The 55,510-nt window shown below is 66.1% G+C and carries 53 protein-coding genes, 1 tRNA gene, 1 other RNA gene and 2 pseudogenes (1 of these 57 cut by a window edge); 26 read left to right on the top strand and 31 right to left on the bottom strand.

All coding sequences use genetic code 11. The features are described from left to right. From AC1DCF_RS13050 to ffs, 3 genes are all read right to left on the bottom strand, one after another. On the bottom strand, positions 1–261 hold the 5' end (the start) of the coding sequence (locus tag AC1DCF_RS13050; RefSeq protein ID WP_441790231.1) for an acetate/propionate family kinase. The gene continues 861 nt to the left of window position 1, outside the view; only the first 261 of its 1,122 coding nucleotides appear in the window; it begins with the start codon at positions 259–261; its stop codon lies beyond the left edge, outside the window. Beyond that, positions 258–2,366, bottom strand: a complete 2,109-nt coding sequence (gene pta, locus AC1DCF_RS13045) for a phosphate acetyltransferase (protein ID WP_477211377.1) — start codon at positions 2,364–2,366, stop codon at positions 258–260. Before pta ends, AC1DCF_RS13050 begins: the two co-directional genes overlap by 4 nt. A gap of 264 nt (positions 2,367–2,630) precedes the next feature. Continuing rightward, positions 2,631–2,727, bottom strand: an RNA gene (ffs, locus tag AC1DCF_RS13040) — signal recognition particle sRNA small type. 201 nt (positions 2,728–2,928) lie between these two features. On the opposite strand from ffs, the gene AC1DCF_RS13035 reads away from it, so the two are divergent. Next, positions 2,929–3,016, top strand: a tRNA-Ser gene (locus AC1DCF_RS13035). A 217-nt stretch (positions 3,017–3,233) separates the two neighbouring features. Here the strand turns inward: AC1DCF_RS13035 and AC1DCF_RS13030 are convergent. Continuing rightward, positions 3,234–4,148, bottom strand: a complete 915-nt coding sequence (locus tag AC1DCF_RS13030) for an FUSC family protein (protein WP_477211376.1) — start codon at positions 4,146–4,148, stop codon at positions 3,234–3,236. Positions 4,149–4,349: 201 nt separating this feature from the next. Beyond that, positions 4,350–4,598 carry a putative acetyltransferase gene (locus AC1DCF_RS13025; protein WP_477211375.1) on the bottom strand — a complete coding sequence of 83 codons (249 nt, stop codon included), beginning with the start codon at positions 4,596–4,598 and terminating at the stop codon, positions 4,350–4,352. Positions 4,599–4,742: 144 nt separating this feature from the next. Between AC1DCF_RS13025 and AC1DCF_RS13020 the strand changes: the two genes are divergently transcribed. Continuing rightward, positions 4,743–5,273, top strand: coding sequence for a hypothetical protein (locus tag AC1DCF_RS13020; RefSeq protein WP_477211374.1), 531 nt, complete (start codon positions 4,743–4,745; stop codon positions 5,271–5,273). 45 nt (positions 5,274–5,318) lie between these two features. On the opposite strand, the gene AC1DCF_RS13015 is transcribed toward AC1DCF_RS13020, so the two are convergent. The 4 genes from AC1DCF_RS13015 to AC1DCF_RS13000 form a co-directional block, all read right to left on the bottom strand. After that, positions 5,319–7,229 (bottom strand): helicase HerA-like domain-containing protein, encoded by a 1,911-nt coding sequence (locus tag AC1DCF_RS13015; protein ID WP_477211373.1) that lies wholly within the window; start codon positions 7,227–7,229, stop codon positions 5,319–5,321. A 54-nt stretch (positions 7,230–7,283) separates the two neighbouring features. After that, complete coding sequence (locus tag AC1DCF_RS13010; RefSeq protein WP_477211372.1) at positions 7,284–8,558, bottom strand: saccharopine dehydrogenase family protein; 1,275 nt, start codon at positions 8,556–8,558, stop codon at positions 7,284–7,286. Between the two features lie 183 nt (positions 8,559–8,741). Continuing rightward, positions 8,742–9,485, bottom strand: coding sequence for a phosphatase PAP2 family protein (locus AC1DCF_RS13005; protein WP_477211371.1), 744 nt, complete (start codon positions 9,483–9,485; stop codon positions 8,742–8,744). A gap of 28 nt (positions 9,486–9,513) precedes the next feature. Then, a complete protein-coding gene (locus AC1DCF_RS13000; RefSeq protein WP_441790244.1) occupies positions 9,514–10,749 on the bottom strand; it encodes a multidrug effflux MFS transporter in 1,236 nt (411 codons plus the stop codon). Between the two features lie 358 nt (positions 10,750–11,107). Here AC1DCF_RS13000 and AC1DCF_RS12995 point away from each other — a divergent pair, with 358 nt between their 5' ends. After that, the gene (locus tag AC1DCF_RS12995) at positions 11,108–12,091 is read left to right on the top strand and encodes an acetylxylan esterase (RefSeq protein WP_477211370.1); all 984 of its coding nucleotides are present in this window, start codon (positions 11,108–11,110) and stop codon (positions 12,089–12,091) included. Here the strand turns inward: AC1DCF_RS12995 and AC1DCF_RS12990 are convergent, their stop codons facing one another. Further along, a complete protein-coding gene (locus AC1DCF_RS12990) occupies positions 12,092–13,273 on the bottom strand; it encodes an ROK family transcriptional regulator (protein WP_477211369.1) in 1,182 nt (393 codons plus the stop codon). 128 nt (positions 13,274–13,401) lie between these two features. On the opposite strand from AC1DCF_RS12990, the gene xylA reads away from it, so the two are divergent. Further along, positions 13,402–14,595, top strand: coding sequence for a xylose isomerase (xylA, locus tag AC1DCF_RS12985; RefSeq protein WP_477211368.1), 1,194 nt, complete (start codon positions 13,402–13,404; stop codon positions 14,593–14,595). A gap of 142 nt (positions 14,596–14,737) precedes the next feature. Further along, a complete protein-coding gene (locus AC1DCF_RS12980; RefSeq protein WP_477211367.1) occupies positions 14,738–16,321 on the top strand; it encodes a xylulokinase in 1,584 nt (527 codons plus the stop codon). A gap of 153 nt (positions 16,322–16,474) precedes the next feature. Here AC1DCF_RS12980 and AC1DCF_RS12975 read toward each other — a convergent pair whose 3' ends face one another. After that, positions 16,475–17,569: a glycerate kinase gene (locus AC1DCF_RS12975; protein ID WP_477211366.1), complete on the bottom strand. Its 1,095-nt coding sequence runs from the start codon at positions 17,567–17,569 to the stop codon at positions 16,475–16,477. Between the two features lie 307 nt (positions 17,570–17,876). Here AC1DCF_RS12975 and AC1DCF_RS12970 point away from each other — a divergent pair, with 307 nt between their 5' ends. The 4 genes from AC1DCF_RS12970 (at position 17,877) to AC1DCF_RS12955 (ending at position 22,221) form a co-directional block, all read left to right on the top strand. Beyond that, positions 17,877–18,791 (top strand): DsbA family protein, encoded by a 915-nt coding sequence (locus AC1DCF_RS12970; RefSeq protein WP_477211365.1) that lies wholly within the window; start codon positions 17,877–17,879, stop codon positions 18,789–18,791. Between the two features lie 244 nt (positions 18,792–19,035). Continuing rightward, positions 19,036–19,956 (top strand): hypothetical protein, encoded by a 921-nt coding sequence (locus AC1DCF_RS12965; RefSeq protein ID WP_477211364.1) that lies wholly within the window; start codon positions 19,036–19,038, stop codon positions 19,954–19,956. 110 nt (positions 19,957–20,066) lie between these two features. Then, positions 20,067–20,957 carry an ABC transporter ATP-binding protein gene (locus AC1DCF_RS12960; RefSeq protein ID WP_477211566.1) on the top strand — a complete coding sequence of 297 codons (891 nt, stop codon included), beginning with the start codon at positions 20,067–20,069 and terminating at the stop codon, positions 20,955–20,957. Position 20,958: 1 nt separating this feature from the next. Next, positions 20,959–22,221: an ABC transporter permease gene (locus AC1DCF_RS12955; RefSeq protein ID WP_477211363.1), complete on the top strand. Its 1,263-nt coding sequence runs from the start codon at positions 20,959–20,961 to the stop codon at positions 22,219–22,221. A 6-nt stretch (positions 22,222–22,227) separates the two neighbouring features. On the opposite strand, the gene AC1DCF_RS12950 is transcribed toward AC1DCF_RS12955, so the two are convergent. The 4 genes from AC1DCF_RS12950 to AC1DCF_RS12935 form a co-directional block, all read right to left on the bottom strand. After that, entirely contained in the window at positions 22,228–23,517 is a 1,290-nt protein-coding gene (locus AC1DCF_RS12950; protein ID WP_477211362.1) for an ABC transporter permease, read from the bottom strand. After that, complete coding sequence (locus AC1DCF_RS12945; protein ID WP_477211361.1) at positions 23,514–24,251, bottom strand: ABC transporter ATP-binding protein; 738 nt, start codon at positions 24,249–24,251, stop codon at positions 23,514–23,516. The genes AC1DCF_RS12950 and AC1DCF_RS12945 overlap by 4 nt, the downstream gene beginning before the upstream one ends. Before the next feature lie 171 nt (positions 24,252–24,422). Continuing rightward, positions 24,423–25,736 carry an ion channel protein gene (locus AC1DCF_RS12940; protein ID WP_477211360.1) on the bottom strand — a complete coding sequence of 438 codons (1,314 nt, stop codon included), beginning with the start codon at positions 25,734–25,736 and terminating at the stop codon, positions 24,423–24,425. After that, complete coding sequence (locus AC1DCF_RS12935) at positions 25,733–26,416, bottom strand: potassium channel family protein (RefSeq protein WP_477211359.1); 684 nt, start codon at positions 26,414–26,416, stop codon at positions 25,733–25,735. The genes AC1DCF_RS12940 and AC1DCF_RS12935 overlap by 4 nt, the downstream gene beginning before the upstream one ends. Before the next feature lie 162 nt (positions 26,417–26,578). Here AC1DCF_RS12935 and AC1DCF_RS12930 point away from each other — a divergent pair, with 162 nt between their 5' ends. The 4 genes from AC1DCF_RS12930 to AC1DCF_RS12915 all read left to right on the top strand — a co-directional run bounded on the left by AC1DCF_RS12930 (position 26,579) and on the right by AC1DCF_RS12915 (position 30,843). Next, entirely contained in the window at positions 26,579–27,046 is a 468-nt protein-coding gene (locus AC1DCF_RS12930; RefSeq protein WP_441790257.1) for an Lrp/AsnC family transcriptional regulator, read from the top strand. A gap of 109 nt (positions 27,047–27,155) precedes the next feature. Then, positions 27,156–28,277 (top strand): pyruvate dehydrogenase (acetyl-transferring) E1 component subunit alpha, encoded by a 1,122-nt coding sequence (gene pdhA, locus AC1DCF_RS12925; RefSeq protein WP_477211358.1) that lies wholly within the window; start codon positions 27,156–27,158, stop codon positions 28,275–28,277. Further along, positions 28,274–29,365: an alpha-ketoacid dehydrogenase subunit beta gene (locus AC1DCF_RS12920; RefSeq protein WP_477211357.1), complete on the top strand. Its 1,092-nt coding sequence runs from the start codon at positions 28,274–28,276 to the stop codon at positions 29,363–29,365. Before pdhA ends, AC1DCF_RS12920 begins: the two co-directional genes overlap by 4 nt. 5 nt (positions 29,366–29,370) lie before the next feature. Next, a complete protein-coding gene (locus tag AC1DCF_RS12915; protein ID WP_477211356.1) occupies positions 29,371–30,843 on the top strand; it encodes a dihydrolipoamide acetyltransferase family protein in 1,473 nt (490 codons plus the stop codon). 370 nt (positions 30,844–31,213) lie between these two features. Here AC1DCF_RS12915 and AC1DCF_RS12910 read toward each other — a convergent pair whose 3' ends face one another. The 6 genes from AC1DCF_RS12910 to paaA are packed head-to-tail and all read right to left on the bottom strand — an operon-like array spanning position 31,214 to position 36,064. Next, positions 31,214–31,993 (bottom strand): enoyl-CoA hydratase/isomerase family protein, encoded by a 780-nt coding sequence (locus AC1DCF_RS12910; RefSeq protein WP_477211355.1) that lies wholly within the window; start codon positions 31,991–31,993, stop codon positions 31,214–31,216. A 46-nt stretch (positions 31,994–32,039) separates the two neighbouring features. Continuing rightward, entirely contained in the window at positions 32,040–33,248 is a 1,209-nt protein-coding gene (gene paaE / locus AC1DCF_RS12905; protein ID WP_477211354.1) for a 1,2-phenylacetyl-CoA epoxidase subunit PaaE, read from the bottom strand. Positions 33,249–33,259: 11 nt separating this feature from the next. Further along, positions 33,260–33,856 (bottom strand): 1,2-phenylacetyl-CoA epoxidase subunit PaaD, encoded by a 597-nt coding sequence (gene paaD / locus AC1DCF_RS12900; RefSeq protein WP_477211353.1) that lies wholly within the window; start codon positions 33,854–33,856, stop codon positions 33,260–33,262. After that, entirely contained in the window at positions 33,850–34,704 is an 855-nt protein-coding gene (paaC, locus tag AC1DCF_RS12895; protein WP_477211352.1) for a 1,2-phenylacetyl-CoA epoxidase subunit PaaC, read from the bottom strand. The genes paaD and paaC overlap by 7 nt, the downstream gene beginning before the upstream one ends. Further along, the gene (gene paaB / locus AC1DCF_RS12890; RefSeq protein WP_441790264.1) at positions 34,701–35,009 is read right to left on the bottom strand and encodes a 1,2-phenylacetyl-CoA epoxidase subunit PaaB; all 309 of its coding nucleotides are present in this window, start codon (positions 35,007–35,009) and stop codon (positions 34,701–34,703) included. The genes paaC and paaB overlap by 4 nt, the downstream gene beginning before the upstream one ends. Next, positions 35,006–36,064, bottom strand: coding sequence for a 1,2-phenylacetyl-CoA epoxidase subunit PaaA (gene paaA, locus AC1DCF_RS12885; protein WP_477211565.1), 1,059 nt, complete (start codon positions 36,062–36,064; stop codon positions 35,006–35,008). The genes paaB and paaA overlap by 4 nt, the downstream gene beginning before the upstream one ends. Before the next feature lie 84 nt (positions 36,065–36,148). Between paaA and AC1DCF_RS12880 the strand changes: the two genes are divergently transcribed. Beyond that, on the top strand, positions 36,149–36,826 hold the full coding sequence (locus tag AC1DCF_RS12880) for a TetR/AcrR family transcriptional regulator (protein WP_477211351.1): 678 nt from the start codon (positions 36,149–36,151) through the stop codon (positions 36,824–36,826). A gap of 340 nt (positions 36,827–37,166) precedes the next feature. After that, positions 37,167–37,721, top strand: coding sequence for an isochorismatase family protein (locus AC1DCF_RS12875; protein ID WP_477211350.1), 555 nt, complete (start codon positions 37,167–37,169; stop codon positions 37,719–37,721). Positions 37,722–37,886: 165 nt separating this feature from the next. Here the strand turns inward: AC1DCF_RS12875 and AC1DCF_RS12870 are convergent. Further along, a pseudogene (locus AC1DCF_RS12870) lies at positions 37,887–37,971 on the bottom strand (DUF1232 domain-containing protein); the annotation flags it as partial. 482 nt (positions 37,972–38,453) lie between these two features. Between AC1DCF_RS12870 and AC1DCF_RS12865 the strand changes: the two are divergent. Further along, positions 38,454–39,314 (top strand): hypothetical protein, encoded by an 861-nt coding sequence (locus AC1DCF_RS12865; protein WP_477211349.1) that lies wholly within the window; start codon positions 38,454–38,456, stop codon positions 39,312–39,314. A gap of 3 nt (positions 39,315–39,317) precedes the next feature. Next, the gene (locus tag AC1DCF_RS12860; RefSeq protein WP_477211348.1) at positions 39,318–39,680 is read left to right on the top strand and encodes a GntR family transcriptional regulator; all 363 of its coding nucleotides are present in this window, start codon (positions 39,318–39,320) and stop codon (positions 39,678–39,680) included. Positions 39,681–39,697: 17 nt separating this feature from the next. Here the strand turns inward: AC1DCF_RS12860 and AC1DCF_RS12855 are convergent, their stop codons facing one another. Both AC1DCF_RS12855 and AC1DCF_RS12850 read right to left on the bottom strand, forming a co-directional pair. Beyond that, complete coding sequence (locus tag AC1DCF_RS12855; RefSeq protein WP_477211564.1) at positions 39,698–40,195, bottom strand: GNAT family N-acetyltransferase; 498 nt, start codon at positions 40,193–40,195, stop codon at positions 39,698–39,700. A 75-nt stretch (positions 40,196–40,270) separates the two neighbouring features. Then, a pseudogene (locus tag AC1DCF_RS12850) lies at positions 40,271–40,516 on the bottom strand (chorismate mutase); the annotation flags it as partial. Positions 40,517–40,607: 91 nt separating this feature from the next. On the opposite strand from AC1DCF_RS12850, the gene AC1DCF_RS12845 reads away from it, so the two are divergent. Next, complete coding sequence (locus tag AC1DCF_RS12845) at positions 40,608–40,952, top strand: PadR family transcriptional regulator (protein ID WP_441790272.1); 345 nt, start codon at positions 40,608–40,610, stop codon at positions 40,950–40,952. Continuing rightward, positions 40,949–41,362: a hypothetical protein gene (locus tag AC1DCF_RS12840; protein WP_477211347.1), complete on the top strand. Its 414-nt coding sequence runs from the start codon at positions 40,949–40,951 to the stop codon at positions 41,360–41,362. The genes AC1DCF_RS12845 and AC1DCF_RS12840 overlap by 4 nt, the downstream gene beginning before the upstream one ends. Before the next feature lie 155 nt (positions 41,363–41,517). On the opposite strand, the gene paaZ is transcribed toward AC1DCF_RS12840, so the two are convergent. From paaZ to AC1DCF_RS12820, 4 genes are all read right to left on the bottom strand, one after another. Further along, positions 41,518–43,641 (bottom strand): phenylacetic acid degradation bifunctional protein PaaZ, encoded by a 2,124-nt coding sequence (gene paaZ / locus AC1DCF_RS12835; RefSeq protein ID WP_477211346.1) that lies wholly within the window; start codon positions 43,639–43,641, stop codon positions 41,518–41,520. A gap of 78 nt (positions 43,642–43,719) precedes the next feature. Further along, positions 43,720–44,529: a 3-hydroxyacyl-CoA dehydrogenase family protein gene (locus AC1DCF_RS12830; RefSeq protein WP_477211563.1), complete on the bottom strand. Its 810-nt coding sequence runs from the start codon at positions 44,527–44,529 to the stop codon at positions 43,720–43,722. 125 nt (positions 44,530–44,654) lie between these two features. Continuing rightward, positions 44,655–45,401 carry an enoyl-CoA hydratase/isomerase family protein gene (locus AC1DCF_RS12825; protein WP_477211345.1) on the bottom strand — a complete coding sequence of 249 codons (747 nt, stop codon included), beginning with the start codon at positions 45,399–45,401 and terminating at the stop codon, positions 44,655–44,657. Beyond that, positions 45,401–46,585 (bottom strand): acetyl-CoA C-acyltransferase, encoded by a 1,185-nt coding sequence (locus tag AC1DCF_RS12820; protein ID WP_477211344.1) that lies wholly within the window; start codon positions 46,583–46,585, stop codon positions 45,401–45,403. The genes AC1DCF_RS12825 and AC1DCF_RS12820 overlap by 1 nt, the downstream gene beginning before the upstream one ends. Before the next feature lie 314 nt (positions 46,586–46,899). Here AC1DCF_RS12820 and AC1DCF_RS12815 point away from each other — a divergent pair, with 314 nt between their 5' ends. Together AC1DCF_RS12815 and AC1DCF_RS12810 are read left to right on the top strand one after the other, a co-directional pair. Beyond that, positions 46,900–47,841: an ABC transporter ATP-binding protein gene (locus AC1DCF_RS12815; RefSeq protein ID WP_477211343.1), complete on the top strand. Its 942-nt coding sequence runs from the start codon at positions 46,900–46,902 to the stop codon at positions 47,839–47,841. Continuing rightward, a complete protein-coding gene (locus AC1DCF_RS12810; RefSeq protein ID WP_477211342.1) occupies positions 47,838–49,475 on the top strand; it encodes an ABC transporter permease in 1,638 nt (545 codons plus the stop codon). Before AC1DCF_RS12815 ends, AC1DCF_RS12810 begins: the two co-directional genes overlap by 4 nt. 161 nt (positions 49,476–49,636) lie before the next feature. On the opposite strand, the gene AC1DCF_RS12805 is transcribed toward AC1DCF_RS12810, so the two are convergent. Beyond that, positions 49,637–50,341, bottom strand: coding sequence for an NUDIX hydrolase (locus AC1DCF_RS12805; RefSeq protein WP_477211341.1), 705 nt, complete (start codon positions 50,339–50,341; stop codon positions 49,637–49,639). Positions 50,342–50,469: 128 nt separating this feature from the next. Between AC1DCF_RS12805 and AC1DCF_RS12800 the strand changes: the two genes are divergently transcribed. Together AC1DCF_RS12800 and AC1DCF_RS12795 are read left to right on the top strand one after the other, a co-directional pair. Continuing rightward, positions 50,470–51,288: an MBL fold metallo-hydrolase gene (locus AC1DCF_RS12800; RefSeq protein WP_477211340.1), complete on the top strand. Its 819-nt coding sequence runs from the start codon at positions 50,470–50,472 to the stop codon at positions 51,286–51,288. Positions 51,289–51,489: 201 nt separating this feature from the next. Next, positions 51,490–51,867 carry a DUF805 domain-containing protein gene (locus AC1DCF_RS12795; protein WP_477211339.1) on the top strand — a complete coding sequence of 126 codons (378 nt, stop codon included), beginning with the start codon at positions 51,490–51,492 and terminating at the stop codon, positions 51,865–51,867. 27 nt (positions 51,868–51,894) lie between these two features. Here AC1DCF_RS12795 and AC1DCF_RS12790 read toward each other — a convergent pair whose 3' ends face one another. Continuing rightward, entirely contained in the window at positions 51,895–52,266 is a 372-nt protein-coding gene (locus tag AC1DCF_RS12790) for a DoxX family protein (RefSeq protein WP_477211338.1), read from the bottom strand. Positions 52,267–52,410: 144 nt separating this feature from the next. Between AC1DCF_RS12790 and AC1DCF_RS12785 the strand changes: the two genes are divergently transcribed. From AC1DCF_RS12785 to paaK, 3 genes are all read left to right on the top strand, one after another. Beyond that, positions 52,411–53,118 carry a TetR/AcrR family transcriptional regulator gene (locus AC1DCF_RS12785; RefSeq protein ID WP_477211337.1) on the top strand — a complete coding sequence of 236 codons (708 nt, stop codon included), beginning with the start codon at positions 52,411–52,413 and terminating at the stop codon, positions 53,116–53,118. A gap of 196 nt (positions 53,119–53,314) precedes the next feature. Then, a complete protein-coding gene (gene paaI, locus AC1DCF_RS12780; protein WP_477211336.1) occupies positions 53,315–53,749 on the top strand; it encodes a hydroxyphenylacetyl-CoA thioesterase PaaI in 435 nt (144 codons plus the stop codon). Between the two features lie 44 nt (positions 53,750–53,793). Then, complete coding sequence (paaK, locus tag AC1DCF_RS12775) at positions 53,794–55,113, top strand: phenylacetate--CoA ligase PaaK (protein ID WP_477211335.1); 1,320 nt, start codon at positions 53,794–53,796, stop codon at positions 55,111–55,113. A gap of 46 nt (positions 55,114–55,159) precedes the next feature. Here paaK and AC1DCF_RS12770 read toward each other — a convergent pair. Continuing rightward, positions 55,160–55,510 (bottom strand): transposase (locus AC1DCF_RS12770; protein WP_477211334.1); only part of this gene is annotated, 351 nt, incomplete at its 5' end.

Genomic DNA, 55,510 nt, shown 5'->3' with positions numbered 1-55,510 from the left:
CTCGACCTCATCATCGATGAGGGTCGGGCCGTCGAACTCGCTGCCGCCGTGCACGACCCGGTGGCCGACGGCGATCAGGTCGTCGACGTCACCGAGCTTGGCGAGCACGACCCGCATGCCGTCTGCATGGTTGGTGATGAAGGATCCGGGCTCGCCGATGCGCTCGATCAGGCCGGTGACCACCGCCTTCTCTGTCGCCAGGTCGACGAGCTGGTATTTGATCGACGACGAACCCGAGTTGACGACGAAGACGCTGCTCATGCGCTGATCCCTGCCTGAATCGCCGTGATCGCCACGGTGTTCACGATGTCTTGCACGAGTGCGCCACGCGACAGATCGTTGATCGGCTTGAGGAGACCCTGCAAGACCGGTCCGATCGCCACCGCTCCGGCCGAACGCTGCACTGCCTTGTAGGTGTTGTTACCGGTGTTGAGGTCGGGGAAGATGAACACCGTCGCCCGGCCTGCCACGGAGGATGTCGGCATCTTCGTGGCGGCCACGACGGCATCCGTCGCCGCGTCGTACTGAATCGGGCCCTCGACCATCAGCTCGGGGCGGCGCTCGCGCACGAGCGCCGTCGCCTCGCGCACTTTCTCAACGTCGACCCCGGTGCCGGACTCACCGGTCGAATAGGAGAGCATCGCCACGCGCGGCTCGATCCCGAATTGCACAGCGGTCTCGGTCGAGGAGATGGCGATGTCCGCCAGCTGCGCAGCGTCGGGATCGGGGATGACCGCGCAGTCCCCGTAGACGAGCACGCGGTCTTCGAGCGCCATCAAGAACACGCTCGACACCACCATCACGCCCGGCTTGGTCTTGATGATCTCGAACGACGGACGGATGGTGTGGGCTGTGGTGTGCACCGCGCCGGAGACCATGCCGTCGGCCAGGCCGAGGTGCACCATCATCGTTCCGAAATAGGAGACATCCGTCACCTGCTCCCGCGCCTGCTCGAGCGTGACGCCCTTGTGGGCGCGCAGCTTCGCGTATTCCTCGGCGAATCGCATCACGAGCACCGGGTCGTGGGGCGAGAGCACTTCGGCTTTCGAGATGTCAAGACCGAGCTCGATCGCGCGCGAACGCACCTCGAAGGTCTCGCCGAGAATGGTCAGATCGGCGACCTCACGGGCCAGCAGGGTGTGAGCGGCCCGCAAAATGCGATCATCGCCGCCCTCCGGCAACACAATGCGCTTGCGGTTCGACCGGGCGCGCTCCAGCAGCCCGAACTCGAACATGAGCGGCGTGACCACATCGGTGCGGGCCAGGTGCAGCTGGTCGAGCAGAGCGGATGCGTCGACGTGCTTTTCGAACAAGGCCAGCGCCGCGTCGTACTTGCGTTGGGAGTCGGCGGCGAGCTTGCCGCGCGTGCGGGTGATCGCCACGATCGTGTCGTAGGTGCCGAGTTCGGTGCGGATGATCGGCAGCGTTTGCGGCAGACCGTCGAGCAGTCGCTCGATCGGTTCGGGCAGCTCGAAGCCGCCGTTGAGCACGATTCCGGCGATCGACGGGAAGGTACCGGAGGTCTGCGCCATCATCGCGGCCAGCAGCACCTCGGTGCGGTCACCGGCCACGACGAGCACGGCGCCCTGGATCAAACGCGGAAGCACGTTGACCATGCTCATGCCGGCGACGACCACGCCGAGCGCCTCCCGTGCCAGAAGTTCGGGGTCGCCCTTGATCAGCACTCCGCCGGTTGCGGTCATGATCGATTCCATGCTCGGTGCGATCAGGTAGGGGTCTTCGGGAATCACCCAGACCGGCACATTCGGCTTGGCAGAGAGGATCGCGGCGCGCACGGTGTCGAGCTCGTCGGCATCCGCCCGGTTGGCGATGATGGCCAGCAGCGTGGCGTGCGCGAGACGCAACTCGACCAAGGCGAGTTCGGCGATGTCATGCATCTCGCCGGGGTTGCGCGGGTCGGCCTGGCCGAGGCGTTCACCGGAGATCTGGCTGGAGCGCCCACCGAGCACGAGAAGCACGGGGGCGCCGAGGTTGGCGGCGATGCGCGCGTTGAAACTCAGCTCGGTGGGGCTGCCGACATCCGTGTAGTCGGAGCCGACGATGACCACGGCGTCGCATTTCGCTTCGACGGCTTTGTAACGTTCGACGATGCGTGAGAGGGCGGCATCCGCGTCCTCGTGCACCTCGTCGTAGGTGACACCGATGCACTCGTCGTACTCGAGGTCGACGCCGTCATGCCCGATGAGCAGGTCGACCACGTAGTCGCGTTCGGCTGTGGAACGGGCGATCGGACGAAAAACACCGACCCGCTTCACCTGGTGGGAGAGCGTGTCGAGAGTGCCGAGCGCAATCGTTGATTTGCCGGTGTGTCCCTCAACGGACGTGATGTAGATGCTTCGTGCCACAGGTCTACGTTAGCCCGCCCTGTCGGCGGGAACCCTGGGGAATCACATGGAGCTCACAGGTTGCGGTGGGCCCCGATGTAGTACCGCCCTGAGCCCGCGCATCAGGAGTGTGCGACGTTAACCGTGTCACGTAAAGGAGGAGATTCCGCGCCACGCCGAGTCAACCCGCCAGAACATCACGGCGAGTCTCAGAATCTCCTACGAAACGGATGCGGCGGTGTCGGCGGCTGGGTCTGGTCCGCGCCGGGGCGGGGGCCGGGCAAAAATAAAGACTCCTCGCGCACCTGCCAGAGCCCGGTTACCCTTGCTACGTTTCCGTCCTGGGGGAGTTGGCCTGGATGGCACCACGCGAGGAGCCAGCACTCAGTTTAGGTGAGGATTCGCCTCCCCCAAAATCACAGCGCTCAGATCCTGTTCCGACTCTCAGCGAATTCCGCTGTGGACTGCCTCAATCGGGGCGATCTGACGGCCCGCCGGGCCGCTGTGTGGGGCAGGCGGCCACGAGGTGCTCCGGAAACAGGTAGGATTCTTGAGGTCGTTCTCTTCGGGGTGCGGCTTGACAGGAGAATTCGCCTAGTGGCCTATGGCGCACGCTTGGAAAGCGTGTTGGGTGAAAGCCCTCGGGGGTTCGAATCCCCCATTCTCCGCCAACGAGTAAACGCCCGGCCGAAGGTCGGGCGTTTACTCGTTAATAAAGAATTGTGATTCGAGGAGGAGCGAGGGCGAAGCCCGAGCGACGGGGTCCCCCATTCTCCGCCAACGTTGAAATGCCCGTCCGAAGGACGGGCATTTCGGCGTTAACAAGGAATTGTGATTCGAGGAGGAGCGAGGGCGAAGCCCGAGCGACGGGGTCCCCTCTGAATGCACTCAGGATTGAGCAAGCACTGGCTCAGGGTCATGTTTCGCCAGCCAACGGCCGAGAGAGTCAAGCACGGCTAGGCCCGCCACGAGGACTCCTATGCCGATCAGAATCTCAGTGCCGCGGTGCGCCGCCTCGGCACCGATTTGGCCAGGCGGCGAAAGAACGAGAATAAGAGCAAAGGTATACAAGGCGTAGTAACGCCAGTAGCTCTTCTTTTGTTGGCTGAGCGCCAGAACGAAGGCCGCGGCGGCAAGGACGGTAATGACCCATGTCGGCGGCGCCAGCAGCACCACCGGCACTGATGCAATCGCCCCGACCGCTGTCGCAATCGCCTTCTCCCGTACGCGTTCTCGCTTACCCATGATGATGTAGAGGGTAAGGATGAGGATCGGCTCGGGAACCCAGTACGGTTCGGTCCAGCCCAATGCCACGCCGATCGCAGCGGCGCCGCCCAATGCCACGCCCATGACAGCAGCGACAGCACAGGCAAGCCCGATCGACACCCGCTGACCCTCGACAACTCGAGGCGCTCTGAATCGACGGGCGAGGACGAGACCATAAAGCAGGCCTAGAGTGGCGAAAATGCCGTAGGCGACTGCATCTTGTCCCGACGAGACAGGGCCGGCAAATGTGGCGGCGAACGGAAGCATCAGGAGCGATGGCAACCATCCGAACGCAATCCCTGCCCCAGCGAGAACCCCCAACAGAGCTAGCAACGCGACCCACGACCAGCCGTAGCTTGTGAAAGCCCCGAGCGCTGCTGCTGCCCCGAAGGGCACGGCGAGAATCAGCATCCGGCGAGTGCCGCCGACCATGCTGCCGATAACGCCCAAGAGCAACCCGAGTAACAGTGCGTCGGCTGCGAACTTCCCGACGAAAGCGTCCACCAGAACCGCAGGCACGACGACGACGACGAGCACTGCGCCCACGATATGGATCGCCCGACGGGCACCTGAACGATTGCCTGGCGCAGCCGGAATACTCTCGGGCCGACTCATCTAGACATCCTCGGCTCCCCCGACGCAAACCGCTACCCTCTCGCGACCTCGCGGTGCCCACATACGTCCCGTGAGCGTTTCCAGAGTTTCCTCGATGGAGAGTCGAAACCGCCCACGAATAAATCAACCAAGCCGCGGCGCCCGCCGTGGCGGCGGAGGCGGCACTTCCTTGGCCGCGACGATATCGACGAGGTCAACTGTCACCAGGCCGCGCTTGGTGTCGATGGTGCATTGGGTCTCGGTGCGGGCGTGAAGCACACCGAGCGCATCGGTGAATCCACCGGGAATGCGGGTGCGCACAACGAGACGCGTGCCGATCGGCACAGTCGCAACGACATCCGCCGGCCCACTGGTCGTCGGCCCGTTACTCATAGGGCCAGAGCCTACCGGTGAAGCAGCGCCCCCCACTCGGGGCGGAATAGCGCCTGAACATGCATTCGTATGAAATTTGGTGCATACTCGGTGAGAACTGTCGGGGGGCATGGAGTGACGCGAATTGGGGATAGTCCCGAAATCGTGGTTTCACTGCGCCCGCACGGGCATCTTTTCAGGCAGACCGCTGTCGCCGTGTTTCTGCTTCTGACGCCGGTTCTCGCGGTGATCTTTTGGCTCACCATTCCGAACGGCACCTGGCTGGCCGTCGTGGTCGTCGTGCTCGTGCTGATGCTTCTCTTCGGGCTTGGGATGATCGCCTTTTACCGCACAACCATCTGGGTGAGCCGGTCACACATCGCCGAACGCGGCTTCTTCGGCCGGATGACCACCATCCCCGTCGACGCGATCGACGGCATCATGATGCTCGACCTCTACCAATCGGGCACACTCGACACCCACCCCCAGCTGTTCGTCACCGGAGTCGACGGCCGCGTTTTGCTGCGGATGCGCGGCCAGTACTGGTCGCGCGACGACATGGAAACTGTCGCGGACATTCTCGAGGTTCCGATCGTGCACATTCCCGACCCGGTGACCCTGCGGGAACTCAACGCCTCGCGCCCCGAACTTCTGTACTGGTTCGAACGCCGCTTTCCTCGACGCTTGCTCGGCTAGCCCGAGCTCGGGCTGGCGGCGCGTCCGGCGAACGGAGCGTTCGGGCTAACGGCGGCGGCGAGTTCCGAAGATCCCGGCGACGACTCCGGTCAGAATCGTCTTGGTCATCTGCGAACCGAGCACCTCCTCGAGCATAGTCTTCTGCGCCTTCGAACTCGTCCGCGTGCTCGTGCGTGCCGAACCCTGGGTCTCTTTGAGCAGACGGTCGTATTCGGCCTGAGCCTTCTTGTCGGCCTTGGCCTGCTGCTGGGCGGCGGCGGCTTGCTGCTTCTCGAGTTCGGCCGCGGCTTGGGCCGCATCGAGGCTTTGTTGTGCGGCGACCGCTGTCGCATGGGCAGCCTCAAGTTTGCGGGCGAGCATCTCCCGCGCCGAGTCGCGATCGATCGCCGCGCCATACGTCGCGAGCAGCGGAGATGCAGCAACCGTCGCCGCGATCGACGCGGCCGGCGTCGGTGACATCGAACCTTGCGGTGCCCGCAACCGGGTCCAGGCGACCGGGCTCGGCGCGCCCTTCTCGTTCATGACCGTCACGATGGCTTCACCGGTGCCGAGATTCGTCAGCACCTCTTCGAGGTCGTAGCCGGAATTCGGGTAGGTCGACACCGTCGCCCGCAATGCCTTCGCGTCATCCGGGGTGAACGCGCGCAACTGGTGCTGCACTCGGGAGCCGAGTTGGGCGAGCACCTCGCTCGGCACATCCTTCGGCGTCTGGGTGACGAAGAAGATACCGACACCCTTTGAACGGATGAGCCGCACGGTTTGCGTGATCTGCGCCAAGAAATCCTTCGACGCGTCCTTGAAGAGCAGGTGCGCCTCGTCGAAGAAGAAGACCAGTTTGGGCTTGTCCTGGTCGCCGACCTCGGGCAAATCGTTGAACAGGTCGGCAAGCAGCCACATCAGGAACGTGGAGAACAGCGCCGGTTTGTCCTGCACCCCCGGGACCTCGAGCAGACTGACCATTCCGCGCCCGTCGGCCGTGACTTTCAAAAACTCGGCCGTGTCGATCTCCGGCTCACCGAAGAAGACATCGGCGCCCTGGTCGGCAAAGGTGATCAGCTCCCGCAGGATGACGCCGACGGTGGCGCTCGACAGCCCGCCGAGCCCGACGAGCTCCCCCTTGCCCTCGTCGCTGATCAGAAAACTGAGCACCGCCCGCAGATCGGTGAGGTCGAGGAGCGGGAGCCCCGCCGCATCCGCGTAGTGAAAGACGAGCCCCAGACTCGACTCCTGGGTGGGGTTCAGCCCGAGCACTTTCGACAAGAGCAGCGGACCGAAACCGGCGACCGTCGCGCGAATCGGGATGCCGGCGCCGATACCGCCGAGCGAGAAGTATTCGGTCGGGCTCGCGACGCCCGCCCAATTCTGGCCGATGCCCGAGGTGCGGGCGAGAAGTTTGTCGTTCGGCTCGCCGGCCGTGGCGATGCCCGACAGATCGCCCTTGATGTCGGCGGCGAACACCGCGACGCCGTGGGCCGAGAGCTGCTCGGCGAGCACCTGCAGGGTCTTGGTCTTGCCGGTTCCGGTCGCCCCAGCGACGAGGCCGTGCCGGTTCGTCATCGCCAGCGGGATGCGGATGGGCACGTCGGGCAGCGCCTCGCCGTTGACAAGGGCGCCCATTTCGAGGGCCGGAGCGTCGAAGGCGTAGCCGGCCCGGATGGCAGTGACGTGTGCGTCGTTGAGGGGAACGGGCGCTGTGTGTGCGGCGACGGGCGCAGGTTCGGCAGCGGGCGGAGCGGCCGGTTTCGCGGGTACGGCGCCCTCCCCCGCGGTGTGCTCGGCAGTGGCGACCGCGGCAGCCTGCTCGCCGGCGGCCATCGCTTGGGCCGCCGCTGCGGCATCCCGAGCCCGCTTCACCGCGGCCTCGGCCTCGGCTTGCGCTTTCACCGCGGCGGCGAGCGCTGCTTCGGCTTCGGCTTGGGCGGCAGCCACCGGATCCACAGCGTCATTCGGGGTCATGGGCCAAATCCTAGACCCGTCGCCGACTGCACGGGCCGGTCAATTTTCGACTGGTCACGCCAGGCGATCCTGGAGCCCCCAGTCCTGGCCGTAGCCGCCATCGGCCACCGCACGCTTCATCAGGTCAAGGAACGGCTTGGCGTCGAACGCCTCCGGGCCGAGCACTCCGATGCCGGTCCAGACTTGGGTTGCCAGCAACTCGAGGGCGATCACCGGGTTGAGTGCGGTCTGCCAGACGACGCACTGGGCGTCGTATTCGGCCATCGTCCACTCGTTGTCGGCCAGGTGATAGAGGTAGACCTCGCGCGGCTTTCCGTCGATTCCAGTGCCCGTCACCCAGACTCCGGCGCAGGTGGTGCCGGTCATTCGCGGGCCGATCGTGGCCGGGTCGGGCAGGGCGGCCGCGACGACATCGCGGGGTGCCACCTCGACCGGCCCAGCGGCGCTCCGCACCCGCACGGGGCTGACGCTATCGAGACCGAGCAGGTGCAGCGTCTTCAGCACACCGATGAACTCGTTGCCCAGCCCGTATTTGAAGGTGACCCGTTTCGCATCCAGCCAGCGCGGCATCAGCAGCACCTCTTCATGCTCGACGTTGACGCACTCGACCGCCCCGATTCCGCCCGGAAAGTCGAACATCTCCGGCTCGCTGAACGGTTCGGTCGTGAACCAGCCCTTGTCCTTCTCGAAAATCACCGGCGGGTTCAGGCATTCCTCGATGGTCGTCCAGATGCTGAATGACGGGGCGAAGATCTCGTCGCCATTCTCATCGCGCACGACGAGGTTGGCGCCGTCGCGGGTGCCCAGCTCGTCGATCTCGCTGAAGAGGTGGTCGGCGGCGTAGCGCGCGAAGACATCCGAGAGTCCAGGTTCGACGCCCATCCCAACGAGGGCGAGCCGGCCGGCCGTCTCCCAGTCTCCGGCCTGGGCGAATTGGTCGTCGCCGAGTTTGACACCGGTCAGGCTGTGCGGATGCGTGGGGTGCGGCTCCGAGAGACTCATCGCCATGTCGAGGTAGTCGGCTCCGGCGGCGAGAGCCCCGGCAAAGATCGACGGCACGAACTTGGGTTCCACCGCGTTCATCACGTGGGTGATGCCGTGCTCGCGTGCCAGCGCTGCCACCTTCTCCGAGTCGCCGGCATCGATCTGCGCTGCAACGAATCGGTTCGCGATCTCCTCACCGTGACGAGCAGGAATGGAAGCGACGGTGCGTTCGGCCCTGGTCAGGTCGTAGTCGCTGACGACGATGAGTTCGTAGAACCACCGACGTGCGCTGATCTTTGCGATGGCGTCGCCGACTCCGCCGGCACCCACGAGAAGAATCTTCATGGCCCCGACGCTATCGCGGGGCATCCGCCCCGGCCAGCCCCCGGTGCACCTCCCATTCGACGGAGATTTCTTGTACCTAACCGTCGAGATTCAAGGTTCAGCCGCACATGACGATGAATCTCCGTCGAATGGGCGGGTGCGCGCTCGTGCCCAACGGGCAGTGCGGCGGCCGTGCGAAGCGCTCTACCGGGATTCGGGAATGCCCGGTTGACGTTTGCCTGCGAGAGCCGACTCGGCCTGAACCTTGGGGCCGAGCGCCGCCCAGAGCACCAGCGCGACACCGACTCCGAGCAGCACTCCTCCCACGGTGTCGCTCAGCCAGTGCGCACCGAGATAGTTTCGGCTCAACATCATGAGGGCCGTGTACACGGCCCCGGCGACAGCTACCCACACCCGGGGAAAGACGATGAAAAGCACGGCGGCCATGACCGCTGCGTTCGCCGCGTGCCCCGACGGGTAGGAGCCGAAGTCAGAATGCACGAGGATCTCTTCGGGGCGGGCCCGGCCGAAGAGGTGTTTGAGCACTTGTACGAGTCCGGCGCCGAGCACCGTGGCGATCAGGTAGTAACTCGCGGTCCACGGGCGTTTTGCCAGCAGGAACGCCACGGCGATCGAAATCGGCACGATGAACGTGGCGATGAGACCGCCGCCGACCGCGTTGAAGACAAGCGAAACGTTGATCCAGAACGTCGTGCGCAGCGCGAGGAGCGTGTTCATCCAGGCCGCGTCGACGGCCAGCGGCAGACCCTGGTTTCCGGTCGTGATGTATGCGCCGAGGACGACCGCGAGCACCAGCAACACGATCCCGGCGCCGAGTGCCCAGACCCGGGTCATCCGTTTCATTGTGCCTGGCGCCGCCGACCCCGCCGGCCCCGTCGAACCGAGTTCGTCGCGCGCGTACTGTCCGTCGTGCGCATGTTCTTGCATGCCTCCATGCTAGGTGCGCCCCGACGAGTCAGTGCGTGAGCGCCGGCACCGTGACCGGGCGCACGACGGCCCAGAGCACGACAATGCCCACCACCGATGTGGCGATCATCACAACGCCCATCGACGCGGCGCTGCCGACCCCAATCAACCCGACAACCGGCGAGATCAAGCCGGCGATTCCGAAGTTCGCGGCCCCGAGCAGAGACGCCGCGGTTCCGGCCTCGTGACCGTGCGCGTTGAGGGCGAGCACTTGGGTGCACGGAAAGGTGAAGCCGCAGGCGGTGATGAAGAACCAGAGCGGAATCAGCGTTCCCCAGAGGCCGGCCCCGGCCAGGTCCAACACGACGATGGCCGTCGCCGTGATCCCGAGGGTGGCCGTTGCCATCACCAGAATCCACTGCGGTCCGACGTTCAGCCGGTGCATCAGATAGGAGCTGGTCTGCACGCCCACGATGACACCGAGCGAGTTGATCGCGAAGAGGAGTCCGTATTGCTGCGGGGTGAACAGATAGACCTGTTGGAACAAGAACGGGGATGCCGCGAGATAGGAGAACAGACCGGTGAAAGTCATTGCGCCCACGATCGCCACCCCGACAAAGACCTTGTCGGAGAGCACAGCCCGATAGCGCTGCCCGAGCGTGCTGTGCCCGGCCACATGCCGTTCGGCGATGGGAAGGGTCTCGACGATCCACAGGGCGACAGCGAGAATCACGACGGCGCCGTAGGCCGCGAGCACCCAGAAGATGCCGCGCCAGTTCATCACCAGGAGCAGCTGTGAGCCGAGCACCGGCGCGATCACCGGCGCGAGTCCGCTGATCAGCGCCAGACGCGAGAGCATCTTGACCAGCGGCTTGCCGCCGAACAGGTCACGCACCATCGCCATCGCGACAACTCCGCCGGCCGCGGCGCCGAAGCCCTGCAACACGCGGAACAGACTCAGCCAGAGAATGTCCTGCGACATCGCGGCACCCACACAGGCCAGCACGTGAAACCCCGTCGCGAGCAGCAGCGGCAGCCGGCGGCCGACCTTGTCGCTCCACGGACCGACGACAAGTTGCCCGAAGCCGAAGCCGAGCATGGTTCCGGTCAAGGTCAGCTGGATGGCGGCGGCCGAGACACCGAGATCGGCCTCGAGAGTCGGAAAGGCCGGAAGGTAGAGGTCGACGGTGAACGGGCCGAGCGCGGTGAGCGCCCCCAGAACGATGATGTAGATGATCCGCTGGCCGCGCGACAGAGCGTCGCCCGGGTGGTGAATGATGCTCACGTGGCTGTGTCCTTGAGGTGGTGGGTGAACAGGGGCTCTGCTCCACGCGTCACTCAGGTCATGCAGCGGGAGGCGAATCTGGCCGGCTCCGCGCCGGCCGCCAGATCTGCACTACTTCGTCATCGAATCGATTCGATTGTGGCTGCGCTGAGTCTATCCGAAGGCTGCCAACGCGCAGCGCGTCGACTCAGATTGGTGTCGGCGCGTCGGCTGAGCAGCACGGCGAACGCGTGGTGCTAGCCTCACTTCTCACGAGCGCTGCAGTCCAGAGCGGGGACGCGGCCGGTCAGCGCGGACTCCTGGATGGCGCGGCTTCGACACCCACGCCCGCCCCTTCCCCGCGAAAGTCGGTTCCACCATGCACGTTGATCTCTCCGCTCCACTCCTGCCCGATTACCGCAGCAACCAGGTTGATCCACCGGATTTCGATCAGTTCTGGTCAGACACCCTCACCGAATCGCGCAGCCGCGCGGGCGACGTGAGCGTGGTTGCCGTCGACAGCCCGCTGACCAGCATCGACGTCTTCGACGTGACCTTCTCTGGCTTCGAGGGGCAGCCAATCCGGGCGTGGTTGCGCGTGCCGGCCGGGGCGAACGCGCCACTTCCCGCCATCGTCGAATTCATCGGCTACGGCGGAGGTCGCGGCCATGCGCTCGAAGACCTGCTCTGGGCATCCGCCGGCTTCGTCAGTTTTCACATGGACACCCGTGGCCAGGGCTCGGGGTGGAGCAGCGGGGACACCCCCGATCCGGCGGGCACGGGCCCGCAGTCCCCCGGCCTGATGACCCGCGGGATCGATGCCAAAGAGACCTATTACTATCGCCGCGTGTTCGCTGATGCGGTGCGTGCGATCGAGACGGTGCGCGGTTTTGAGATTGTTGATGCCTCTCGAGTCGCGGTCTTCGGTCGCAGCCAAGGCGGCGGGATCAGCCTCGCCGTGAGCGGCCTCGTCCCCGGTCTCGCCGCCGTTGCCCCCTGCGTCCCGTTCCTCTGCGACTTCCCCCGGGCGACCGTTGTGACGGATGCCTACCCCTACAAGGAGATCGGCTCCTATCTGGCGGTGCACCGCGACAAAGTCGAGAGCGCACACGGCGTTCTGGCCTACTTCGACGGCGTCAATTTCGCCAAGCGCGCCAGCGCCCCTGCCCTGTTCTCGGCGAGCATGATGGACGACGTCTGCCCTCCGTCGACCGTTTACGGCGCCTACAACGTCTACGGCGGCGACAAGGAGATCTCGCTCTGGCAGTACAACGGGCACGAGGGCGGAGGAATCCTCGATGAAGAACGCGCGCTCGCCTTCTTCACCGCGGCCTTCAAGCGGGTGGAGTCAGCGACCGCCTGATCACGTCGTCGGGGTCGCGGTGAGTGGGTCGGCGAGGAGCGCCTGGAAGGCCGCTTCCGCTGCTCCGACCATCAGTCGGTCTTCGCCCAGGGCCGCAACACGAATCTCGATGCCCTCGAAGGCCGCGGGAATAGCCTGTGCCGCGACGGCGGCGTGAAGCGCATCACTGTCGCTCAGCGCAATCGTCGCGAGAAAACCTCCAAGCACGACGAGTGAGGGATTGAGCACGTTGATCGCGTTGCAGAGCGCCGTGGCGAGGATGCGCCGTTGCCGGGCGAGCTCCTCCGTCACTTCCACCGTGTCGGAGTCCCGGAGCGCTCGTTCGAGCGCCGGCTCGTCGGCAGCGCTCAGCCCGACGACGTCAAGCAATCGCGAGCGGCTGACCTCATCTTCGAGAACCCCCTCGCCGTGCCGGCGGCTGTCCGCCGCGGAGATGCCGGGCCGATTCTGACCGAACTCGCCCGCATATCCGCCGGCTCCACCGACGGGGCGGCCGTTCACGATCAGGCCCCCGCCGATTCCACTCGCGCCACCGTTGAGGTAGACGACATCATCACAGCCACGACCGGCACCGAACAGGTGCTCGGCCAGCACGCCGAGGCTCGCGTCATTGCCGACGACCGTCGGCAGTCCCGTCGCCGCCCCGACCAACGTGCCGATGGGCGCGTCAGACCAGTAAAGGTGCGGCGCCCAGCGCACAAGTCCGTCAGAGGCCCGAACCAATCCGGGAATCGCCAGCCCGCAGGCGACAAGCCGGGAATCGCGGAGCTCTGATTGGCTCCACCGAACGATCGTGGCGGCAACGAGGCTCGCCGTCTCGTCAGGGCTGATGACGTGGTCGACGTCAATGCGCTCACGAATGATCACACGTCCACCGAGGCCGACCGCGGCAATCGTCACCGCATCGACTTCGGGGTTGACGGCGATCACCGCGATGCGCTCATCAGCGGCGACGACCGGCGACGGCCGACCGACGCGATTGGTGGGATCTGGGGCCAACTCTGTGACGAGCCCGAGCTCGACAAGCTCGCCGACGAGCGTGGCGATCGTCGATCGATTGAGACCTGTCGTCTGAGTCAGTTGGGCTCTCGAGAGACGAGCGTGCTGGTGAACCAGCCGGAGCACTTTCGAGAGGTTTCGGCGATGCACGCCGTCGAACGGCGCTCCGGTATCTACCACCATCCCACCATAGGACGTCAGGCGAGGGATCCGACCGTGTCACGCACCGGGGCCCTAGCGCCAACACCCTCACCCCTGTAATATGTTCTAACGCACAACAAATCATCAATGAAGCTGAAGGACGCACCCTCATGGCCTTGACACCCACCCCCGCTGACAAGTTCTCCTTTGGTCTGTGGACCATCGGCTACAACGGGACCGACCCGTTCGGCGGCCCGACCCGCCCCGACCTCGACGTGGTCGAGGCCGTCACCCGCCTTGCCGAGCTCGGCGCGTACGGGCTCACCTTCCACGACGACGACCTCTTCGCGTTCGGTTCCACCGATGCCGCTCGTCAGAAGCAGATCGACCGCCTCAAGCAGGTGCTCGCCGACACCGGCGTCATCGTGCCGATGATCACCACGAACCTCTTCAGTGCTCCCGTCTTCAAAGACGGCGGCTTCACCTCCAACGATCGTGCCGTGCGCCGGTTCGCCCTCCGCAAGGTTCTGCGCAACATCGACCTGGCCGCTGAGCTCGGCGCGAAGACCTTCGTGATGTGGGGTGGCCGCGAGGGCGCGGAGTACGACGCTGCCAAGGACATCCGTTCGGCTCTCGGCCGCTACCGCGAAGCCGTGAACCTGCTCGGTGACTATGTGACTGACAAGGGCTACGACATCCGCTTCGCAATCGAGCCGAAGCCGAACGAGCCGCGCGGTGACATCCTGTTGCCGACGCTCGGCCACGCCATCGCGTTCATCAACACGCTGGAGCGCCCCGAGCTCGTCGGCGTGAACCCCGAGGTCGGGCACGAGCAGATGGCCGGGCTCAACTTCACCGCCGGAATCGCCCAGGCACTGGATGCCGGCAAGTTGTTCCACATCGACCTGAACGGTCAGCGCGGCGTCAAGTACGACCAGGACCTGGTCTTCGGCCACGGCGACCTGCAGAACGCGTTCTCGCTTGTCGACCTGCTTGAGAACGGTGGCCCGAACGGCGGGCAGGCCTATGACGGACCGCGCCACTTCGACTACAAGCCGTCACGCACCGAAGACATCACCGGCGTCTGGGACTCGGCTGCGGCGAACATGCGCACCTACCTGCTGCTCAAGGAGCGCGCCGCGGCCTTCCGCGCCGACCCCGAGGTGCAGGAAGCGCTGACTGCCTCGCGCGTTCCCGAGCTCGCGCTGCCCACCCTGGCCGCCGGTGAAAGCTACGACGACCTGCTCGCCGACCGTTCGGCCTACGAGGACTTCGACGCGCAGGAGTACCTGGGCGGCAAGGGATTCGGCTTCGTGCGCCTGCAGCAGCTGGCGCTGGAGCACCTGATGGGCGCGCGGGGCTAGCTTTCGGGGGGACCCAATTCAGGAACGGAGGTGTGTCGGCCCGGGTTTCACCGCTCTCGGGGGCCGACACGCCTCTCTGTTCCTGATTTAGGTCCCGTTTTCTCCGCTTTCTCTATTCCCCCTTCACCTCCTAGGAGCCCCCATGCCACGTGTCGCCGGAGTCGATTCCTCGACGCAGAGCTGCAAGATTGTGATTCGCGACGCCGAGACCGGCGCGCTGGTGCGCACGGGGCGCGCGGCGCATCCCGACGGGACCGAGGTTGATCCGGCCGCCTGGTGGGGCGCGCTGCACACCGCAATTGCGGATGCCGGCGGTCTCGACGACGTGTCGGCCATCGCGGTCGCCGCGCAGCAGCACGGCATGGTCGTGCTCGACGAGGACGGCCGCGTCATTCGCCCGGCTTTACTCTGGAACGACACACGCAGCGCACCGGCTGCCGCCGATCTGATCGCCGAGGTCGGCGCCGGCGAACTCGCCCGACGAACCGGTTCGGTGCCCGTGGCGTCGTTCACGATCACGAAACTGCGCTGGCTGCGAGATGCCGAACCCGAGAACGCGGCGCGGGTGGCCGCGGTGGCGCTCCCTCACGACTGGCTGACCTGGCGCCTGCGTGGCTTCGGCCCGGCCGGCGAGAGCGAACTCGGCCCGGTGCTCGAGGAGCTGACGACGGATCGCTCCGACGCGAGCGGCACCGGCTACTGGTCGCCGGTCACCGGCGACTACGACCTCGAGCTGCTCGACGCTGCGCTCGGCCATCGTGCGATTCTGCCGCGTGTGCTCGCCCCCGGGGAGTCGCCGGGGGTCACCGCCGCCCTTCCTTCTGCAGTCGCGGCACGCCCATTCGACGGAGATTTTGGCTCAAACGCCGCCTATTCGGCCGATTCTGACCGCGACGGGGCAGAATCTCCGTCGAATGGGGAACCGACCGACGCTGACGGGACTGACGCCGGGAATGGCGCCGGTGAACGTGCAGGGATTTCTGCCGGGATCGACATCCCCGCCGGGATCGTGATCGGCGCCGGGGCCGGCGACAACGCCGGCGCAGCCCTCGGCCTCGGGGCCGGCACCGGCGACGTCATCGTCTCGATCGGCACGAGCGGAACGGTGTTCGCCGTGACCGGGCAGCCGGCAACGGATGCGACGGGCATCGTCGCCGGGTTCGCCGACGCGGGCGGCGCGTACCTCCCCCTGGTGGCCACCTTGAACGCCGCCCGGGTGCTCGATTCCATTGCCGCGCTACTCGCAGCGGACTTTGACGAGTTCGGAACCCTGGCCCTGGCCGCCGAACCCGGAGCCGGGGGGCTTGTGCTTCAACCCTATTTCGAGGGCGAACGCACGCCCAACCTGCCCGACGCCACGGCATCCGTTTTCGGAATGACCCTCGCCTCAACGACCCGGCCGAACCTCGCGCGGGCCGCGATCGAAGGACTACTCTGCGGGCTGGCCGATGGACTCGACGCCGTGCGCGCGCAGGGGGTGAGCGCCAACCGGCTCTTGCTGATCGGCGGTGCCGCACAGAATCCAGCGGTGCAGGCGATCGCGGCGCAGGTCTTCGCCGTGCCGGTGCAGGTGCCGACGCCCGGTGAATACGTGGCCGATGGGGCTGCGGTGCAGGCGGCCTGGGCGCTGACCGGCACCCGCCCCGCCTGGCCGCTCGCCCTCGTCGCGGCGCCGGCGCCTGATCACCGGCCGGTCATTCGCGAGCAGTACGCCGCGCGTCGCTGACCGACGGCACCCCGCGTTCCGTTCCGCTCTGCCTCATCCGTTCGTCCGTTTCATCCGCTTCACCGGTTGCTAACTCCGGTAATCCCCGGATCCTCCAGTGCTAGCCCGCGGAATTCCGGGCCAGTTTCGGCGCTGCCTCCCGGATTACAGGAGTTAGCCACCACAACCACGAGCGAGGGCGGCTCCCGCCTCGCGCAGATAGCGGAGCGGGTCGGCGAGCGCGGCCGCACTGCTTCCGGCGAGGTCGGTCAGCGACTCCGCCGCCGCGAACTCCGCGGTCTCAGCCTCGATACTCCCGGCGACCAGCATCGCCGGCACTCCCGCGGCCGCCGCCTGCTCGAGCAGATATGACGGCACCTTGCCCGCGGCCGATTGTGCGTCGAAACGCCCTTCACCGGTGATGAGAACGGATGCCCCGGCGAGCGCCGCCGGAACACCGAGCGCCTCCCCGACAGCCACAGCCCCCGGGGCGAGTGTCGCACCCCAGGCCAGCATGCCGAACGCGGTTCCACCGGCCGCGCCGGCGCCCGCACGTGACGGGTCGACTCGGATCAGCCGCGCCAACCGCGTGAGGTTCGATTCGAGTCCGGTGACCTGCGCGGCGGTCGCACCCTTTTGCGGGCCGAACACCGCGGCGGCGCCGTTCACGCCGAGCAACGGATTCGAGACGTCGCAGAGAATCTGCGCTCCTCCGGCGGGAAGCGCATGCAGCCGGGTCAGGTCGGCTTTGGCGAGGGTGCCCAGCCCGCGGTTGCCGAGCCGGATCGGCCGATTCGTCGCGTCCACGAACAGCGCCCCGAGGGCCGCCAGCGCGCCGGCTCCCCCATCGGTCGAGGCACTGCCGCCGAGCGCGAGCAACAGCCGCACGACGCCTGCATCGAGCGCCGCGGCAATGGCCTGGCCGAAACCGAGCGTGTGCGCGTCGAGCGGGCGCAATGGGTCAAGCAGTGTGAGCCCGCTTGTGTTCGCCAGTTCGACAACTCCGGTGCCGTCCGGCAGGAGCAGCCAACTGCTCTCGACCAGGTGATTGTCTGGCCCCTGCACCTCGACGGGAATCCGTCGTGCGCCCGGCACCGCGGTTTCGAACGCATCGAGTGTGCCCTCGCCGCCGTCGGCCATCGGTAGCAACTGCAGCCGGTCATCCGGCCGCACGGAAGCCCAGCCGTCGGCGATCGCCCGCGCGGCCTCCCCCGCTCGTGCCGTTCCCTTGAACGAGTCGGGCGCAATCACCACGGTCAGCACAGTCATGGCCCCAGCATGCCAGGTGCGTGCCCCTCGCGGTCGAGCTGATGCCGGGCAGATGGCCAGCGGGCGCCGCAGACTCTCGAGATGGAAGCTCTCGGGATGGTTGCGCGAAGGATGCAGTTGGGAGGATTTCCTGGGAGTAGGCTGCCGCCTTTCGCGCGGGGCTCAGTGGCGCTGCGCGCCTCCGAGCCCCGCGCGCCCCAGCATCCGCCCGTCTCACGGCTGGCACACAGCTAACCCTTGAGCGGCTCAAAGAATCGGCGCTTAATGTCGAGGCGGCAACCCTGGCGCGACGAAACGGTGAAATGCGATGAAGAGCTCGATCTACGGCGACCCCGTTCCCCCGAAGAAGGACCGCCGCGAGCAGGCCAGGGAGAAAGCCCGACTGCAACTTGCCGCGGCGCAGAAGCGCGAGCGGCGGGTGAAGTGGGCCTGGCGCGCAGGAATCGGCATCGGCCTGCTCGCCATCGTGACGATCATCGCGCTCGTGATTGCAGGCAGTGCGCGCACCACCGGCACCGGCCCGCTCAACATGGCCAGCGACGGCATCCTGCTCACCGGAGACGGCACCACCGTCACCGCAGTGACAACACCGGCGCTCGCGGCCGACGCCAAGCCCGTCGCCACCGATCTGGCCAACTATCCCAACACCGTCAACATCGTCACCTACGTCGACTATCTCTGCCCGTTCTGCGGAGAATTCGAAACCGCGAACTCGGCCCAGATCACCGGCTGGGTCACGGCCGGCAACGCCACCCTCGAGGTGCACCCCCTGTCGATCCTCGACAGCGCGTCGAAGGGCACCAAATACTCGACCCGCTCGGCCAACGCCGCGGCCTGTGTCGCCAACTACGATCCGAATAGTTTTCTCGCGGTGAACAGCGCCCTCTTCGCGAATCAACCGAAAGAGAACACCGCGGGGCTGACCAACGCGCAATTGACATCCCTGGCGACGGATGCCGGGGCCAGCGACCCAAAGATCGCCAGCTGCATCGCCGACGAAGAGTTCTCGCCCTGGGTGGCCGCGGCGACGAATCGCGCGCTGGCCGGCCCGCTGCCAAACGCGAACATCCCGAAGGTGAACGGTACCCCGACCGTGCTCGTCAATGGAAAGGCCTACACGGGCGCATTCGGCGACGCCGCAGCGTTCCAGGCCTTCGTGACACAGCAGGCCACCGCCGGAGCCGAGTCAACGGCCACCCCCACCCCGACGCCGACGCCGTAGCCAGAGGCACAAGCCGCAGCCGCCAGTCAGAATCCGCCCCCGAATTCCGGACAACAAAGATGTCAGCAAACACCTCCCAGAATGCACACCCGTCACCAAGAACCGCACACATCGTGCGGCAGGCGCTGACCGTTGCGGCTTGCGCTGACGCCGACGGCCGGGGTGACGGATGCCGCCGGGCACGCGACACCCCGCAAAGCCCGACTCAGCCCTCTCGTCAATGGTGCCGATAGGGTCGACCCTGATGAGACGCGCTAATTCGTTCCCCCGTCGCCTGTGGGCTGCTGCCCTGATCCTCGCGATCGGGGTGGGTGGCGGAGCGTTGAGCCTGGGCACCGTGGCCGAACCGGCCCACGCCGCATTGCCAGCGGCGGCCACAATGCCCCCGCCGCCCGACCCGGCCGACTTCGACCCCGGTCTCATCATCAGCGACTACGACTTCTTCAACCCTGACTCGATGACCGAGGCCGGCATTCAAGCCTTTCTCGAGGCGCAGAACTGCCGCCCGAAAGACGACTCCCCCTGCCTTGCCGACTACCGCCAGACCACGGTCTCCCAGCCCAGCGAAGGCCCGGGTCACTGCACCAACTACGTCGGGGCCCGCAATGAGAAGGCCAGCCGCATCATCGCGAAGGTGGCCTCGGCCTGCACGATCAGTCCGCGGGTGCTGCTCGTGCTGCTGCAGAAGGAGCAGTCGCTGCTCACCCGGCCGAGCGAATCCGGCTACCTGCGTGCCGCCGGCTACGGCTGCCCCGACACGGCCGACTGCGACACCAAGTATTTCGGCTTCTTCAACCAGGTCTACAACGCGGCCTGGCAGTTTCGGCAGTACAGCCAGGAACCCGAGCGCACCTACAAGATCGGCACCGTCGACGTCGGATTCAACCCGAACGCCGAGTGCGGGTCGAAGCCGGTCACGATTCTGAACCAGGCCACGGCCAACCTCTACAACTACACGCCGTACCAGCCGAACCGGTCGGCGTTGAAGAGCGCGAAGAGTGAGGGCGACGGATGCTCCGCCTGGGGCAATCTCAATTTCTGGACGTTCTACACAACCTGGTTCGGCCCCTCGACCGACGGCCCGTACCCGGCCTTCCTCGGCAACTGCCTGAGCCTGCCGGGCGGCCAGCCGTGCGTCCCGCCCAGCCTGTTGCCGCGCATCTGAGTTCCCTCTCAGCCTGACATCCCATCGTTCACGATCGCCGCATTCCGGCGTAGCGTGACAGCGTGAGCACGCTGGACCCGGGGCCGCTGGTGACGGTCGAGAACTTTCGAATGGACTTCGGCAAGACCACGGTCATCCGCGATCTGTCGTTCACGATTGAGCGCGGTGAGACGTTCGGTTTCTTGGGCAGCAACGGCTCGGGCAAGACCACGACGATTCGGGCGTTGCTGGGCATCTACCAGCCGACCGCGGGCATCCTGCACATCGACGGGCGGCCGTTCACGCCCGAGACCAGCGGGCGGCTGGGCTATCTGCCCGAAGAGCGCGGACTCTACAAAAAGGAGTCGGTGATCGATGTGATGGTTTACTTTGGTCTGCTCAAGGGCCTCGGCCGTGAGCAAGCGCGCCGGTGGTCGATCGATTATCTCGACCGGGTCGGTTTGGCCGACAAGGAGCGCACCCGCCTCGACAAACTCTCAAGCGGCCAGCAGCAGAAGGTGCAGCTCGGCGTCACGGTGATGAATGAACCGGAGCTGCTCATTCTTGACGAACCGACGAAAGGGTTCGACCCGGTCAACCGGCGGCTGCTGATGGACATCATCGAAGACCAGAAACGGGCCGGGTCCACGGTGATGATGGTCACCCACCAGATGGAAGAGGTCGAACGCCTCTGCGACCGGGTGATCCTGCTCAAAGACGGGGTGTCTCGCGCCTATGGCACCGTCGCCGACGTGCAAGACGAGTTCGGGGGTACCGTCATCCAGATCGATCACGACGGGGTGATCCCCGAGGATGCCGCCTACCGCTGCATCCAAGACGCGCACGGGCACGCCGAGCTTGAGCTCAGCCCCGATGCGGATGCCGCGGCGGTGCTCGCGAGACTCGTCGCCTCAGGCATCGGCGTCAGCCGGTTCACTCCGACTCGTCGTTCTCTCGAGGACATCTTCATCGAGGTCTACGGCCCAGAGGCCGATCGCGAATCTGACCGAGCGGAGGCGTGACATGGCCAGGCACAATCTCGGCACCGTCGTGCGATTCGAGTTCGTCCGCACGGTCACGAAGCGCAGGTTCTGGGTGGCGACACTGTTCGTCCCGGTTGTTCTCATCGTCGTGTTCTCGCTGGTCTTCGTCTCGAACAACTCCCGCACTCAGTCGGAAGCAGCGCAGAAGGACGCGCACTTCTCGTTTGAATACACCGACGCGTCGGGCGTGGTGCTCCCCTCCGTTGTCGACGCGGCCGGCGGAACTCTTGCGCCGAGCACCGAGGCCGGCGTGGCGGCGGTGAAAGCGGGAACAATCGACGCCTTCTTCGCCTATCCGGCCGAGCCGGCCACCCAGAAGATCCAAGTGTTCGGCGCCGACATCGGGGTGTTCAACAACGGCGAGTATGCCTCGGTGGCCCAATCGATCCTGCAGACCAGTGCGGCCGAACGGCTGGGCTCGCCTGAGCTGACGAGCATCGCGGCCGGCAACCTCACGACGAACACCATCACGTATTCGAACGGGACCGTGTCCGGAGGCTTCAACGGGGTGTTTCCTCCGCTGATCTTCCTGGCCATCTTCTACGCGGTCATTCTGCTGCTCGGCAACCAGATGCTGAGCGCGACGCTGGAGGAGAAGGAGAACCGGGTCACCGAGATGATTCTGACCACGATCAACCCGACGAGTCTGATCCTCGGCAAAATCGTGTCGCTGCTGTTCATCGGAATTGTTCAGATGCTGGTCTTCGCCCTGCCCTTTGTGCTCGGCTACGTCTTCTTTCGCGCTCAGCTCAACATCCCGAATCTCGACCTCGCCGCACTCACCTTCGACCCGCAACAGATGATCGTCGGAACGCTCATTCTGCTCGGCGGTTTCGCCCTGTTCACCGGCACCCTGGTGGCACTCGGCGCCGCGATGCCGACGGTGAAGGATGCCGGCCCGATCTACGGCGCACTGATGGTGCTGATCTTCGTGCCGTTCTACACGATCTCGCTGATCATCAGTGATCCGACGGCGCTCATCGTGCAGATCTTCTCCTTCTTTCCGTACTCAGCGCCGGTGACGGCGCTGCTGCGGAATGCCTTCGGCACGCTTCCGCTCTGGCAGGCGATCATCATCATCGCCGAGCTCTGGATTCTGGCCGCCCTGGTGCTGCGCCTGGCGGTTCGGCTGTTTCGCTATGGATCGATCGAGTACTCCCGCAAGATCTCGATTCGGGAGGTGATGCAGTCCGCGAGGCGTCCGGTGAAGCAACGCGAGCTGCCGCCGGTCGCTCACGGCTGAGCGTGCCTATTCGTAGCGGAGCGCATCGATCGGATTCTGCCGGGCCGCCCGGCGGGCCGGCAGCGTGCCGGCGAGAAAGGCGATCAGCATCACGACGAGGATGATGATCGCGATCGACCCGGGTGCGAACTGCATCAGGTGCAAGCCGGGCAGGCCGGACAACACGGTGTTGGCGAGGGCATCGCTGACGACGGAGCCGAGAATGATTGCGACAAGCGCGCCGATCGCGCTGCCGAGAAAACCGATGAACACCGCTTCCATGCTGAACAGGGCGTACACCTTGCCGCCGCTCATACCCATGGCCTTCATTAGCCCGATCTCCCGGGTTCTCTCCTGCACACTCATCAGCAGGGTGTTGATGATGCCGAATCCGGCGGCGATCAGCGCGATCACCGCGAAGGCGTTGAGCACACCGATGATGCCGTTGATGACGGTTTCGAACGACCCGATCTGATCGGCGACGGTGAGCGCGGTGAACCCCTGATCGGCGAGATCACTCTTGATCGTGTCGACCTCGGCCGCTGTCGAACCCGAAGCAATGCGCGCGGTCGCGACCTGATAGCCGAGAGGGAGTCCGGCCGGCCGGCCGGTCGCCTGGATCCGGCTCAGCTCGGTGGTCAGCTGTTGGTTCAGGCCGACGCCGCTCCCGAGCAGCGTCTCGTTCTGCACCCCGACCACCGTCGCCGTCACCTCATGTGCCGTGCCTTGATAGTCGTTCACGCCGATCGTGACCGCCTGGCCGATCGCCGCTTCGGCACTCGCGAAGCCGAGGTTCTCCAGATAGGAGGTGGGCAGCATCACCTCGTTCTCGGTCGAGTTCTCGCTCAGTTGCGCGCCGGCGGCGAGATCGGCCTTCGTCAGCGTCGCCCCCGGATTGACGGTGATCACATACTTGCCGTTGTCCGCGAACTGAATGAAGGTCGGCGTCACCCGGGTGATCGGGTTCACGTCGCTGAGGCCGGGTGTCGCTTCGATCACGGTGAGGTCTTCGGCGCTGATCGGGGTGATGGTCACTCCGGGCGGGCCGCCGTTGACGGTGGCCTGATTCGGCTCGTATTTCGCGGGCCCATTGCTTGCCGAGGTCGACGCATCCGTGGTCTTCGTGATCGTCAGCACGTCGGCGGCGCCGATCGCGGCGACCTGCGCGTTGATGTAGTTCGAGATGCCCGTGCCGATCGCGCTGGTGATCGTCAGGGTGAATGCACCGATGAAGATGGCCACCACGGTGAGGCCGGTGCGCAATTTGCTGCGAAAACTGTTGCCGATCGCGGTGCGCACCAGGTCGAGCGGATTCATGAGTCGGATCCCGGCTGGTCACTCGACGTGTCCCGCGGGTGCAGCAGGCGTTCCTGCGTCGGGTCTTCCACACCGTCGCGCAGAAAGAGCTGCCGGTCGCAACGCTCGGCCAGCTCGACATCGTGGGTGACGATGACGAGGGTGATCCCGTTCTCCCGGTTGAGGTCGAAGAGGATGTCTTCGACCAGTTTTCCCGTGGCCGTGTCGAGGTTGCCGGTCGGCTCATCGGCGAAGATCACCTTCGGGTTGTTCACGAGGGCCCGCGCGATGACCACCCGCTGCTTCTGCCCGCCCGAGAGGTTGATCGCCTTGTTCTTGGCCTTGTCGGCGAGTTCCAGCTGTTCCAGCGCCGCCATTCCGCGAGCCTTCCGCTCCGTCGGGCCGACCCCGGCGATCTTGAGCGGCAGGATCACGTTGTCGAGCACCGTCGCATTCGGGGTGAGGAAGAACTGCTGAAACACGAACCCGAAGTCTTCATTGCGCAGCCGGTTCACCGCCGCAGTCTTGAGTTGTCGCGCATCCGTGCCTTCGACCAGCAGCACCCCACTATCGGGGTTGTCGAGCAGCGCGAGCAAATGCATCAGCGTGGACTTGCCCGACCCGCTCTTGCCGACGATCGCGATCGACTCCCCGGCGCCGATCTCGAGGGACACCCCTTTCAACGCGTCAAAGCGGCTGGCGCCGTGCCCATATGACTTGTGGATGTCTGTGGCCACCAAAACGGGTTCGCTCACGACCGCACCGCCCTTCTGTGCAGAGCACGATAGCGCGCTGCGCAGAGCAGAGTAGCGCGGCTACTCGGAATCAGGCTGAAAGTTCGGGAGGACGGAGGGGTCGGGCCGCGTCCGTCGACGGTGTCAGGCGGCGTCAGGCCACGACAGGCCACGTCAGGCCACCGTGCGCCGTCAACCGGCCGCTGGGGCCGGCGGTGGCATGGGCGCCACCGGTGTCGGCGGGTGCGCGATCATCTCAGGCGCACGCGAGACGAGCAGCCAGGCCGGCAGAATTGAAATGCACAGCACGCTGAGCACCGAGATGTCGCCCACGATGACAACGGCCAGAAACAGTGCGAGCCACCCGTCACGCGCGATCACCAGAATCAGCCCGAGCGTCGCGCTGGCGATGGCGAGACCGAGCGGCACGTCGGGCAGTAGAACGTGCGCGATCAACCCGAGATCCACGCCGATGAACACCGACGGAAAAATGCGGCCGCCCCGAAAACCGGCGGCGGCGGCGATCATCAGGGCGAGGATTTTCACCACGACGATGAGCACCAGTGCGCCCAGGGAGTAGCTCGACGCGTTGCTCAACAGCTCCTCCGATTGCTCGGCGCCCTTGAACAGGGTGATCGGGCCACCGATCGCACCGAGAATGCCGAGAATCACGCCGCCGAGGGTGGTGAAGAGGATGGGGCTCCCGAGCCCGTGGAAGAACCGGTGAAGCACGGGAAAGATGTAGACGATGGCCAGCCCGACGAGGGTCGCCCCGATTGCAATGACGATGCTGCCGCCGATATCGAAACCGTTGGGGACTCCGAGGGGAGGGAGCTTCAGGATCGCCAGCGGTGGCCCGAGCACCGACATGGTCATCGCCCCGGCGCCGGCCGAAACCAGAGGCAGAAACAGCCGGTCGAAAAGTGACCCTCCGGTTTTCAACGCGGCGACGATACCGGTGAAGACCAGTGCGGCCGCGACCGGAGTGCCGAACAGCGCGCCGATGGTTCCCGAGGCGACGAGCATGACGACCATGGTGGTGGGAATCTTCGGCGCGATCCAACGCACCAGGACGACGAGCAGCGCCGTGTTGATCGCGATGATCGGGTTTTCGGGGCCGAGACTGACCCCGCCGGCAAGCCCCAGCACGGCCACCACAGCAAGCGAGGGAAGGGCGATCAGCGGAAGCGGTGGTGCGATGAGCTCTGTCGTCGCACTGTCGCGGCCCCCATGACCGGGTACGAACGCCACGATCAGGCCGACCGCCAGCCCCGTGAGGCTCAGCGTGCCGAAGATCCACCAGCCGGAGGTGGGGTCGGCTCCGACCCAGCCGGGCACGGTTTGCCAGAGAAAGTCTTGAAGAAAATGGGCGAGCTCGTCGAGGGCGAACAACACGACGGCAGAGACCACCCCGATGGCGATCGCCGGAAGCGACAGAACGATCAGTGTGCGAGGAGTGAGGTCGATCGGCGTGGGGGTCGGCCCGCCGTCGGCGTTGCCGCTCACTTGCGTCTCGGCATCCAGGCGGTGACGACCCGGGCGATGGCCAACCCGATGAACAATTGCCCGGCGAGAATCTCGGCGATGGCGAGGGTCTGGCCAGTGGCCGTGACCGGAACGAAGTTGCCGTATCCCGTGGTGCTGAGCGACGTGAAAGAGAAGAACAAGACCTCTGACAAGGAGCCGACCCCCTCGCCCTTGAAGATGTTGCCCTCGACACTCGCCAAGACATACGCGAAGGTGAAAAACATCCCGATCAAAATGTAGGCCGCGACAACGGCGAAGATGGTCTGCGCGTCGATGACGTCGCGATGGATTTGATGACCGATGACCGCCGCGGGGGCGACTCCATAGAAGACGACAGCGGCGGTCGTCATGGCCACCTTGACCCAGGTTCCCTCGGCACCGGAGATCCAGACGAGCGCGATGCCGACGGCGGAGACGATGAGAACCACGGTTGCGACGTCCCGGATGACCTTCTTCACTTCGGCGACCCGAAAGATCACCCCGACAGTGAGGAGTTGCACGAGAAGGGCCAGGGCGCTCGGTTGAAGTCCGGTCTGCGCAGCGCACAACGCGTAGGCAATACCGATGAGGAGCATGACGGTGCCGTAGCCGGGCGTCCAGGCGACGATGCGCTCCCAGAAGTGAGCCGGAGGAACGGGAGGCGGCGCGGTGTCAGTCATGCGCGACCTCCTCGACTCAGGCAGAAACGGTCATCGGCGAGTCTGCGCCTCGTCGAAGCGTGCGGCCCGCGGACACAGCGGGAAACTTCACGCTACTCCTGCGGGGTGTGGTTGGCCATGATCTGCGGTCGAGCGTGTCGAGAGCCCTAGTACGCTGAGCGGATGAATGTCGACCGCGTTGACCGCGCCCTCATCGCGGAGCTGAGCAAGGATGCCCGGCTCTCGATCCGCACCCTGGCCGAACGCGTGCACATCTCCCGCACCGCTGCCCACAAGCGGGTGCAGAACCTCATCGCCAACGGCGTCATCACCGGCTTCTCCGCTCATGTGGACCGCAAGTCGATCGGCCTCAACGTGACCGCGCTCGTCATCGTGACGATCGGCGACGCGTCCTTTCCCGGGATGGCCGCGGCGCTCGCCGAACTCCCCTTCGTCGAGTCCGTGCTCGCAGTCAGCGGCGACATCGACTTCGTGGTGACGGTCAGCGCGCCCGACCACGAGAAATTGAGCGCCGTCATCCTGCAGCAGATCCACGAGATGCCCGGCGTCATTGCCACCCGATCGCACCTCGTGCTCGACGAGCGCGCGGGAAATGCACCCGGTGCGCTCCCGGACACGTGGCAACTCTGACGCCATCTCCACGCTACAAATGGCACGCACTCTCGGCACTCCTCAGCCATCTGTCATCCACCGCTGAGAGGCCCTAGCGGTTCGCTCCCAGGTGGTCGACGATTGCTGCATGAGCACTGTCGCTACCCCTTCCGTTGACCCGGTTTTACCCACCCGGCTGCCCATCCGGCTGATCGACGAGAACGGCGTCGCCGTGGAGGGCGAGCAAACGGCCGGCTTCACGATTCCGGACGTCGAAACCCTGTTGGATCTGTATCGCAAGATGGTTCTTGCTCGCCGTTTCGACGCCCAGGTCACCGCGCTCACCCGGCAGGGGCGCCTCGCCACCTACCCGTCGGCGCTCGGCCAGGAGGCCTGCGAGATCGCATCCGTCGCCGCGCTCGGACCGACCGACTGGCTGTTTCCGACCTACCGCGACACCATCGCGCTGCTCACCCGCGGGGTGAGCCCGGTCGAAATCTTGTCATTCTTCCGCGGTGATTGGCACGGCGGGTTCGACCCGCACGAGCACCGCATCTCCCCGCAATCGACCCCGCTGGCCACCCAGGCACTGCACGCCGTCGGCCTGGCCACCGCCGCGAAACTCAAACACGACGACACCGTCGCGCTCACCTTTCTCGGCGACGGGTCAACCAGCGAGGGCGACGCCCACGAGGCGTTCAACTTCGCCTCGGTCTGGCAGGCTCCGGCAGTTTTTGTGATTCAGAACAATCAGTATGCGATCAGCGTTCCGTTCAGCAAGCAGTCGCACGCTCGCACCCTGGCCGATCGGGCGATCGGCTACGGCATGCCCGGCTACTTCGTCGACGGCAACGATGTCGCCGCCATGTTCGCGGTAATCACGGCGAGCATCGATCGCGCCCGCACCGGAGGCGGCCCGACGATGATCGAGGGCCTCACCTACCGGATGGAGTCGCACACCAACTCCGATGACCCCACCCGCTATCGCGACGCATCCGAGGTCGAGCACTGGCGCCGACTCGACCCGGTCGAGCGTCTCGAAAAGTACCTGACCGACATCGGAGCCCTCACCGACGAGGTGCGCCTGTCGATCACGAGCGACGCCGAGGACCTCGCCACCCTCACCCGAGACGCGATGAACGAAACACCCGTGATCGACCCGCTCTCGCTCTTCGACCACATCTACGCTCAGCCCCGCCCCGCGCTGCTCGAACAGCGCGAGTTTCTCGCCCGCGAGTTGGCCTCGATCGAACCGGGAACCCCCTCATGACCATCATCGACAACCCGACCCCTGCTGCGAAGCCCCGCAAGCCGGACACCGTGAACGCGACACAGCACGCGACACCGGATGCCCCGGACGCCTCGGCATCCTCCACCCCGCCGGCTCCCACCTCGCTGAGTATTGCCGGCGCCTTGAATGCCGCACTCCGCGACGCCCTTGCCGAGGACCCGAACGTCGTTGTCTTCGGAGAGGATGTCGGCCCGCTCGGCGGAGTGTTCCGGGTGACCGATGCCCTGCAGAAGCAATTCGGCGAGGAGCGGGTCTGGGATTCGCCGCTGGCCGAATCCGGCATCGTCGGCACCGCGATCGGCATGGCCATGTACGGCCTGCGCCCGGTGGTCGAAATGCAGTTCGACGCGTTCAGCTACCCCGCGTTCGAGCAGATCACCTCGCACCTGGCGAAGATGCGCAACCGCACGAAGGGCCGGGTCACGCTGCCGATCGTCATCCGCATTCCCTACGCCGGGGGCATCGGCGGCGTCGAGCACCACTCCGATTCGTCGGAGGCGTACTGGACCCACACTCCGGGCCTCACCGTCGTCACCCCGTCGAATCCGGCCGACGCCTATTCGATGCTGCGTGAGGCGATCGCGAGCGACGACCCGGTCATTTTTCTGGAACCGAAGAGCCGCTATTGGGTGAAGGATGACGTGGCTCTGCCCGCGCAGACACTCCCGATGACCGAGGCGCAGGTGCTGCGGGTAGGCAGCGATGTCACGCTGCTCGCCTACGGGCCCACCGTGAAGACCGCGCTGCACGCGGCCGAGCTCGGCGAGCAGGAGGGACTCTCGGTCGAGGTCATCGACCTCCGCAGCCTCTCCCCGTTCGACGATGCGACGGTGAGCGCGTCGGTGCGCAAGACCGGCCGGGCCGCGGTCATCCATGAGGCCGCCCAGTTCGGCGGCTATGGCGCCGAGGTTGCCGCGCGGGTGACTGAGCGCAACTTCTTCTACCTTGCCGCACCGATCTTGCGGATCGCTGGTTTCGACATCCCGTACCCGGCTCCGAAGCTCGAGGAACACTACCTGCCGACGGCCGAACGCGTGCTCGCCGCTCTCGACACCTGGGAATGGTGAGCTCAATGCCCAACGACCTTCTGAAACCTGCCTCACTGATGCCTCACGACTTCTTGCTGCCGGACCTCGGCGAAGGACTAACCGAAGCCGAGATCGTGACGTGGCTGGTCAAGCCCGGCGACGTGATCGCCATCGACCAGGTGGTGGTCGAGGTGGAGTCCGCGAAGTCCGTGGTCGAACTGCCGTCGCCATTCGGCGGCCGGGTCGTGACGCTGCACGCCGCGGCCGGCGAGGTGGTGCACAAGGGTTCGCCGTTGATCACGGTGGTGCCGGTGGGGGCTGAGCTGCCGGTGGATGCTGGGGTTTCGGTGGATGCTGAGGCTCCCGTGGATGCTGAGGCTCCCGTCGCGGCTCGTCCCCTCGATTCGGGGATGGCGGCAGGTTCCGGCGCGGTTCTCGTCGGCTACGGCACGAGCGAGTCGACGGTGCGGCTGAAGCGGCCGGCCGGTGGACGGTTCGGGGCCAGCACGATCGCGCCGGCCTCGGCTCCCGCGACGGCCATTCTCGACCCGAGCCGGCGCTCCCCCGTCGTCTCCCCGCTGGTGCGCAAGCGGGCGAAATCGCACGGCTTTGATGCCAGCCAATTGGTCGGCAGCGGTCCGGATTCCCTCGTGCTGCGCGACGACGTCGAGGCGGCGATTGCCGCGCTCGCGTTGCAGAACTCGGCCACGCTGAGGGAGCCCGGCACGACCGAGACCGACCTTGCCGCATCCGTCGTGCCGTCAGCCGCTTCCGGCCCGTCGGCGACGACCCTCGTCGTGCCCGACGCGGTGCCGCACCTCGGTACCGACGATCTGCGCATCCCGATCACCGGTCTGCGCAAGGTCGTGGCTGAGCGCCTCAGTCGGTCGCGCCGGGAGATTCCCGAGGCGACGATCTGGCTTGACGTCGACGCGACCGAACTGTTCACGGCCAAGGAGCGGCTGCAGAAGTCCACGGGCGAGCGGTTCAGCCTGACTGCGTTGATCGCGCGTTTCGTCGTCGCCGGGCTGCGGCAATATCCGATCCTCAACTCGTCGCTGAGCGCCGACGGTCAGGCGATCATCCAGCACGGGCGGATCAACCTCGGGCTGGCTGCGCAGACGCCGCGCGGGCTGATGGTTCCGGTCGTGCACAACGCGCAGGACATGACGACCAGTCAGCTGCGGGATGCGATCGTGACTCTCGTCACCGCCAGCGAGAAGGGCGAATTCGGGCCCGGCACGCTGTCGGGCGGCACCTTCACCCTGAACAATTACGGCGGGTTCGGCGTCGACGGCTCCACCCCGATCATCAACTTCCCCGAGGTGGCGATGCTCGGAATCGGGCGAGTGCTTGAGCGCCCGTGGGTCGTCGATGGGGAGTTGGCGGTGCGTCGCGTGATGCAACTCTCGTTCGTGTTCGACCACCGTGTCTGTGACGGCGATGTCGCATCCGGTTTTCTCACCTATGTGGCGCGCTGCATCGAGGAGCCGCTGCTGCTGCTCGGCAACGTGTAGTTCTACTGCGTTGCGCGGGTTGAACGCCGCCGCGCGGGGTGAGTTCACCCCGCGCGGCGGATTCTCGGCCTGAGCGACGCTAGCCAGAAGGCCGATGAGCGCCGTTCCCCGCAGCGGAGATTTCGTGTGATTCGGGGAATTCCGCCCCGAATTCCACACCTTTCTGAAGAATCTCCGCAGTTGCGAACGTCACAGCTCCGTTCACACGCGACCCAGGTTCGAGGATCGTCTCGCTGGATCTCGAGACGCGGCCTCCTCCGTCGGCTGCTCCTCGATCAACGATGTGTCGATAATGTTCAGCTGTGGAAGCCTCCAGCCTCTTGGGAGAGCTGCGGGTGCTCAAGGCTGAACATGAGCGACTGCTGGGACGCTAGACGCGCGACCCCGTGAACACCGGACGCCGCTTCTGCTGGAACGCCGCGAAGCCCTCCCGGTAGTCGTCGGTCGCGCAGAGCGCACCCTGCGCCGCATTCTCGTCGGCGAGTGAGGTCCAGAGCCCGATCCGCTCGTCCCGCAACCGCGCCACGAGGGCCTTGCTTGCCAGGAATGCACCAGTCGCGCCGGTCGCCACCTTCGCGACTCGCTCCCGGGTGAAGTCGAGCAGGGAATCCTCCGCAACAGCCCGGCTGAACAGACCGGCCGCCACGGCTTCCGCCCCACTCATCAACTCTGCCGTGTAGATCAGATCGAGCGTGCGATGCGCGCCGAGCCGTTCGACGAAGAGCGCATGTCCCCCCGAATCGAGCGTCGCCCCGAGGTTCGCGAACGGGGATCCGATCTTCGCGGTGTCTGCCACGTAAACCACATCCGTCGCGATCAACAATCCGAGGCCGACGCCGAGGCAGGCGCCTTGCGCCGCGGCGAAGGTCGGTGCGGGAAAGTTCGCGAGCTGACGCAGCAGCGGAGTGACCACGTCATCCAGGTAGCCGCGCGCGTCATCCGTCGCCGGATCGACCCCCGAAATGTCCCGCCCGGCACAGAACGCACGCCCTTCGCCGCGCAGCAGAAGCGCACGCACACCCGCCTCATGCGCCTCCGTCAGCGCACTCGAGAGACCGGCGATCGCACTCTCGTCGAGCGAGTTGAGCTTGGCCGGGTCATTCAGAACGATCTCGGCGACGCCGCCGGCGATGGTCACTTCAACGGGCATGACACTCCTTCAATTCGCAGCGGATGCGACGTCAACACACTCACGGTCACGCGTCGTAGTTGACGCAGACCTTCTCGCTCGTGGGAACAGCCTGGCAGGTGAGCACATAACCACGCGCCAATTCCTCGGGCTCGAGCGCGTAGTTTTCGACCATGTCGACGGTGCCCTCGGTGAGCACCGCGCGGCAGGTGCCGCAGACGCCGCCCGCACAGGCGAACGGCACGTCACCGCGCACGCGCAACGCCGCGTTCAGGATGCTCTCGTTGCTGTGCACCGGACTCGTCACCGTGGCCGTCGTGCCGTCGAGCACAAACGAAATACTGTGCACCTGATCGTCATCGCGCGGAAGAACAGGCCGCCCGGCTTGCCCGGTGAGGTTGTCGGGGCGGTCGGTCGTAAAGAGTTCGTAGCGGATGGCCGACACGTCGACGCCCAGCTCGGCGAGGGTGTCGCGGCAGAGCTGAACGAGATCGAACGGGCCGCAGATGAACCATTCGTCAACATTCGCCGGGCTGATCAGCGCGTCGAGGATGCTGCGCACCTTCTCGGCGTCGAGGCGGCCGGAGAGCAACTCTGAACTCCGGCGCTCGCGAGTGAGCACGTGATAGAGCGCGAGCCTGGCGGGGTAGCGGTCTTTCAGGTCGGCGAGTTCGTCGACGAACATCGTGTCCATCGCGGTGCGGTTGGAATAGACGAGCGAGAACGTATTGCCGGGCGACGCCTTGAGGGTTCCCTCGATCAGGGCCATCACCGGGGTGATTCCCGAGCCGGCGGCAATCGCCACATAGTGCGCGTTGGCGCGCACGGGCACCTGCGAGGTGAACCGGCCCTCCGGGCTCATCACGTCGATCTGCATACCGGGCTGCAGGTTCTCGATGGCCCAGGTCGAGAACAGTCCGCCGAGGTCGCGCTTGATCGCGACCTTCAGCTCACCGGCGACCGGCGCCTGGCAGATCGAATAGCTGCGACGCACGTCTTCGCCGCCGAGCGAGGTGCGGATCGCGATGTACTGCCCCGGCGCATAGTCGTACTTGCCGGCCAGCTCGTCGGGAACGGCGAAGGTGATCTCCACCGAATCCGCGGTGAGTGGGCGCACCGCCGAAACGGTCAGCGAGTGAAAGCGCGCGCGTCGCCGGGTCGGGATGATGCGGGAGTCGGACGCCGCCGCATCCGTCGGATCGACTGGCGTCGCATTCGTCGCATCCGTGGCGCCGGTCGTCGTCGAGTCTGCAGTTGTCGAATCGGCAGTCGTCATGGCTGTCATTCTCAGTGTTCCTTGAAGTAGTCGAACGGCTCCTGGCAGCGCTGGCACACGTAGAGTGCCTTGCACGAGGTGGAGCCGAAGCGGGAAAGTTCGCGCGTGTGCAGCGAGCCGCAGTGCGGGCAGCGGATGCCGAGGCCCAGGCTCACTTTGCCGCCGGGTTGGCGAGCAGCCGGGGCTGCGATCCCGTACTCCTCCAGCTTCGCCCGGCCGGCGTCGCTCAGCCAGTCAGTGGTCCAGGCGGGGGCCAGCACCACGTTGACCGTCACGTTCGTGTAGCCGTGCTGAGTGAGCGCCGTCACGATGTCGTCGCGCATGGCGTCGACGGCTGGGCAGCCGGAGTAGGTGGGCGTGATGTCGACCGAAACCGCACCGTCGGTGACGTTGACGCGGCGCAGCACGCCCAGGTCTTCAATCGTCAGCACCGGAACTTCGGGGTCACAGACCGTGGCCGCGATGGCCCAGGCGGCGCGGTCGGCGTCGCTCGCGGGCAGCGGGCGAGCTTCGGTTTCGAGAGCTGTTGCAGCGTCAAGCTCCGCGGCGGACAGCGCCGCGGGAGTCGTTGCCTGATCGACTCGAGAATCCAAAACGGTGGCTACCATGATGCTCCCGGGTGCGCGCGAGCGAGCACCTGCATCTCGGCGAGCAGCGTGCCGAGGGCCTCGGAATGCACGCCGTCACGCCCACCGCCGCGCACCGGCTGCATCGTCGGAACCGTGAGACCGGCATCCTCGATCAGCTTCGGAACTGTGGCATCGAACCCCGCGCGCATCCGCGCCGAGTCAGCGGCGATGCCCGGCAGCGCGGCCGCGGCGGGCTCGTCCCGAAAGAGTTCATCGGCAAACGGCCACATCGCGTCGAGCCCGCGCTGCATTCGACGGTGCGACTCGTCGGTGCCGAGGCCGAGCCGCAGCAGCCACTGAATGCTGTGATCGAGGTGGTAGTCGACCTCCTTGACCGCCTTGGCCGCGATCGCGGCGAGCATCGGGTCGGCCGAGTTCGACAGCTCGCGGTAGAGCAGGTCGAAATAGACGGATGCGATCAGCTGCTTCGCAATGGTCTGCGCGAAGTCGCCGTTTGGCTGCTCGAACAGCTGGCGGCAGCGGAACTCGGACTCGGAGCGGAAATAGGCGAGGTCGTCTTCGCTCTTGCCCCAGGCGGAACCGGCGTAGGTGAGCAGGCTGCGGGCGTGGCCGAGCACGTCGAGGCCGATGTTGCCGAGCGCGATGTCCTCTTCGATTTCAGGGGCGTTCGCGATCCACTCCCCCAGGCGTTGCGCGAGAATCAGCGCGTCATCGCCGAGTCCGAGGGCGTACTCGGCCACGGCATCGGATGCGACGAGGTCGGTGCGTTCGATCGACTCGGCGATCGACTCGGGCGTGACGACCGAGGCGTTGCCGATCCGTGGGATCTGCGAGGCCGAGGCGTGGGTGCCGGCTGCGGTACTCATAGGTGGGGCACCGTTTCGGAGGCCGTGTAGTAGGTCGCGTGACGGTAGTCCTTGCCCTGCGGGGACTCGAAAAATGCACCCTTCGCATCCGGATCTGACGCGGTGATTGCCGACGCGGGAACGACCCACACCGACACTCCCTCGCCGCGGCGCGTGTAGAGGTCGCGGGCGTTGCGCACGGCCATGATTTCGTCGGGGGCGTGCAGCGAACCGGCGTGCACGTGGGACAGACCGCGGGACGAGCGGATGAAGACTTCCCACAGCGGCCACGTCTCGCGCTTGCCTGAATCTCCGGGGCTGGTCATGATGCGATCCTCTGGGTCTCGTTCTGGGCGTTGTCGGCCTGCTTGTCGGCCTGGTTGTCGGCCTGCTTCTTGTCGGCGTAGACGCGGGCTGCTTCGCGCACCCATTCGCCGCCCTCGTGGGCGTCGCGCCGACGGTTCACCCGCACGGTGTTGGCCTGGCCGCGGCCGGCCAGCACCTCGTGGAACTCGGTCCAATCGAGTTCGCCGAAGTCGTAGTGGCCGCGCTCTTCGTTCCAGGCAATGTCGGGGTCTGGCAGGGTGACGCCAAGAATCTCGGCCTGGGGAACGAGCATGTCGACGAAGCGCTGGCGCAGCTCGTCGTTGCCGAAGCGCTTGATGTTCCAGGCCATGCTCTGCTGCGAGTTCGGCGAGTCGCCATCCGGCGGGCCGAACATCATCAGGGCCGGCGCGTACCAACGATTGACCGACTCTTGGGCCATGGCCTTCTGCTCGTCGGATCCGTTCATCAACGACAGCAGAATCTCGAAGCCTTGACGCTGGTGGAACGATTCCTCTTTGCAGATGCGCACCATCGCGCGGGCGTAGGGGCCATAGGATGCCCGGCACAGCGGCACCTGGTTGCAGATTGCGGCGCCGTCGACGAGCCAGCCGATCGAACCCATGTCGGCCCAGGTCGGGCTGAGGTAGTTGAAGATCGACGAGTACTTGGCCTTGCCGGTGATCAGCTGGTCGAACATGGTCTCGCGGTCGACGCCGAGCGTCTGGGCGGCGGAGTAGAGGTAGAGTCCGTGGCCGGCTTCGTCTTGCACCTTGGCCATCAGGATCGCCTTGCGCTTGAGACTGGGCGCGCGGGTGATCCAGTTGCCCTCCGGCTGCATGCCGATGATCTCGGAATGCGCATGCTGCGAAATCTGGCGCACGAGGGTCTTGCGGTAGCCCTCCGGCATCCAGTCGGTCGGCTCTACCCGGCTGTCGGCGGCGATGATTTCGTCGAACCGTGCCTGGCCGACTTCGTCGGCGGTGCCACTGGGGGTATCCACGAGGAGCCTCCTTGCTCTGAGGCCACGAAAGCCGCTGGTTCCGGTGAGCTTCATTGCTACCACTTACCGATCGTTCAGTAAAACTATCACGGCGGGCCACCGCGATCAAGATCGGTCTTCGGATAGAGTCGTGTTCTCATGAATCCCTCAGCAGAGACCGGCTCCCCGGCCACCGGTGGCGGAACGAACGGCGGCGCTGGCAGCAGCGCCGGCGGCGGCGGAAACGGTCGCAGCGGACGCGCGCCCTATGACCTCCCGGCCGTGCTCGACATCGCCGTCGCCGCGTTCAACGACTATGGCTATGACGCCACCTCGATGGGGCTGCTGGCCGAACGTCTCGGCACGAGCAAGTCAGCGGTTTACTACCACGTGAGCAGCAAAGAGGATCTGCTGCGCATGGCTCTCGAGCGCGCGCTGGGCGAGCTTGAAGGCATCCTGACCCAGCCCGGCGCGACCGAGGGGGCCGCCGATGAGCGCCTGCGCTATGTATTGCGTGGTGCGGTCAAGGTGCTCGTCGAGGAGCTTCCGTACGTCACACTGCTGCTGCGCCTGCGCGGCAACACCGAGCTGGAGCGCGATGCGCTCGCCCGCCGCCGCGAGTTCGACAACGCGGTCTCAACCCTGGTCGAGGAGGCCCGCGATGCGGGAACTTTGCGTGCGGATGTCGACGCCCGCACGACGACGCGGCTGCTGTTCGGCATGATCAACTCGATCGTCGAGTGGTACAAGCCGGGCGGATCCCTGACCCAGGACCAGCTGGCGGATGACGTGATCACGGTCGCCTTCGATGGCCTTCGGGTGCACGACGGCCGCTGAGCCGACTAAACACCCCTCGTTGATCGAGGAGCAGCCGACAGAGTCGGCCGCGTCTCGAGATCTCGCGAGCCGATCTCTGAGCCTGGGTCGCGTCTGAGGATCGGCCCACGAGGTCTCGACAAGCTCGACCAACGGCATCCGCATCTCCAATCAAGCCCAACGCAACGGAGGAGATTCGGCGACATACCGCGCAAGCCTGGCGGCCCGAGGCGGCGAGTTGCAGAATCTCCTCCCTTAAGTGCGGTGTCCACGAAACCGGCCGAACTGCACCGATATTCATTGCCGGTGGATCGGCATACTTTTGTTGGAGGAGTACGTCCGACCGGCAAGGGAGAGAGTCATGACTACGCTGCCCGATCGACCGAACACCGCGCTCATCGTGATCGACGCTCAGAAAGGTGTCGTGGATGGGGCCTATCAGCGGGATGCAGTCATCTCGAACATCAACACGCTGGTTGACAAGGCGCGCGCCGAGGGCGTGACCATCGTCTGGGTGCAGCACTCTTCCGAGGAAATGGCCCGGGGAAGCGCGACGTGGGGGTTCGTGAGCGAGCTGTCCCGCCGGGAGTCGGAGCCCCTCATCCACAAGCTGTACGGCGACTCTTTTGAGGGCACTGACCTTGCTGAGGTGCTGGCCGACGCCGGCGTCGGACGCCTGATCGTGACCGGTGCTGAAACGGATGCCTGTATCCGCTCCACGATCCACGGCGCCTTCACTCGCGGCTTCGATGTCACCCTCGTTGGCGACGCGCACACGACAAACGACCTCACCGCGTGGGGCGCTCCGCCACCCGAGGTGACCATCGCCCACATCAACCTCTATTGGCAATATCAGGATGCGCCAGGTCGGGTCGCCGGCGTTTCAGCGACGGAAGATGTGAGCTTCAACGGCTGATCAATGGGGCAGCCTGACCACCCGCATGCCGACCGAACTACGCGGAAGAATTCAACCCAGCCAGCCGGAGCACGGCTGACAACCCTTCGGGTGTTCCCGGCCAATGCCGCTCCACCGCGTCGCTGCCCGCCCGACGCGTCGCGAATCGCAGAGCGATCGCGACGACGATGGCGTCGTCGGCATAGCCGAGAACGGGGATGAAATCCGGAATCAAGTCGATCGGTGACAGGAGGTAGAGCAGAAGAACCGCGAGCCAGATTCGAACACCACCCGACACCGTTCGATCTGAGGCAAGGCGTTTGAGCAGCCGCGCTACGTCGGGCGCGAGTCGAACGAGGTCGCGAAGCGAAGCACCGCCCGGATGCCGGCGCTGCTCAATCCAGAGAACCAGAACGAGAGCCAGCCAGAGGATCAGCAACCCGCCGAGCACGCTCAGCGCGACCTCCCACCAGGTCGTCATGAGCCGCTCCCGCGCGGGCGGAAGAGCATCGCTGCACGATCGGTTGACGCCATCTCCCCATTCTCGCTCGACCACCGGCATCCGCTCCTGATCGAGCGCAACGTAAGGGAGGAGATTCTGCGACACACCGCACGAACCCGGCGCCCCCAGGCGGCGAGTCGCAGAATCTCCTCATTTACGTGCGGCGTCCACGCTCTGGATCCGGACGGGTGACCCGACAACCAGATGAGGCTAGGGTTGATACAAGCTTGCTACAAAGGGGATGTCGCGCAATGGCTTTTACATGGGGATTTCTCGCGGTCGCCGCGGTCGGGCTGATTCTCGGCCTGATCTATCGTTCGGCTCGGAATCGGCGCGAGTACCTCGTGTTGGCCTTCACCGAACGCATTGGCCTCCCTGTCACGCCCGAAATAGTTGATCGCGTCGATCGTCGCATCCGCGATGGCTACATCGGTTTCTCGCTAGGCGCCCTCGTCGCGCTCGTGACGTTCGGCGTGGTGGTCCTCGTCGCGCCTCAACTTGTTCCCACCGGTCTCGCCGGATTCGCCGTGAGCGGAGTCCTCATGGCAGCACCGGCCACCGGCGGCGCGGTGTCGACCCTCCGCCAGTTTCCACTTCGAGGCGGCTCTGGCACCTCACGAGTCGCGCGCCTCGAAGCGCCAACCCTGACCGACTATGTGAATCCGGGATGGGTCTGGGCCGCCACAGGAGGAACGGCCTTCGGGGCGTCCCTCACGATTGGGCTGGTCACCGGCGCCCTCCCGACGAATCCGGGAAATGCCGGCCTTCCTCTCGGCGGAGTGGTGGCGTTGTCGGTGCTCTCGATCGTTGGCCTGATCGGCGTGGCTGTGCTGAGCCGACAGCTTCTGACCATCTCGCAGCCGGCGGCGACCGAACTCGAGCTGCAGTGGGACGACGCCTTGCGCGCCTCCGCCCTGCGCGACATCTGGATCGCATCCATCGGCCTCGCGACAGCGACGATTGTCTCGGCCTGTTCCTGGGTGTTGGACATGAGCTCCCCGTCGTACTACGCGATCATGCTGCTCGGAACCGCACCGATGATCTTGCTCTCACTCCCCGTGAGCAACCGCTCGAGCCACCGCCTCTGGCAGCATTCCCTCGCGACGAGCTGACTGATGCTGATCACCATCGACCCGACCTCATCCACGCCACCGTACGAGCAGGTCAGGATGCAGATCGCCGCCCTCGTGCGTGCGGGCGAGCTTGCGGCGGGCGCCCGCCTCCCGACCGTGCGTCGGCTGGCCGGAGACCTCGAACTGGCTCCAAACACGGTCGCCCGCACTTACCGTGAGCTCGAGAACGATGGGATCATCGAAACTCGCGGGCGCGCAGGATCGTTTGTTTCCCACCCCGGCGACGCGAACGAGCGCTTGGGCCAGGCCGCGGCGGATGCCTACGTCGAGCGGATTCGACAGCTCGGCCTCGGTGCGGACGACGCGATCAGCTACGTGCAGAGAGCGATCGGTGACGCTCGCTGAGCCCGGCCTCGCGTGGCCTACTGCCCCGCCTGTCCCGCCGAAAATCGCATCCCGAGCACGCGCCGCACGGCGATTGCACCGCCATGGTCATCCTCGATGAAACTCATGCCGATCTTCTCGGCAATGCGAACTGAGGCGGCATTGTCGGGGTGGATGATCGCGACAAGGTGGGCCGCTCCCAGAACGTCGCGCGCAAAGTCGCGGCACGCGGTTGCCGCCTCGGTCGCATAGCCGCGTTTCTGAAGGTCGGCGCGCACGTGGTAGCCGACCTCCAGCTCGCGCCGACCGTTGACCTGCTGCCAGGTCAGGCCGCAGTCCCCCACAAACTCGCCGTCGCGCGTCTCGATGATCCAGAGTCCGAACCCGTGCTCGGCGTAGTTCCGCTGGTTCCACTCGATCCAAGCCCGCGCTTCGTCCCGGGTCTTCGGGGCCGGGTAGTAGGTCATCACATCGGGGTCTCCGAGCAGAGCCGCCATGTTCTCGAGGTCGCCGAGGGTCATCGGCCGAAAGTGCAGGCGCTCGGTGTCGCTGGGTGCACTCCCCGCTGCGGATGCGACATGGTTCCCGTGAACCGACAGCTCGAGATTAATGAACGCGGCGATCATTGCCCGATAGGTGTGCTCGACCACGTCCGGCGATGCAGCGGCTTCGTTGGCAAGTGCCCGCACCTTGTCGATGACCTTCTCCACGCGATCCGGCGCCCTGACGGCATCCTGATCGGGCTTCAACGCACCAGCCTCGACCACCCAGCGCTGGCGCTGCGCGATCAGCTGGACGATCTGCCGATCCAACGCGTCAATTTCCGCGCGAACACCCTCGATATCTAGCCCTGTCATCTGACCGATCCTATTGAGAAATCAGTGCGACCGGCAGCCGACTGAGTCCAACTAAGTTGCGCCGCTGACTAGTCTGCGTCACAATCTAGTCATGGACAGAGAGAACTGGCCCTCCGGGTGGCTGCGCGGCGTGATCGAGCTCGCGGTGCTGGCCATCGCCTCCGAAGGAGAAACGTACGGCTACGTTCTCGGTGTTCGACTGGCCGAGGCCGGCCTCGGCACAGTCAAAGGCGGCACGCTCTATCCAATTCTCAACCGTCTTGAAGAGGGCGGCGCCCTCGCTGCGGAGTGGCGCCCCGGAGACGGCGGCCCCGGCCGAAAGTACTACGTCATCACCGAGGCGGGGCAGCAACGCCTTACCTCCGAGCGCCAACACTGGCTCACGTTTAGTGGCCGAGCCACGTCAATCATCACGGGGGAAGCGAAATCCAAATGACGCGCGAAACGATAGAAAAGTACACCTCAGAGCTCGTCATGGAGCTGCGAGAGCATGAGGTCGGCGGCAAAATCATCGGTGACGCGGTCGCTCAGGTTGAAAGCCATAGTGCCGAAAGCGGAGCAGAGCCGTCGGCCGAGTTCGGCACTCCACAAGAGTTTGCTGGTGAACTCGCACGAGGACGCACGAAGAAAATCGGATGGCCGCTCTACGTCGCCAGCGCGATCCTCACGCTCGGCGGAGGCGTGCTGTTGCTACGCGGAATCTTCGGAGTGATCCAGGACCGAGAAATCCTTTGGGGAATTCCGCCGCTGGTTGGGATCATCGTCGGCACCCTCGCCATTCTCGCTTGGATCCTCGTGATGATCGTTGCAGCCGATCCGATCCGGGATCCCCGACGCCGCTCCTAGCCCAGCCCACCGGTCTCGACAGGCTCGACCGCCGGACAAGAGATGGCCCTTTCCGCTCATGAACTTCAGGCTCATATGACTCTGAAGTTCATTGGCGAAAAACGAGTGCCCTGCTCTCGGCGACACGGACGAGAGATTCGCGATCGCGAGGCGCGCTACTCCTTCGCGACCAGCGTCAGCACGTCATAGGTCGCGACGACCTCGTCGTTCTGGTTCAGCAGCACCGCATCCCAGCGCACCTCGCCGTACTCGTCGGTCTCCCGCGGCGTGATCTGCTTCGCCGTCAGCGTGACGCGCACAGAGTCGCCCGGCGACACCGGCGTGACGAAGCGCAGGTTCTCGAGGCCGTAGTTGGCGAGCACCGGACCCGGCGCCGGATCGACGAACAGACCCGCCGCGAACGAGAGCAGCAGGTATCCGTGCGCCACCCGCCCCGGGAAGAACGGGTTCGCCGCGGCGGCCTCCTCGTCGGTGTGCGCATAGAACGTGTCGCCGGTGAAATCAGCGAAGTGACCGATGTCGTCGAGCGTGATCTCACGGGGCTCGGAGGCGACGGCATCACCGATATGCAAACGTGCGAGCGGCTTGCGGAACGGGTGCTCGTCACCGACCGCGCTCGGGGCGCCCGCGCGCCACTGGCCGGTCAGCGCGGTGAGCACGGCCGGGGATCCCTGCACGGCCGTGCGCTGCATGTAGTGAAGCACCGAACGGATGCCGCCCAGCTCCTCGCCACCACCGGCCCGACCCGGCCCGCCGTGCACCAGGTGCGGAACCGGGGAGCCGTGCCCCGTGCTGGTGCGCGCCACGCTTCCGTCGAGCACGAGGACCCGCCCGTGGAACGGGGCGATTCCGCCGAACAGCGGCGCGACAGCGGCCGGGTCGGCGCTGGCAATCGTGGCGACGAGGGAGCCGCCGCCGCGGTTCGCAAGCCGCACGGCATCCGCCACGTCGTCGTAGCCGATCATTGAGGCGACTGGGCCGAAGGCCTCGATCTCGTGCACGGCGACGGCATCGGAGTCGTCGAAACGCAGCAAGACCGGCGAGACAAACGCGCCCGACGGAGCCGCGCCGACCGTGCCGTCGACATGGGTCACGAGCGGCGCTTCCAGGGTGCCCCAGGCGATCTGCCCACCACCCGCGAGCAACGCGTTGATGCTCTTCTGCACTTCGTCGCGCTGTTCCAGGCTCGCGAGCGGCCCCATCGTGACGCCCTCGGCGCGCGGGTCGCCGAGCACCACGCGCTTCTCCAAACGCGCGCCGACCGCCTCAGCGACGGCGTCCATCCGCTCGCGCGGCACGATCAGGCGGCGGATGCTCGTGCACTTCTGGCCGGCCTTCGCCGTCATCTCGGTGACGACGGATGCGACATAGGCGTCGAACTCGGGCATGCCGGGCGCGGCATCCGGGCCGAGGATTGCAGCGTTGAGCGAGTCGGTCTCACAGGTGAGGTCGACGCCGACTTCGAGCACATTGGGGTGCGCCGAGAATGAACGCGCGGTGGACGCCGAACCGGTGAACCCGACCTTGTCGCGCACATCCAAGTGGTCGAGAAAGCCGCGCACCGAGCCACTGACCAACTGCAGCGAGCCCTCGGGCAGCAGCCCGGAGTCGAGCATCGCGCGCACGCAGGCCTCGGTCACGAAGGCGGTCGGGGTGGCCGGCTTGACGATGCTCGGCACGCCGGCGAGGAAGGCCGGTGCGAATTTCTCGAGCATCCCCCAGACCGGAAAGTTGAAGGCGTTCACCTGGAATGCGACACCGGGGACCCGCGTGTAGACGTGCTGGCCGCCGAACGAGCCGTCGCGGGCCAGATTCTCGGGGACGCCGTCGACATACACCGTGCTGTTCGGCAGTTCGCGGCGCCCTTTCGAGCCGTAAGTGAAGAGCACGCCGATGCCGCCGTCGATGTCGATCATCGAGTCGCGACGGGTCGCGCCGGTCTTGTCGCTCAACTCGTAGAGGCCGTCTTTGACCGAGTTGAGGTAGCCGGCGAGGGCCTTGAGCACGAGGGCGCGCTGGTGGAAGGTGAGCTCACCGAGGCTCTTCTGGCCGACCGAGCGGGCGTAGTCGACGGCCGCGCCGAGGTCGAGCCCGTCGGAACTGACGAGCGCCACGACCTCACCGGTCGACGCGTCGCGCACCGGCACGGGGGTTCCGGCTCCCGGCGCGGGCGCCCACCAGGCGCCCTGCACGAAGCTCGGCACCACGCGCGCCGCGGCGGTGGCGTCGGGCAGTGATTCAGCGGAGGTGCCGGTGGTGGTCTCGGTCTGCGTGGTCATTGTGAATCCTTTTCGAGAGACGAGCTAAAAACGAGGAGCTACGAGGAGCGAGGAGGGGATGTGAAGCAGGCGGGCCGCTCACTCCGACCAGGTGAAGAAGCCCTGACCGGTCTTGCGTCCGAGCTGGCCGGCGGCGACCTTCTCCCTCAACAGGGCGGGCGGGGCGAAGCGCTCGCCGAGCGTGCTGTGCAAGTAGTCGGCGATGCCGAGCCGCACATCGAGGCCGACCAGGTCGGTGAGGTGCAGTGGGCCGACCGGAAACTTGTAGCCGAGCACCATCGCGGTATCGATGTCCTCGGCCGACGCGACACCGTCTTCGAGCATCCTGATCGCTTCGAGCGCGATCACAACGCCGAGCCGTGAACTGGCGAAGCCCGGGGAGTCTTTCACCACGATCGGGGTCTTACCGATGGCCTGCACCCAGCCGCACGCGGCATCCGTCAGCCCGGCGGATGTCGCCGAACCGGTCACAATTTCGACGAGCGTTGAGCTCGGCACCGGGTTGAAGAAGTGCAGTCCGCAGAAGCGTTCGGGACGCTTCAGGGTGGCGGCCAGCAGGTCGATCGAGAGTGACGAGGTGTTCGAGGCCAGCCACGCGTCGTCACCGAGAACGGCTTCGATCTTCGTGAGCATCGCGACCTTGAGCTCGAGGTCTTCGGGCACGGCTTCGATCACCAGGCCGGATGTGCCGAGCGCGCCGGCGTCGGTCGTCACGTCGATGCGGGCCAGCAAGGCGCTCTCGTCTTCGGCGGTCGTGCCACGCTCGACGCTGCGGCGGGCTGCCGTCACCAGCGCGGCCTGCGCGCGCTCGGCGGCCTCGGCATCACGCTCGAGGATGAGCACGTGCGCGCCGGTGAGCAGGAATGCATGGGCGATTCCGACGCCCATCCGACCGCCGCCGACGACGCCGACCCGCTCCGGGACGGCCGGGACGCCGGACACGGGCGCACCGCGGTCCCGCGCGCCGAGGTCCAGCGCGCCAGGGTTCAGCGAATCAGGCGCAACAGCCTCGCTCATCGTTTCTTCCTCTCCAGAAAGGCGGTCATCCGGGCAAACTTCTGTTCGGATTCGAACAGCACGGCCTGCGCCTCATTGTCGGCAACGGGGTGCGCCTCGCGCGGTGCGTGGATCAACTGTTTCGTGTACTGCAGAGCCGTCGGGTCCTGAGCTGTGATTCGGTCGGCGAGCGCATGGGCCGCGGCGGTCAGCTCGTCAGCGGAGTGCACCTCGGTCACCAGACGCACCGCGAGTGCTTCCTCGGCGTTCAGAACGCGTCCGGCCAACAGGATCTCCTTGGCCAACGGCTCCCCGACCAACTCGACGAGGCGCCAGGTCGCGCCGGCCGCCGCGACGATGCCGAGGCCCGCTTCGGGGTTGCCGATCTTGGCGGTCGTGCTGGCAATGCGAAAGTCGGCGGCGTAGGCGAGTTCGGCTCCTCCGCCGAGCGCCCAGCCGTCGATCGCGGCGATCACGGGCAGTGGCAGCCCGGCGATGCGCACGAAGAGGGCGGAGTTGATTCCGGCGAGCGCGTCGTCCCGTCGGCGGTCGCGCAGTTCGGCGATGTCGGCGCCCGAGGCGAAGACTCCGTTCGAGCCCGACAGGATCAGCACCCGGGGAACGTGCTCGAGCGAGGCACAGACCGCGTGCAGCTCATCGACCATCTGCTGGTTGATCGAGTTGCGCGACTCCGTCCGGTTCAGCCGGATGTGCAGCCGGTCGGGGGCATCCGTCTCGACGAGCAGGGTTGTGTAATTCGCCATCAGACTCCCTCGATGGCGAGGGCCGCGCCCTGGCCAACACCGACGCACATGCTCGCAAGACCGTGACTGGCGCCTTCGCGCTGCATGCGGCCGAGCAGGGTGACGAGAATACGGGTTCCCGAGGCGCCGAGCGGATGCCCGAGGGCGATCGCTCCGCCGTCGGCGTTGACGATTTCATCGCGCAGGTTGAGCCGGCGCATCACGCCGAGCGCCTGGGTGGCGAAGGCTTCGTTGAGTTCGATGGCGTCGAACTGGTCGAGGCTGAAGCCGGTGCGCGTCATGAGTTTCTGGATGGCGGGAACCGGCCCGAGCCCCATCACCTCGGGCGAAATGCCGGCGGATGCCCCGCCGATCACGCGCGCCCGCGGGGTCAGGCCGAAGCGCGCAATCGCTTCTTCACTGGCGACGAGGATGGCGGCGGCGCCGTCGTTCAGCGACGACGCGTTGCCGGCGGTGACGAGCGTTCCGCCCTTCACGACCGGGCGCAGCCCGGCCAGAATCTCCAAGGTCGTGGTGGCGCGCGGGCCCTCGTCGGCGGTGAAACCACCTGTCGGGGTCTCGACGGCGACGATCTCCTCGTCGAAGTGGCCCGCAGCCGCGGCGGCGATCGCCCTCTGGTGGGAGCGCAACGCGAACGCGTCAGCATCCGCTCGACTGATGCTTTCCTGCACGCCGACTTCTTCAGCGGTTTCGGACATGCTGAACGTGTATTTGTCGTGCGCCGCGAGTTTCGGGTTGACGAAGCGCCAGCCGATCGAGGTGTCGACGATCTCGCCCGGCTTGCCGAACGCCTTCTCGGGTTTGGCCAGTACCCAGGGCGCGCGGGTCATCGATTCGACGCCGCCGGCGATGACCAGGTCGGCCTCTCCCGACTTGACCATGCTCGCGGCCAGGTGCACCGCGGAGAGACCGGATGCGCAGAGACGGTTGACGGTGATTCCGGGAATCGTCACCGGGAGCCCCGCCAGCAAGCCGGCCATGCGGGCCACGTTGCGGTTGTCTTCGCCGGCCTGATTGGCGTCACCGAAAATGACATCGTCGATGGCCGACGGGTCGACCCCGGTGCGCGCCACAAGTTCACGGATGACCAGCGCGGCCAAGTCATCGGGGCGCACGCGTGCGAGCGCTCCCCCGTATCGACCGATCGGGGTTCGGACGCCGCCCACTACAAATGCTTCCGCCATGGCTCCATTACCTTGTTGGGAACTGTCGTGTTGGGATTCTCGCACCCGCTCACTTACTGACCGTTCGTTCTGTAAAGAGTGTCACGCGTGCGCCGCCCCGTCAACCGGGCCTCCGTTGTCGGTGATTGAGCCTGTCGAAATCACGCGCGCCTGACCATAAACGCAACCACGTTCCCGACATCGGCTCACCTGGTCACTTCGACAAGCTCAGTACACCGCTCGACAAGCTCGACCAACGGAATTTCGGCACAAGCTGCAACGAAACAGCACAAGAATTCTCTTCCCGCTACCCCAAAAAGGCGTAGCGTCACGTCATGGACACAATCGTTGAAACCCGCGGATTGACGAAGCGATTCGGCCGGGTGGTTGCACTCGACGGCCTGGATCTCACTGTCTCGGCGGGTGACGTGCATGGTTTTCTCGGCCCGAACGGGGCCGGAAAGTCGACAACCATCCGAGTGCTCCTCGGTCTGGCCCGCGCGACCAGCGGCGAGGCCACCGTCTTCGGACAGAACCCGTGGGACGACGCCGTCGAGTTGCACCGGCGCATCGCCTACGTGCCCGGCGACGTCAACCTCTGGCCGAACCTCACCGGCGGCGAGGCCATCGACCTGATCAGCCGGCTGCGCGGCGGCACCGTTGACAAGGCGGCCTACGCCAAGCGTCGGGCCCAACTCGTCGAGGTCTTCCAGTTCGACCCGTCGAAGAAGGGCCGCACCTATTCGAAGGGCAACCGGCAGAAGGTCGCCCTGATCGCCGCCCTCGCCACCCCCGCTGAGCTGTACATCCTCGACGAGCCGACGAGCGGCCTCGATCCGATCATGGAGACCGTGTTCAACCAGGAAATCCGCACCGTGTCAGCGGCGGGGGCGACGGTGCTGCTGTCGAGCCACATCCTCTCCGAGGTCGAGCAGCTCTGCAATCGGGTCAGCATCATCCGGGCCGGTCAGTGTGTCGAATCGGGAACACTCACCGAGCTGCGACGCCTGACCCGCACCGAGGTCTCCTTCTTCAGCGAAGGAATGAACCTCGCGCAGGTGACCGCCCTGCCGGGTGTCGCCGACGTTCAGACCGTGGGCGGGCGCATCCATCTCACCGTTGAGGGCGAGAAGCTGGCGAGCTTGCTGCCATCGCTGTCCGCACTCAACGTTCAGGGGCTGACGATCGCTCCGCCGTCTCTCGAGGAGCTGTTCCTGCGTCACTACGGCGATGAGCTCGCCGCTGCCGAAGCCGCGGAGGGGGCGACGGCCCGATGAACACGGGCACGTTTCACACACTGAGAGTGCTGCTTCTGCAACGGATCCGCCGCGATCGCATCCAGCTGATCATTTGGATTCTCGGCATCGGTCTGCTCGGCCTCTTCTCGGCTAACTCGGTCGAACAGACCTATGGAGACGAAACCGGACGCCTCGGAATCATCCGTCTCGCGGTCGCCAACCCGGCCATTCTGATGCTGCGCGGGCTCCCCCAGGGCACCGGCCTCGACGCGTTCGTGTTCTTCGAGATCTTCACTTTTCTGGCGCTGCTCGCCGGCTTCATGAGCACCTTCCTCGCCGTGCGCCACACGCGCGCCGAAGAGGAGACGGGCCGGGCCGAGCTGATCGCGTCGACACCGGCCGCGCGCACCCTGCCGACCGTGGCGACACTCATCCACGGAGTGCTGGCGAACCTCGTTCTCGGTCTCGTGATCGCCCTCGGCTTCATCGCCGGCGGTTTGGATGCCGCCGGCTCGCTGGTCACCGGGGCCGCCGTCGCCGCAGCCGGAATCTCGTTTCTCGGAGTCGGCCTGCTCGCCGCGCAGTTCATGATCACCTCTCGCGGAGCCAACGCGGTCGCGGCCGGGCTTGTCGGCGCGGCCTACATCGTGCGGGGACTCGGCGACGCGCTGGGCACCGCGTCGGCCGACGGCCTCACTGTCACGGCGGCTTGGCCGAGTTGGATCTCCCCGATCGGCTGGGGCGAGCACACCGGTGCGTACACGCAGAACGATCTGACCCCGTTGCTGCTGAATCTGGGCTTGGCCGCCATCTGCGTCGCCGCGGTCTTCCTCCTGCAGGCGAGTCGCGACAGTGGGGCGAGCCTGCTTCCGGGGCGGGCCGGACGGGTCACGGCTCGGCCCGCGCTCTCGACGTCTCTCGGGCTGGCCTGGCGGCTGCAGTGGCCGACGCTCGTCGGCTGGTGCGTGGGCGGTGCGATCTTTGGACTGCTCGCCGGCATCCTGACCAAACTCATCGAGCAGGCGGCGGCGAACGACACGACACTGCAGCAGATCCTGCAAAAGCTCGTGCCCGGTGGGCAGGAGTCGTCGGCCCAGATCCTGATCACGACCATGTTCAGTCTGGCTGGAATCCTCGCAGCCGCCTGCGCCACCCAGGTGGTGATTCGGATGCGCCAAGAAGAGGCCCTGGGCACCGCCGAGCTGGTGCTGTCGTCACCGGTGTCTCGGGTGCGTTGGCTGGTCGACTACCTCGTGCTCGGCACTGTCTCGATCGTGTTGGTGCTTCTCGTGAGTGCCATGGTCGGGGCGCTCGGAATCGCTGCGAGCGACAACAGCGGGGCCACCGCCGGCGACATGTTCGCGGCCGCCGCGGCACAGTTGCCTGCCGCCCTGATCTATCTCGGCGTGCTCGCCCTGGTCTTCGTGCTGCTTCCCGGCATCACGATCGCGCTCGGCTGGACGCTCGTCGGCATCGGCGTCATGTTCGGCGTCTTCGGCGGACTGATCGGCCTGCCGGACTGGATGCGCAACATCTCGCCGTTCACCCACACGCCGGTACCGACGCAGGGCGCCATCGATTGGAGCGGCGGCATCACGATGCTGGTCATCTCGATCGCCGCCGCGCTGGTCGCGGTGTTCTTGATGCGGCGGCGGGAGTTGCAGACGAACTAGGTCCTCGGTGGTCGAGCTTGTCGAGACCCCCGCCGCCCGATCCTCGAACGCAACCACGCACTGAGATTGGACAACCAGATCTCGACAGGCTCGATCACCGGGTCGCTCGATCACCGGGCCGCTCGATCACCGGGTCGCTCGATCACCGGGATTCCGAGAGATCAGTCCGAACGGGTGTACACCCAGGGCAACGCCCCGACCTCCAGCCGGTGACGCCCGCCCACGCTCTCGAGCGAGCCATCCTCGGCATGCGCGACATCGCCCTGCCAATACAGCACCATGCCCTGCTCATTGCTGCCGATCCGCGTTTTGAAAATCTGCGTCTCCACCGCACGCACCGCGGCGAGCGCGGCCTCGACTGAGGTGTGCTGCGCGAGGTCGTAAAGAGTGACCCAAGTTGGCGGAACCAGCATGAAGTCCCCCGCCCCATGGCGCTCCAACGCCCGGCTCGGTCGAATCCAGACGTGGTCGACGACCTCCTCCGGCGAGATCACGACATCGCCGGCCGGAGCCACCGCCCAGTAGAACCAGGTGCGAAACCGACGGGGAGCCTCGGCGGGCGGTGTCCAGCAGGCGGCGGTCACCAACGCATCGGTCGCCAATTCAAGCCCGGTTTCCTCGCGCACCTCACGCACCGCGCTGCGGCGGGCCAACGATTCCTCGGCGACATCCGCCGGGTCATCTTCGCGCCGGTCTTCATCGTCGACTCCGCCGCCCGGAAACACCCACGCGCCCGCGAACGAGCCGCGATGGTGCGGCCGTTCCAGCATCAAAACCTCGACGCCGTCAACGCCGTCACGCATCAAGACCACTGTCGCAGCGACCGGATGCTCAGCGTCGGCGGGCAGACGCGTTGCAGCTGTCACAGGGGTTGCTTCAGATTCTCGCGCCATCGTTGTGCCTCAGTCCTCGTTGTCTGTGCCCTACGCCTACGTGCTGTGCCGCTTTCCCCCACCATAACGCGGGCAGCGGCGACGGCGTTAGGCTGCTCGACATGCAGAATGACGCGGCCGAAACCTCCCTAACCCCGGGCGGCAGCACCGGAGTAATTGAACAGTCGAGCCCACTGACCCGCCGCCTGCTTGCACCGAATCCCGGCCCGATGTCGCTCGACGGCACGAACAGCTATCTCATCGCCGCACCCGGAGCGAGCTCGGTCGTCGTGGTCGACCCCGGCCCGATCGACGCGTCACATCTAAAGAAACTTGCCGCTGCCGGGCCCGTCGAGCTCGTGTTGATCACCCACCAGCATCCCGACCACACCGCGGCGAGCGTCGAGTTCGCCCAGTTGACCGGCGCACCGGTGCGTGCGTTCGACCGGGCATTCTGCGTCGACGGCGAGCCCCTCACCGATGGGGAGCTGATCGAGGCGGCGGGCACGCTCATCCGCGTGCTTGCGACGCCCGGCCACACCGCCGACTCCGTGTGCTTCCAGCTGCCCGACGACGGGCCGCGTGGCTCGGTGCTCACCGGCGACACCGTGCTCGGTCGCGGCACCACCATCATCGGGCACCCCGACGGCACGCTCGCCGAGTACCTGGCGTCGCTCGAAACGCTGCGCGCGCTTGGCCCGGCGACCGTGCTGCCGGCCCACGGCCCGACTCTGCCCGACCTCGCCGCGATCTGCGACGCCTACCTCGCGCATCGGCGGGAGCGGCTCGACCAGGTGCGGCAGGCTCTGACCGAGCTGGGTCCCGACGCCACGGTCGCGCAGGTCACCGACCTGGTCTACTCCGACACGGATGCCTCGGTGCGGTTCGCCGCCGAGGCATCCGTACGCACGCAGCTGGCGTACCTGCGCGACGAAAGCTAGTTCGCGACTCCCCCGTTCGCCATCTCGGCGCGGCATATCCCCGCTGGGGCGCGGTATACCCCTCGCCCACCGGGATTCATCGCGCCGAGACTGCGGAACGCAGCCTGTGGCGCACAGGCGCAACGGGCCCACGGATCGCCGAAACTCAACCCAACCCGGCGCTCGCGCTTCTAGGCGCTGCCCCCTCGGTAGAATTCCCCCATGACGCAGCCCCCAGCACCTCCCGCGATGTCGTTCGGCACCGCGATCAGCACGGTGTTTCGCAAGTATGCGGAGTTCGACGGCCGCGCCGGCCGGCCCGAGTTCTGGTGGTTCATTCTCTTCACGTCGCTCGTCAGCAGTGCGTTGGGCGCGTTCAACTTCGCGACACCCAACGGCGTGATCTCGATCGGCTCGAGCCTGGCGTCGGTCTGGGCGATCGCAGTCCTCCTGCCGACCCTCGCCGTCTCGGTGCGTCGACTGCGCGATATCGGTCGCCGGTGGACCGAGCTGTTCTGGATCCTCGTGCCGATCGCCGGCTTGATCGTGCTGATCATCCGCTTCTGTGAGCCGTCGAAGCCCGAGTCCGCCGCGAGCTAACGACCAGCCTCGAACCGACCTTTCGGCTTAGGCGGAAACTGCAGCAAAGCGTCCGACCGCGACAACGAGCATCACGATCAGCAGCACAACGTTGAAGGCGATACCCGAGTACTCCTTGCGGCGCAGGTGGAACACGCTGGCCAGAACCATGATGATCGCGAGGCCGACGGCTGCGATCGGAGTGAGGATGGGCAGGATGCCTGTCGCGGCGGGCAGGATCAGGCCGATTGCCCCCAGCAGTTCCGCGATGCCGATGAATCGCACGGTGGCCGGCGAGTACGAGGTCACCCACGGCAGTTTCGGCGCGAGCGTGTCGATGGGCTGGGTCGCCTTCATCGTGCCGGCCATCAGAAACATGGCGGCGAGAAGGGCTTGCAGGATCCACAGGAAAATGGTCATCAGTGACTTTCGATTGGGAGGACCCAGTGGTCCGCACGGGCTGAGCAGAGAGTCGGCATAAGTGGAAGCTATGTTCCGATTACGTCCGCTTGAGGCTAACAGGCAAAACGGAGCGCCTATTCCGGTTCTGAGTAGAATTGTTTTATGACTCCCCCGGGGCGTGATTCAGCGGATGTCGCCGAGCACGGCCTGCGTGTGGATGCCGAGCGCAATCGCAAGAAAGTGCTCGACGCCGCCCATGCGGTCTTCGCCGAGCAGGGCCTCGACGCCCCGATGGCCGAAGTCGCCCGGCGTGCCGGAGTGGGCATCGCGACGCTCTACCGCCGATTCCCGACCAGGGAAGACCTGATCGCCGACACCTTCGTCAGCCGGATGACCGCCTACGCCGATGCGGTCGACGTCGCCCTGACCGATCCTGACCCGTGGGCCGGGTTCTGCTCCTACGTCGAGAAGGTTTGCGAGATGCAGGCCGCCGACCACGGGTTCACCACCGTGCTCACCACGACGTTTCCGACGGCGACGGCACTGGAGGCCGAACGCACCCGCGCGTTCCGTGGACTCACCACGCTCATCGGCCGCGCCAAGGCATCCGGACGCCTGCGCTCCGACTTCTCCGACACCGACTTGATCGTGCTGCTGATGGCCAACGCCGGCGTGATCGGCGCCACGGGAGACGCCGCGCCCGACACCTGGCGCCGTCTCGTGGCCTACATGCTGCAGGCCTTCAGCGCCGAGAACGCGGCGCCACTGCCGGCTCCCCCGCGCGGCTCAGACCTCCTCGCGGCGATGTCCTGCGCGCCACCGGCGTGCCCGACGTCATCCGCTCCTCGTTCCCATTCGACGGACATTTAGCGCTCGCCCGCATCTCGACCCGCGCCATTCCGGGGTACGCGGCGCTGTGCCATCCACTCGCCGGAAATATCTCCGTCGAATGGACCGCACAACTACTTACCGATCGTTCAGTGTGGGCTATAGTCGTCACACACGGTTGGCGCGCGCTGCGCAGCTCGCTGTGAACTCACGACCATGCACTCATTGAGGAGTCACCATGACGGATGCCCCGGCAACAGCCACGACCGCGCCCCTGCGGTCGATGATGCAGAGCGACAAGGCGTCATTCGCCTTGGGCATGGTCGTCGAGCGCGACGAACCCGGCGTCGCCGTCGTCTCAATGCTCGTGCGTGAAGACATGACCAACGGGTTTCAGATCACTCACGGCGGGCTGGTCTTCACCCTCGCCGACACCGCGTTCGCCATCGCCTGCAACGAAGACGAGTCGGTCACCGTTGCGGCCGGGGCCGACATCACCTTTCTCAAGTCGACCCGCGCCGGCCAGACCCTCACCGCAACCGCCGTGCGCCGCACGCGCAGCGGCCGCACCGGTCTCTACGACGTGAGTGTCACCGACGAGACCGGCGACACCGTGGCCGAGTTCCGCGGTCGCAGCCTGACGACCAACCGCCCCACCTCCCCGTCAGCCTGATCTCCCCCCACCTTTTCCGCGTAATTCTTCGCCAGGAGGCACCTGTGTCAACGACGACCACCGCTCTGCACGCTCCGACCCTCGATGAGCTCGACGCGGAGGAGCGCCTGAGCCGTGCCGAGGTCGAGGCCCTGCAACTTGAGCGCCTGCAGTGGACCGTCGCGCACGCCTACGCGAATGTGCCGCTCTACACCGCAAAGTTCGATGCGGCGGGGGTGCACCCGCGGGACATCCGAACACTGGCGGATGTCGCGAAGCTGCCATTCACGACGAAGGCCGACCTGCGTGAGACGTACCCGTTCGGCATGTTCGCGGTGCCGATGGATCAGGTGGCCCGCATCCACGCCTCGTCGGGCACCACCGGGCGGCCGACCGTCGTCGGCTACACGAAACGCGATCTGGAGAACTGGGGAAACCTGGTGGCGAGGTCGCTGCGCGCCTCGGGTGTGCGGGCGGGCATGAAAGTGCACAACGCCTACGGCTACGGCCTGTTCACCGGCGGCCTCGGCGCGCATGCGGGCATCGAGGCGCTCGGCGCCACGGTCATCCCCATGTCGGGCGGGCAGACCGCACGTCAAGTGCAGCTCATCCGCGACTTCGAGCCCGACGTCATCATGTGCACTCCGAGTTACCTGCTCACGATCGCGGATGCGATGGAAGCCGCCGGCATCGACCCCCGCTCGACGAGCCTGAAGGTGGCGGTGCTCGGCGCCGAACCGTGGACCAACGAGATGCGCCACGAACTCGAACGCCGCCTCAACATCGACGCTCTCGACATCTACGGACTCAGTGAGGTGATGGGCCCGGGCGTCGGCAACGAGTGCCTCGAGACGAAAGACGGCCCGCACATCTGGGAAGACCACTTTCTGCCGGAGATCATCGATGGCGAATCCGGTGAGCGGCTCGCCGATGGGGAGATGGGCGAGCTCGTTTTCACCTCGCTGACCAAGGAGGCCTTTCCGGTCATCCGCTACCGCACCCGCGATCTCACCCGACTGCTGCCGGGCACCGCGCGACCCGGCATGCGCCGGATCGAGAAGATCACCGGGCGCAACGACGACATGATCATCCTGCGCGGGGTGAACTTGTTTCCCACTCAGATCGAGGAACTCGTGCTCGGCATCGAGACCCTGACGCCGCACTTCATCCTCGAGCTCACGCGGTCTGGCCGGATGGATGCGCTGACCGTGCGCATCGAACGGCACCCCGACCTCGACATCGAGGTCTGCCAAGCGGCGACGGTCGTGCTCGCGCAGCGGATCAAAACGCACATCGGCTCAAGCGTCGAGGTGCAGCTCGAGGAGCCGGGCACGCTGCCGCGCAGCGAGGGAAAGCTGCAGCGGGTCTACGACTTGCGCGGCTGATCGAGCCGACCGGTGATCGAGCCTGTCGACGCTTCTATGGGTCGTGTCAAGKGGCGTTCGCGTTGAGTTTCCTGAAGAGTGAGCGTGCGATGTAGCGCTTGAGGCAGCGCAGGATCTTCTCGGGGGTCTTGCCTTCTTGGGTGCGTTTGGCGACGTAGGAGATGGTTTCGGGATCGCTGTAGTAGCGGTTGAATGCGGTGGTCCGGAGAGCGCGGTTGAGCTGCCGGTCGCCACCGCGGTGGAGCCGGTGCTGGGTCGTGTTCCCTGACGAGGCCGGGATCGGKGCGATTCCGCCGAGCCGGGCGAAGGCGGCTTCTCCGCGTATGCGGCCTTTGTGGGACCAAGTAACGAGGAGTTCCGCGGCGACGAACGGGCCAACACCGGGTTCATCGAGCAG

This window comes from Leifsonia sp. 10L418, assembly GCF_056395445.1.
This window is presented reverse-complemented; position numbering and strand designations above follow the sequence as displayed.

Excerpts from the sequence above, each read along its gene's own strand:
- AC1DCF_RS12860 (WP_477211348.1), top strand. The coding sequence starts at position 39,318 with ATGCTGATCACCATCGACCCGACCTCATCCACGCCACCGTACGAGCAG.
- AC1DCF_RS12915 (WP_477211356.1), top strand. The coding sequence starts at position 29,371 with ATGCCCAACGACCTTCTGAAACCTGCCTCACTGATGCCTCACGACTTC.
- AC1DCF_RS12980 (WP_477211367.1), top strand. The coding sequence starts at position 14,738 with ATGCCACGTGTCGCCGGAGTCGATTCCTCGACGCAGAGCTGCAAGATT.
- paaZ (WP_477211346.1), bottom strand. The coding sequence starts at position 43,641 with ATGACCACGCAGACCGAGACCACCACCGGCACCTCCGCTGAATCACTG.
- xylA (WP_477211368.1), top strand. The coding sequence starts at position 13,402 with ATGGCCTTGACACCCACCCCCGCTGACAAGTTCTCCTTTGGTCTGTGG.
- AC1DCF_RS12950 (WP_477211362.1), bottom strand. The coding sequence starts at position 23,517 with ATGAATCCGCTCGACCTGGTGCGCACCGCGATCGGCAACAGTTTTCGC.
- paaC (WP_477211352.1), bottom strand. The coding sequence starts at position 34,704 with ATGAGTACCGCAGCCGGCACCCACGCCTCGGCCTCGCAGATCCCACGG.
- pdhA (WP_477211358.1), top strand. The coding sequence starts at position 27,156 with ATGAGCACTGTCGCTACCCCTTCCGTTGACCCGGTTTTACCCACCCGG.
- paaD (WP_477211353.1), bottom strand. The coding sequence starts at position 33,856 with ATGGTAGCCACCGTTTTGGATTCTCGAGTCGATCAGGCAACGACTCCC.
- AC1DCF_RS13015 (WP_477211373.1), bottom strand. The coding sequence starts at position 7,229 with ATGACCCCGAATGACGCTGTGGATCCGGTGGCTGCCGCCCAAGCCGAA.
- AC1DCF_RS12845 (WP_441790272.1), top strand. The coding sequence starts at position 40,608 with ATGGACAGAGAGAACTGGCCCTCCGGGTGGCTGCGCGGCGTGATCGAG.
- AC1DCF_RS12955 (WP_477211363.1), top strand. The coding sequence starts at position 20,959 with ATGGCCAGGCACAATCTCGGCACCGTCGTGCGATTCGAGTTCGTCCGC.
- AC1DCF_RS12815 (WP_477211343.1), top strand. The coding sequence starts at position 46,900 with ATGGACACAATCGTTGAAACCCGCGGATTGACGAAGCGATTCGGCCGG.
- AC1DCF_RS12875 (WP_477211350.1), top strand. The coding sequence starts at position 37,167 with ATGACTACGCTGCCCGATCGACCGAACACCGCGCTCATCGTGATCGAC.
- AC1DCF_RS12920 (WP_477211357.1), top strand. The coding sequence starts at position 28,274 with ATGACCATCATCGACAACCCGACCCCTGCTGCGAAGCCCCGCAAGCCG.
- AC1DCF_RS12795 (WP_477211339.1), top strand. The coding sequence starts at position 51,490 with ATGACGCAGCCCCCAGCACCTCCCGCGATGTCGTTCGGCACCGCGATC.
- AC1DCF_RS12820 (WP_477211344.1), bottom strand. The coding sequence starts at position 46,585 with ATGGCGGAAGCATTTGTAGTGGGCGGCGTCCGAACCCCGATCGGTCGA.
- AC1DCF_RS12970 (WP_477211365.1), top strand. The coding sequence starts at position 17,877 with ATGAAGAGCTCGATCTACGGCGACCCCGTTCCCCCGAAGAAGGACCGC.
- AC1DCF_RS12830 (WP_477211563.1), bottom strand. The coding sequence starts at position 44,529 with ATGGGCGTCGGAATCGCCCATGCATTCCTGCTCACCGGCGCGCACGTG.
- AC1DCF_RS13010 (WP_477211372.1), bottom strand. The coding sequence starts at position 8,558 with ATGAAGATTCTTCTCGTGGGTGCCGGCGGAGTCGGCGACGCCATCGCA.
- AC1DCF_RS12825 (WP_477211345.1), bottom strand. The coding sequence starts at position 45,401 with ATGGCGAATTACACAACCCTGCTCGTCGAGACGGATGCCCCCGACCGG.
- paaB (WP_441790264.1), bottom strand. The coding sequence starts at position 35,009 with ATGACCAGCCCCGGAGATTCAGGCAAGCGCGAGACGTGGCCGCTGTGG.
- AC1DCF_RS12800 (WP_477211340.1), top strand. The coding sequence starts at position 50,470 with ATGCAGAATGACGCGGCCGAAACCTCCCTAACCCCGGGCGGCAGCACC.
- AC1DCF_RS12880 (WP_477211351.1), top strand. The coding sequence starts at position 36,149 with ATGAATCCCTCAGCAGAGACCGGCTCCCCGGCCACCGGTGGCGGAACG.
- paaA (WP_477211565.1), bottom strand. The coding sequence starts at position 36,064 with ATGAAGCTCACCGGAACCAGCGGCTTTCGTGGCCTCAGAGCAAGGAGG.
- AC1DCF_RS12995 (WP_477211370.1), top strand. The coding sequence starts at position 11,108 with ATGCACGTTGATCTCTCCGCTCCACTCCTGCCCGATTACCGCAGCAAC.
- AC1DCF_RS12975 (WP_477211366.1), bottom strand. The coding sequence starts at position 17,569 with ATGACTGTGCTGACCGTGGTGATTGCGCCCGACTCGTTCAAGGGAACG.
- AC1DCF_RS12785 (WP_477211337.1), top strand. The coding sequence starts at position 52,411 with ATGACTCCCCCGGGGCGTGATTCAGCGGATGTCGCCGAGCACGGCCTG.
- AC1DCF_RS12840 (WP_477211347.1), top strand. The coding sequence starts at position 40,949 with ATGACGCGCGAAACGATAGAAAAGTACACCTCAGAGCTCGTCATGGAG.
- AC1DCF_RS12965 (WP_477211364.1), top strand. The coding sequence starts at position 19,036 with ATGAGACGCGCTAATTCGTTCCCCCGTCGCCTGTGGGCTGCTGCCCTG.
- AC1DCF_RS12810 (WP_477211342.1), top strand. The coding sequence starts at position 47,838 with ATGAACACGGGCACGTTTCACACACTGAGAGTGCTGCTTCTGCAACGG.
- paaI (WP_477211336.1), top strand. The coding sequence starts at position 53,315 with ATGACGGATGCCCCGGCAACAGCCACGACCGCGCCCCTGCGGTCGATG.
- AC1DCF_RS12910 (WP_477211355.1), bottom strand. The coding sequence starts at position 31,993 with ATGCCCGTTGAAGTGACCATCGCCGGCGGCGTCGCCGAGATCGTTCTG.
- AC1DCF_RS12935 (WP_477211359.1), bottom strand. The coding sequence starts at position 26,416 with ATGACTGACACCGCGCCGCCTCCCGTTCCTCCGGCTCACTTCTGGGAG.
- AC1DCF_RS13025 (WP_477211375.1), bottom strand. The coding sequence starts at position 4,598 with ATGAGTAACGGGCCGACGACCAGTGGGCCGGCGGATGTCGTTGCGACT.
- paaE (WP_477211354.1), bottom strand. The coding sequence starts at position 33,248 with ATGACGACTGCCGATTCGACAACTGCAGACTCGACGACGACCGGCGCC.
- AC1DCF_RS12960 (WP_477211566.1), top strand. The coding sequence starts at position 20,067 with ATGGACTTCGGCAAGACCACGGTCATCCGCGATCTGTCGTTCACGATT.
- AC1DCF_RS12930 (WP_441790257.1), top strand. The coding sequence starts at position 26,579 with ATGAATGTCGACCGCGTTGACCGCGCCCTCATCGCGGAGCTGAGCAAG.
- AC1DCF_RS12790 (WP_477211338.1), bottom strand. The coding sequence starts at position 52,266 with ATGACCATTTTCCTGTGGATCCTGCAAGCCCTTCTCGCCGCCATGTTT.
- AC1DCF_RS12990 (WP_477211369.1), bottom strand. The coding sequence starts at position 13,273 with ATGGTGGTAGATACCGGAGCGCCGTTCGACGGCGTGCATCGCCGAAAC.
- AC1DCF_RS12865 (WP_477211349.1), top strand. The coding sequence starts at position 38,454 with ATGGCTTTTACATGGGGATTTCTCGCGGTCGCCGCGGTCGGGCTGATT.
- AC1DCF_RS13005 (WP_477211371.1), bottom strand. The coding sequence starts at position 9,485 with ATGCAAGAACATGCGCACGACGGACAGTACGCGCGCGACGAACTCGGT.